At 37.3% G+C, this 44,454-nt stretch carries 31 protein-coding genes, 1 tRNA gene and 1 pseudogene; 8 read left to right on the top strand and 25 right to left on the bottom strand.

The features are described from left to right. The 3 genes from AACZ30_RS02765 to AACZ30_RS02755 all read right to left on the bottom strand — a co-directional run. Window positions 1-1,177 (bottom strand): primase-helicase family protein (locus AACZ30_RS02765; protein WP_339647687.1); only part of this gene is annotated, 1,177 nt, incomplete at its 3' end. A 36-nt stretch (window positions 1,178-1,213) separates the two neighbouring features. Further along, entirely contained in the window at window positions 1,214-1,504 is a 291-nt protein-coding gene (locus AACZ30_RS02760; protein WP_339647685.1) for a helix-turn-helix domain-containing protein, read from the bottom strand. Between the two features lie 124 nt (window positions 1,505-1,628). Next, entirely contained in the window at window positions 1,629-2,303 is a 675-nt protein-coding gene (locus AACZ30_RS02755) for a hypothetical protein (protein ID WP_339647683.1), read from the bottom strand. Window positions 2,304-2,618: 315 nt separating this feature from the next. Between AACZ30_RS02755 and AACZ30_RS02750 the strand changes: the two genes are divergently transcribed. Together AACZ30_RS02750 and AACZ30_RS02745 are read left to right on the top strand one after the other, a co-directional pair. After that, the gene (locus tag AACZ30_RS02750) at window positions 2,619-3,731 is read left to right on the top strand and encodes a formylglycine-generating enzyme family protein (protein WP_339647682.1); all 1,113 of its coding nucleotides are present in this window, start codon (window positions 2,619-2,621) and stop codon (window positions 3,729-3,731) included. Between the two features lie 115 nt (window positions 3,732-3,846). Further along, complete coding sequence (locus AACZ30_RS02745) at window positions 3,847-4,374, top strand: hypothetical protein (RefSeq protein WP_339647680.1); 528 nt, start codon at window positions 3,847-3,849, stop codon at window positions 4,372-4,374. A gap of 564 nt (window positions 4,375-4,938) precedes the next feature. On the opposite strand, the gene AACZ30_RS02740 is transcribed toward AACZ30_RS02745, so the two are convergent. The 13 genes and pseudogenes from AACZ30_RS02740 to AACZ30_RS02680 form a co-directional block, all read right to left on the bottom strand. Further along, complete coding sequence (locus AACZ30_RS02740; protein ID WP_339647678.1) at window positions 4,939-5,592, bottom strand: gluconate 2-dehydrogenase subunit 3 family protein; 654 nt, start codon at window positions 5,590-5,592, stop codon at window positions 4,939-4,941. A 47-nt stretch (window positions 5,593-5,639) separates the two neighbouring features. Then, a pseudogene (locus AACZ30_RS02735) lies at window positions 5,640-7,359 on the bottom strand (GMC family oxidoreductase). A gap of 20 nt (window positions 7,360-7,379) precedes the next feature. Continuing rightward, complete coding sequence (locus AACZ30_RS02730) at window positions 7,380-7,538, bottom strand: hypothetical protein (protein ID WP_339647676.1); 159 nt, start codon at window positions 7,536-7,538, stop codon at window positions 7,380-7,382. Then, complete coding sequence (locus AACZ30_RS02725; protein ID WP_339647674.1) at window positions 7,492-8,475, bottom strand: ROK family protein; 984 nt, start codon at window positions 8,473-8,475, stop codon at window positions 7,492-7,494. The genes AACZ30_RS02730 and AACZ30_RS02725 overlap by 47 nt, the downstream gene beginning before the upstream one ends. 196 nt (window positions 8,476-8,671) lie before the next feature. Further along, on the bottom strand, window positions 8,672-9,505 hold the full coding sequence (locus tag AACZ30_RS02720) for a DUF1080 domain-containing protein (RefSeq protein ID WP_339647672.1): 834 nt from the start codon (window positions 9,503-9,505) through the stop codon (window positions 8,672-8,674). 48 nt (window positions 9,506-9,553) lie between these two features. Then, window positions 9,554-11,032, bottom strand: a complete 1,479-nt coding sequence (locus tag AACZ30_RS02715; RefSeq protein ID WP_339647671.1) for a Gfo/Idh/MocA family oxidoreductase — start codon at window positions 11,030-11,032, stop codon at window positions 9,554-9,556. Between the two features lie 641 nt (window positions 11,033-11,673). Next, on the bottom strand, window positions 11,674-13,197 hold the full coding sequence (locus AACZ30_RS02710) for a sulfatase (RefSeq protein WP_339647669.1): 1,524 nt from the start codon (window positions 13,195-13,197) through the stop codon (window positions 11,674-11,676). A gap of 170 nt (window positions 13,198-13,367) precedes the next feature. Beyond that, window positions 13,368-15,011 (bottom strand): sulfatase, encoded by a 1,644-nt coding sequence (locus AACZ30_RS02705; protein WP_339647689.1) that lies wholly within the window; start codon window positions 15,009-15,011, stop codon window positions 13,368-13,370. Between the two features lie 106 nt (window positions 15,012-15,117). After that, entirely contained in the window at window positions 15,118-16,599 is a 1,482-nt protein-coding gene (locus AACZ30_RS02700; protein ID WP_339647668.1) for a sulfatase, read from the bottom strand. A 60-nt stretch (window positions 16,600-16,659) separates the two neighbouring features. Next, on the bottom strand, window positions 16,660-18,111 hold the full coding sequence (locus AACZ30_RS02695) for a RagB/SusD family nutrient uptake outer membrane protein (protein WP_339647666.1): 1,452 nt from the start codon (window positions 18,109-18,111) through the stop codon (window positions 16,660-16,662). Window positions 18,112-18,124: 13 nt separating this feature from the next. Next, complete coding sequence (locus tag AACZ30_RS02690; protein ID WP_339647664.1) at window positions 18,125-21,484, bottom strand: SusC/RagA family TonB-linked outer membrane protein; 3,360 nt, start codon at window positions 21,482-21,484, stop codon at window positions 18,125-18,127. Between the two features lie 109 nt (window positions 21,485-21,593). Continuing rightward, the gene (locus AACZ30_RS02685) at window positions 21,594-22,460 is read right to left on the bottom strand and encodes a FecR family protein (RefSeq protein WP_339647662.1); all 867 of its coding nucleotides are present in this window, start codon (window positions 22,458-22,460) and stop codon (window positions 21,594-21,596) included. A 71-nt stretch (window positions 22,461-22,531) separates the two neighbouring features. After that, complete coding sequence (locus tag AACZ30_RS02680) at window positions 22,532-23,065, bottom strand: sigma-70 family RNA polymerase sigma factor (protein ID WP_339647660.1); 534 nt, start codon at window positions 23,063-23,065, stop codon at window positions 22,532-22,534. A gap of 262 nt (window positions 23,066-23,327) precedes the next feature. On the opposite strand from AACZ30_RS02680, the gene AACZ30_RS02675 reads away from it, so the two are divergent. Further along, window positions 23,328-24,467 carry an IS4 family transposase gene (locus AACZ30_RS02675; RefSeq protein ID WP_339647658.1) on the top strand — a complete coding sequence of 380 codons (1,140 nt, stop codon included), beginning with the start codon at window positions 23,328-23,330 and terminating at the stop codon, window positions 24,465-24,467. 650 nt (window positions 24,468-25,117) lie between these two features. Here AACZ30_RS02675 and AACZ30_RS02670 read toward each other — a convergent pair. Then, window positions 25,118-25,194 (bottom strand) — tRNA-Ile (locus AACZ30_RS02670). Between the two features lie 85 nt (window positions 25,195-25,279). Then, window positions 25,280-25,720 carry a methylmalonyl-CoA epimerase gene (mce, locus tag AACZ30_RS02665; RefSeq protein WP_208223615.1) on the bottom strand — a complete coding sequence of 147 codons (441 nt, stop codon included), beginning with the start codon at window positions 25,718-25,720 and terminating at the stop codon, window positions 25,280-25,282. A gap of 448 nt (window positions 25,721-26,168) precedes the next feature. Between mce and rbfA the strand changes: the two genes are divergently transcribed. Further along, window positions 26,169-26,564, top strand: coding sequence for a 30S ribosome-binding factor RbfA (rbfA, locus tag AACZ30_RS02660; RefSeq protein ID WP_037318333.1), 396 nt, complete (start codon window positions 26,169-26,171; stop codon window positions 26,562-26,564). A gap of 1 nt (window position 26,565) precedes the next feature. Beyond that, window positions 26,566-27,771 carry an FtsX-like permease family protein gene (locus AACZ30_RS02655; protein WP_208223613.1) on the top strand — a complete coding sequence of 402 codons (1,206 nt, stop codon included), beginning with the start codon at window positions 26,566-26,568 and terminating at the stop codon, window positions 27,769-27,771. A 383-nt stretch (window positions 27,772-28,154) separates the two neighbouring features. Here the strand turns inward: AACZ30_RS02655 and dusB are convergent, their stop codons facing one another. The 4 genes from dusB to AACZ30_RS02635 form a co-directional block, all read right to left on the bottom strand. Next, window positions 28,155-29,147 (bottom strand): tRNA dihydrouridine synthase DusB, encoded by a 993-nt coding sequence (gene dusB, locus AACZ30_RS02650; RefSeq protein WP_339647646.1) that lies wholly within the window; start codon window positions 29,145-29,147, stop codon window positions 28,155-28,157. Between the two features lie 132 nt (window positions 29,148-29,279). After that, complete coding sequence (locus tag AACZ30_RS02645; protein WP_339647644.1) at window positions 29,280-31,685, bottom strand: outer membrane beta-barrel family protein; 2,406 nt, start codon at window positions 31,683-31,685, stop codon at window positions 29,280-29,282. 127 nt (window positions 31,686-31,812) lie between these two features. Then, window positions 31,813-34,761 (bottom strand): glycoside hydrolase family 3 N-terminal domain-containing protein, encoded by a 2,949-nt coding sequence (locus AACZ30_RS02640; protein WP_339647642.1) that lies wholly within the window; start codon window positions 34,759-34,761, stop codon window positions 31,813-31,815. Between the two features lie 16 nt (window positions 34,762-34,777). Further along, window positions 34,778-35,935, bottom strand: coding sequence for a heparan-alpha-glucosaminide N-acetyltransferase domain-containing protein (locus AACZ30_RS02635; RefSeq protein WP_339647641.1), 1,158 nt, complete (start codon window positions 35,933-35,935; stop codon window positions 34,778-34,780). Window positions 35,936-36,150: 215 nt separating this feature from the next. Here AACZ30_RS02635 and AACZ30_RS02630 point away from each other — a divergent pair, with 215 nt between their 5' ends. From AACZ30_RS02630 to AACZ30_RS02620, 3 genes are read left to right on the top strand one after another with little or no spacing between them, the layout of a single operon-like run. Further along, window positions 36,151-37,437 carry an ROK family transcriptional regulator gene (locus AACZ30_RS02630; RefSeq protein WP_339647640.1) on the top strand — a complete coding sequence of 429 codons (1,287 nt, stop codon included), beginning with the start codon at window positions 36,151-36,153 and terminating at the stop codon, window positions 37,435-37,437. A 6-nt stretch (window positions 37,438-37,443) separates the two neighbouring features. Then, window positions 37,444-39,366, top strand: a complete 1,923-nt coding sequence (gene nagB / locus AACZ30_RS02625) for a glucosamine-6-phosphate deaminase (RefSeq protein WP_208223607.1) — start codon at window positions 37,444-37,446, stop codon at window positions 39,364-39,366. 4 nt (window positions 39,367-39,370) lie between these two features. Then, window positions 39,371-40,306, top strand: a complete 936-nt coding sequence (locus AACZ30_RS02620; RefSeq protein ID WP_339647638.1) for an N-acetylmuramoyl-L-alanine amidase — start codon at window positions 39,371-39,373, stop codon at window positions 40,304-40,306. Window positions 40,307-40,431: 125 nt separating this feature from the next. Here AACZ30_RS02620 and AACZ30_RS02615 read toward each other — a convergent pair whose 3' ends face one another. From AACZ30_RS02615 to AACZ30_RS02605, 3 genes are all read right to left on the bottom strand, one after another. Further along, window positions 40,432-41,661 (bottom strand): NlpC/P60 family protein, encoded by a 1,230-nt coding sequence (locus AACZ30_RS02615; protein WP_339647637.1) that lies wholly within the window; start codon window positions 41,659-41,661, stop codon window positions 40,432-40,434. A gap of 64 nt (window positions 41,662-41,725) precedes the next feature. After that, complete coding sequence (locus AACZ30_RS02610; RefSeq protein ID WP_208223601.1) at window positions 41,726-42,742, bottom strand: dipeptide epimerase; 1,017 nt, start codon at window positions 42,740-42,742, stop codon at window positions 41,726-41,728. Window positions 42,743-42,754: 12 nt separating this feature from the next. Next, window positions 42,755-44,212 (bottom strand): sodium:solute symporter, encoded by a 1,458-nt coding sequence (locus tag AACZ30_RS02605; protein WP_339647636.1) that lies wholly within the window; start codon window positions 44,210-44,212, stop codon window positions 42,755-42,757. Window positions 44,213-44,454 lie beyond the last annotated feature (242 nt).

Below are 44,454 nucleotides of genomic sequence, written 5' to 3'. Positions count from 1 at the left end.
TCCCAAGCAAGAAGGATTTCTCTATGGTATAGTAGCGACCTTTACCGGGAATTGGTGCCAGACCATTCGTCCACATGACTATTTTTTTATAGGTACGGGAATTATCCTGGTTCTTTAATTTCCAGTCATTTTTTAGTATTTGTCTCAACTGGGTAAGATCGGTCCTAACCCGGGTGTGGTTTAAAATTTGGAGCGCATCCATAGGGCATAGATTTACTTCTTCCAAATCAAAAGTTTCCATAGCACTTAGAAGCATACTAGCAAGTTCCTTTTCTACCCGGTTCCTGTTATTGCGCATTAAATTTTGCAGGGCATTTGTCCTAATCTGTTCCGGGGTAAACCACATTCGGGTTTTATGGGCTGTATCTAATTCCCGGTGTTGCAGGTAAAACAAGAAAGCCGGAATTTCTTTTTTTAGATGTTCTAAAAATTGGGTTTCTTCTGTTTTAAGGGAAGGTATTTTTAGCACCCAAAAACGGGTTTCATCGCTATCGATCTTTATGAAGTTATCTTCATTATTACTACAGAGGATAAACTTTCCAAAAAATTCAAGTTCACGCTTATCTTTGCCTTTAGCCTCCATTTTATTATAATCGGTAGTACTGAGGTATTTAATTCGCTCGGTAAGTTCTTCCTTATTGAACAGTACTTCATCTATACAAATAAGCAGCTTGTTTGCCCAGTCTGCATTAAACTGGCTGCTGAAGTTATCATTGGTGAGATAGGTGAGGTTATTATCGAAAATAGCCTTTAACCATTTGAGAAAAGTAGTTTTTCCGGTCACCCTTTCTTTTGAAACCAAACACAAGATGGGCAGGATCTGAATAGGTTTCAGGTATAAAAGCTGCAAATAATCCAGTCCTAATTCAAACTGGTTTCCGAAAATATGATTGACAAATCGCAATGAATAGTCGATGGAACCATTTGTCGGCGTGTGAGGCAAAGGAGCATAGGTGTTATAAAACCCAAAGACCTCTTGCTTAAAATCCAGGTGGCTAGGAATACAGGTAAAGCCATCATATTTTCTGATCTTGCCCACATAAGCTTTGCCGTGGTCATTGCGCAGGGTCTCCAGACTCCAGGGAACTAAAACTTCATTAAAGTCCCCGGAAATAGTGGGCAGCTGAACTAATTTATAGTAGCAAGTACCCACCCGGATATAGGTTAGCTTTTTCATCTTAAAATTTTTAAAGGATGAGTAAAAGGCAAGAGCCTATTTCCGGTTTTTTATCAGGCCCTTATTGAACTGATCTTCAAGAAAGGCATCAGACAGGTCCGGTTCTCCTAGGAGCCAGGCATCGATCTTTTCCTTGTCGAAAAACTTTTGGCGAATGTTGGGATTGTTCCCCATTGGTATAAGCCGCAAATGCGTAAGCTTATAGATCTTACTTTTGGAGAGCCCGGTGTATTGTGCCAGATCCTCTACGTTGATTACTTTTTTGGTGTGGGAAAGAAGCACTTTAATGTCCTCCAATAAACCCACTACTTGTTCCTGCTCATTCATAACTATATGGTTAAAATTAAAAATGAGTAAAAGGCCTTTTACGATTTTGTACAGGACAAACTTAGGAAAGTAAATACCTATAAATCAATAGGATAATTCAAATAAAAAGGAAATTATGCTATAATTATTCTTTATTTAGCATTTGCCGAATGAATTTTCGCTGGTTTCTGGAATTAATTTTTTCCTGGTCGTTTTTCCAGGCGGAAAAACTGGTTTTTAAAGTGTTTTCTTTAAGCGGTTCGTTGTTCATCAAAAATGAATTCATCAATAATTGGAAAAACTCACGTTTCCTTTCTCCGGAGAAATCTTGAATTCCACCAACTAATAATTCATCGAACAAAACAAACAAAATTCGGTGGTTTGCGGAGTCTCCGCTTTTATTCCCAACGGTGAAATTGATCTTCTCCTGAACCTTACGGCTTTTAAGCAATCTAAAGAACTGCTCTTTAGCGTTTTTATCAAGGTTGATGTATTCAAACCTTATCTGGAACTTATTAATGGGCTCCACCTTAAGATTATGTCGGTCGGTCTCCAGGTGTTTATCGGACTCATAGAATATGGCCAGCCAAACCAAAATTACTGCCAGCACTATAAAAAGTACTAGAAAATAGACGTAACTGTCTATTATAGTTTTGACACCAAAAATTAAACTGAAACTTAAAACGAAAAGGATAAAGAAGGAAAGGATAAAAAGAATCAGATTGGTAGTACTCCCCTCAATTTTATCTTCTATGAAATCATTGATTCCAGATCTTAACCTGGCCAGTGCTTTTCCAGATTCAAGAATAAATTTATCCATAGTCTTCAAATATTGAGACTATTAAATATAGCTAAAAGAAAGATATTTGAAAATTTGGTAATAGATAATAAAAAAATAATCAAGCATTTATTCGTTTCAATTTTTCAAAATGTGTATTAATCTTTTAAAGATAAAAACTATATTACCCTAAAATAATTAGGAACTTTTTATTTGTTAATTGTTATTAGTATAGAAACTTTATTCATTTGAAAACATCTACAACAAAATCGGAAACTTTTAAAAAACGATAAAATAGTTGATATTTCCCTATTGAAAATAGACAAATCCATAATTTTTGAATAAAATCGAATAGAAATGAAAATTCAACCAATACTTCTGGGAATAATTTGGCTATTTTTTTCCTGCCAGGAAAGAAAATCTGAAAACAAACTGCAAGATATTACAAAGAATAAAATTTCAATAAATCAAGAACCTTTGGATTTATTGGAAGAGCCTCCAGCTAACATAACTTCTCCAAAAGGGATGGTATGGATTCCCGGAGGAACATTTGAGCAGGGTGCAGAATCATCAGATGTTATGGCAATGAAACATGAAAAGCCTGCACATCCCGTGGCTGTTGATGGTTTTTTTATGGACGAAACTGAAGTAACAAATGCTGAATTCAAAAAATTTATAGAAGAGACGGGTTATGTAACTGTAGCAGAACGGGAAATTGATTGGAAAGAGATGAAAAAACAACTTCCACCCGGAACTCCTAAACCCCACGATTCTATTTTACAGCCGGGCTCTTTGATTTTCAAAAAAACAAAAAATAGTGTGCCCAACCTTTATGACTATTCACAATGGTGGGAGTGGAAAATAGGAGCTAATTGGAAACATCCTCAGGGACCGGAAAGTAGTATTGAAAATAAAGATGAACACCCTGTTGTTCACATAACTTACGAAGATGCAGTAGCTTATTGTGAATGGGCTGGAAAGCGTTTGCCCACCGAAGCGGAATGGGAATATGCTGCAAAAGGAGGATTTACAGATGCCCGCTTCTCCTGGGGGGATGATGAAACCGAACTGTCGAAAAAAGCCAATACTTGGGAAGGAGAATTTCCAAACGAAAATACAGTTGCAGATGGTTTTGAAAATAAAGCTCCGGTAAAATCCTACCCTCCAAATAACTATGGCCTTTATGATATGGCCGGAAATGTTTGGGAAATAACTCAGGATTGGTACAATGCGGATTATTATAAGGAACAATCAGAAAAGGAATTAGCCAAAAATCCATTGGGGGCTGAAAAACCTAATAATCCACAAATACAGGAGAAAGTAATTAAGGGAGGTTCATTTTTATGCAACGCCTCCTATTGCGCAAGCTATCGCCCCACAGCAAGGATGGGGAATTCTTTGGATTCATCACAAGAACATCTCGGTTTTAGAACAGTAGTCACTGTAGAAATGATTTCTGATAAGAGATAGAATTTTTTCTGTTACTATTTCATATGAACTTAAACCAAAGAAATTTAACTAAATTAAAACGTTTTTATTAATTTAGTTAAAAACAGAAATGAAAAAAATAAATTTACTGTGACTGGTGCTGCTCATGCAACCGGCTATTGCCCAACAAAATTCTAATAAAGAGTTGGATTGGAAATTGGGTGCGCAGGCCTATACATTTAAAAATTTCACTTTTGCCGAAGCACTGGATAAAATCAGCAGCAGTGATTTAAAATATGTAGAAGCTTACCCCGGCCAGGAAATAGGTAATAGCATAGAAGGTACCATGCATTATGGAATGAATGCTGAAACCAAAAAAAGAGTGAAGAAACTGTTAAATTCAAAAGGTATTCAATTAGTTGCTTATGGTGTGGTTTCAGGTGAAAACGAAGCAGATTGGAAAGAGCTTTTTGAGTTTGCGCAGGATATGGGCATTGGTATAATCACCTCTGAACCAAAAAAAGAAGACCTGGATATGGTTAATCGATTGGCAAGAGAATACAATATTAAAGTTGCTTTACACAATCATCCTAAACCCAGCACATATTGGCACCCCGATACAGTAATGGAAGCATTGGAAAGCAGAGAAAACATTAAAGCTTGTGCCGATGTGGGGCATTTTTAAAGATCTAAACGGAAAAAGCAGTGACGCCCATGATGTACCATGAGGAATCAGTAATATTAAAGCGATATTGAAAGAATTGAAACGCCAAAAATTTGAGGGACTATTCTCGATTGAATATGAATATAATTGGGGTAATTCTTTACCGGAAGTCGAGAAGAGCGTGGAGTATTTTAATGGAATAGTAAAGAAGTAAGTTAACTTCTTAATTATGTTAATGAAGATGGGGAAATTTTTCTACTTTTTTTAAGTAGCCAAGCTGCTTTTGATTTTTACGGTGAATTTCATTGAGCGACCGGGAACTAAAGCCTCTCCAGTATCAATTATTCTTTCGTGTTTTTCCCAATTTACCAGATCAGTTGAAGAAAAAGCATCAAGGTAAACTTGCTTATCATACGTTGCCGAATAAGTAGGAAAAATCCAATACTTATCCTTAAACACAACCCCTTCAGGATCAGCATGCCACCCTGGAAGAACAGGGTTGTGGCACTTAATACAGGCGAGACTAGTAGTAAAAACATATAGAAAACTATAAGTTTCTCGATATTAAAATGGAGATTTCTTAAATTACATATCATATTTATCCCAATTCATTACTTCTCTATTTGTAGGATCCATAGTAATTCTTAATAATCTTTCATCATATTTCATTTTATGTTTTTGCAATACGTTCTTCGGTACACCATCCCAGACGTTAGGAGTATTACCTCGATAATCCAAATATTTAAAACCTGGCTCACTAGTAAAAAACCCTGTTACTACGAGGTTATTTATCTTTTGAAAAAATACAGGACCTGGTGATCTTTTTTCAAAATCTTTTGGGTAAGCAATTTCCTCTATAATTTTTAATTGGTCATCCTTCGATGTTTCTGTGAAGTTTGTTCCAAATCGCTTACTACTTTCTCTGTTAAGCCACATTAAACCACCTCCTTTAGAAAGTTTATGGTCGGGTATATCCTTCACAATGAATTCTATAAATTCTGGTACTCCAGATGCGGAAGCAGAATCAGAATCTTCATCTTCAGGAATAATAATATCAGTTAAAACAGTAATGGTTGCCATTTCTTCTTCAGAAAAGAAGGTTTCAGAATACAATTCTTCATCTCTTGCTTGCTCTGCTGGAGTTCTTCCATATCCCTCCTTTTCTTCTATTAAATCTCCTTCTTCAATAGGTGTCTCTTTATCCTTTACACAACTGCTAAGAAATAGGCTGGAAGCCATACTTCCATCACCAACGTTTTTAGTGAATCCTATTCATAACTTATAGTTTAAACATTACCTTTTTTTAATTCTTCAATGAGATAATCCGTAGCGCGCCAGGCCAGTGCTAATATGGTCCAACTTGGATTCTTATCTGCTTGAGATACAAATGGTCCTCCGTCCATAATGAATAAGTTTGGTACATCATGGGACTGGTTAAACTTGTTAACTACAGAATTATTAGAATCATTTCCCATTCTCGTTGTTCCTACCTCATGAATTATTATACCTGGATTTTCGAGTCCATAATTTTCTTTTCCGGGCTTATCCTCGAGCGCAACAGCTCCCATATTATGTATTACTTCCTCAAACGTATCTTGCACATGTTTAGCCTGCCTTACTTCCTCGTCTGACCAATAATAGTTAAATTTTAAAACGGGAATACCATATTTATCCACGGTAGACGGATCAATCTCACAGTAGTTTTCTTTTCGAGGGATATTTTCACCCCTTCCGGCCATACCAAAAGTAGCCCCGTAAAACTTTTTCACATCTTTCTTTAATCCAGATCCATATGCATTACTGGAATTATCTCCTATTGCTTCTTTTATTGCTTGAGTATTAAAACCGAACCTATATGAATGCATACTCATTCCACCCCAATATTCGATATGGTAGCCTCGAGTAAAGCCTATATGTTTACCATCGTTGACCACCAAGGTGCAAAGGTGCATCCCTCCAACTCCATCTTCGTTATAGCGTTCCCTATCCATCAACTCAGGGATAAAACCAACGCGCTAGGAACCAGTGGAATCATGCAAATATTTTCCTACTACTTCACTAGAATTCCCCAGTCCATTAGGATGTTGAGAAGATTTTGAGTTAAGTAGTGATCATAGCTGAACTACATGCACTAGCAGCAAGAATTACCACTTTAGCTTTAATTTCGTAGTCATTTAAATCTTCCTTATCAATATAATAAACACCGGTAGCTTCCCCTTCCCCATTGGTTAAGACTTCTCTTACCATAGCATTTACATAAAGATCTACATTCCCAGATTCCATTGCGGGCTTAACCAGTACTGAAGACGAGGAGAAATCTGCATAGGCCATACAGGAACGAGAACACTGATTACAAAAAAAACAAGCTCCTCTTTTTTTATTAATTGGTTTTGTTAGGATGGATAAACGTGATGGTATCATTGGCACGCAGCCTTGTGGCCCCTTTTGTATATACAACTCGTGAAGTCTTGGTTTCGGAGGAGGTAAAAAGAAACCATCAGGTTCATTAGGTAGGTTTTCTTTGGATCCAAATACTCCGATTAATTTATCCACTTTATCGTAGTAAGGCTTAACATCTTCATATCCAATTGACCAGTTATCCCCTTTCCCGTCAAAATCTTTTCTTTTAAAATCTAGTGGACCAAATCGAAGAGAAATTCGCCCCCAGTGCTTTGTTCTACCGCTTAGCATTCTGGATCGAAACCACGCAAATTCGGTATTCTTATTTTGAGTGTAAGGTTCTCCTTCAAGCTCCCAGCCCCCATACGCCATATCAAAATCTCCAAAAGGGCGGGTAGATCCCGCACCTCTCCTAGGTGACTCCCACGGTCATCTAAGCTGAGTACGCTGTTCTTCATTCGCTGGGTCAAAGTCTGGACCTGCTTCCAATAGTGCAATTTTAAAGTCAGCATCAGCCAACAATTTAGGCGCCATACCTTCACCAGCACCAGAACCAACTATACAAACCTCATATTTTGTAGATTGCTTTTTTATTTGAATTGACATCAATTTATTTTTTATATAATTTATATTTTTTCTTTAAGCTCCTTTAAAGCTATAGCATAGGCACCCAGCATAATAGCTTCACTCGTACCCAACCTAGAAATACCTGCAGGAATACTCTTATTTTCAAAAACATCAATTTCCCGAAAAGAAAAGGGCACATTTACCTCTTCTGGTTTCATGCATAAAATTTTTGTTTAGACTCTTTTTTTCAAAAGAATAAGCTTTGGAAATAATTCTGCTGAATTTTTCCCCTTTACGGTTTTCTATAGTACTATTTAAATACTTCAAAATTTGAGGCAACAATAATTTTGAAGCACCCATAATTCCTCCACCAATAACTATTGCTCCATCAATAATTCCAATTAAGTTGACTAATGCTTCAGCGGTGACCCGAGCTAATCTATCATAAGATGTGATTGCGGAAGATTGGCATCCATCTTTTTTGCCTATAGCTATTTCATAAATTTCTTTTGGACTTAAAGAATCATTAAGCCCGCTTAAATCCTTATAAGATTCCTGAATTCCCCTACTACTAACACTTTCTTCTGCAATAAGATTTGGCTCCAATACATTGCGTATCAACCAAACTTCACCACCTGCTGAATTATCTCCGTTGCAAATTTGATTATTGACTATAACACCAGCACCAAATCCAGTTCCTATTGTAATACCTATCAGATTCCTGAACTTTTTCTTAAGTTCCATATTCTTAAAACCTCTATTAACCTCTGAAAGAAACCCTGCAATAGACTCTCCATAGGCAAAAATATTTCCGCCATTATTTATATAAGTAGGTAGATTAAAATAATCCTCCAACATAGGTCCTAGGGTCACTCCTCCTTGAAAAGAAGGGAATTTTGGTGGATTAAAAATAATACCGTTTAAATAATCTACAGTACCAGGAAAACTAAAACTTATTGCAACAGCACTTTCAGGCAGCAATAGTTCCTTTACCTTTTGGAAACCATCAATAATTGTTTGTAAGCACTTATCCAAATGATTGGCGTTAGACGGTAATACGATAAGAGAAGTAATACGTTTACCTCTTTTTAACCCGGAAAAAACAAAATTTGCTCCTCCTGCATATAGAGTCATCACTACTCTATCATCACTCAAAAAATTTTTCAAAATTTATTAAAATTCTATATTTAAACCATTTTGTTAATAGATCATCAGTCTAACTTATTTAAAGCTTAAGAGATTTAAATAAATAAAGTGGAGGCTTCATTAAAGGTTAATTCAACTGTAATTAAATTTCAATTCTTAATTTGCCTCCACTTTCACCAAAAACTAAATCACATACTCATTGCTTTTATAATTCTTTAATTTTTATATTTCTAAACCATACATCATCGCCATGATCCTGAAGGCCTATGAAACCTTTTTTATTATCTCCGCCGGCATTCAGGAAGTTTTTCCAGTCTTTAAACTTGCTGTCCTTCACCATTTCTTTCCAGTCATCGGTCCATAAATGATATTCCACTACATTTTCACCATTTTGAGTGTGAACAACAGTGCCACGATACACGATTATAGAAACCTGGTTCCATTCTCCCATAGGTTTGGCATTTTGAGGCTCAGCCGGCATAAGGTCATATAATGAACCTGACTTCCGATTTCCATCCTTTCCTAATTTTGCATCAGGATGACGCTCATTGTCGAGGACCTGCATTTCAGGAGCGGAAGTGTATATAGGTTCTCCCTCAATTTCCTCTGCCAAATAGAAAATCCCGCTGTTTCCTCCTTCGGAAACCTTCCACTCAAGTGAGAGTTCAAAATCCTTAAACTCTTTATCATAAATAATGTCACCACCACCACCGGCTTCTCCGGCTCCGCTTCCCTGCACTTTTAAAGCTCCATCTTCGATAACCCAGCCATTCGGAAAAGTATCTTTATTATATCCTCTCCAGCCTTCTGTACTTTCTCCGTCAAAAAGCAAATACCAGCCGTCTTCTTTTTCTTTTTCAGAAAGCTCATTTATTTTGGCCTCTTCAGCATTTTCTGTGGTAGCTTCTGCGCGGGTTTCATACTGATCATCATCTGCAGACTTATCTTTTTGTTCGCCGCAACCGGTAACAATACCTGCAAAAAAAATCAAAATTACCGGCAATAAATTTATTCTCCTGTTAAGTTCTGATAATATCATAATTTTCATAATTTGTTCTCTAATTATAATTTTCTTTAAAAGTAAGGATTAAGTTAATTCCCAACCTTCTCTGTAATTGTGCTTGATATATTCTTCAGCCGCTTCTTTAGCATTTATAGTGGCATACTGGGTATCAAACTTCGGATCCCCATCAACGACAGTAAATATATCGGAAGTTACTACTTTGATTTCTTCACTATCTCCAATATTGGTAATCTTCATGTTTTCACCATCCCATTCCAATTTTTTCTTAAGGTCCTGTAGGCGAACCGCCAGATTCCCCATTACAACAACTTCATTAAATGGTCCAGAATACCCAAAATGAGAACTTGCTTCCACCCGTTTAGCCTTTGGTTCTTTACAAGCCCTTACCCAATCCATTTCATGGCTGGTTTCCACTCGTGGAAATAATTTTTTAGTTTGCGGCGGATTATCTTCTCTTCCTATTATATAAGGATCGCGCCCATAGGTACTACAAATAATGGTGCCTTTGGTACCTTTAATCATAGCACCTCCGCCTCCGTCACCCATTATCTTACCAGGTTTTATTCCCTCAGGTCTTTCAGGCATCAATCCCCCATCATACCAGGTTAATTGCAGCGCAGGCCTTTTTATTTTTTCCAGATCTTTTTGTTCAGGAAAATAGTAGGTGACTTTTTCTGCTACCGGTGCACTTTCGGTATTGACTTGGGAAGAACTGCCCTCAAAGCCTGCAGGATGCCCAAGATCAAGCGCAAAATACACCGGATCCATTATATGACAGCCCATATCGCCTAATGCCCCGGTACCAAAATCCCACCAGGCTCTCCAGTTCCAAGGAGTATAAGCGGGATGATAAGGCCGGTATTCAGCAGGGCCTATAAACAGATCCCAGTCAAGAGTATCGGGCACAGGGGGTTCTTCCTCCGGCCTTTCCAGTCCCTGGGGCCAGATAGGTCGGTTGGTCCAGCAGTGTGCTTCCAAAGGATCTCCTATTTCCCCATTGCGAATCCATTCGGCAAAAAGCCTGGTACCTTCTCCCGAATGCCCCTGGTTACCCATTTGGGTAGCTACCCCGGTTTCTTTTGCCAATTTGGCAAGGTACCTCGATTCATAGATGGAATGGGTAAGGGGTTTTTGAAGATAAACATGTTTTCCCATTTTCATGCTCTCGGCAGCAGTTACGGCGTGTATATGATCGGGAGTTGCAATTACCACCGCATCGATATCATCGCCCATTTCCTCAAGCATTTTACGGTAATCCTTATACTTTTTTGCATTTGGATAGTCATTAAATGCTCTTTGAGCATATTTCCAATCCACATCGCAAAGGGCAACAATATTTTCACTGATCATTTCCCTCAGGTTGGCCCTACCCATACCGCCAACGCCTATACCTGCAATATTTAGGGTATCACTTGGAGCTTTAAACCCGACTCCTCCAAGTACGTGCCTTGGAACAATTGTAACACCGGCAGCTACCGTTGCAGTAGTGCCGATAAATTTCCTCCTGGAGAGGTTATTACTTTCTTTTTTAATTTTTTCCATAAGTATTAATTTGTTAATGATAAAGATTGATGTCCCATAACTGAGTAATTTTCTCCTATGTTTTAGTTATCTTTTCTTTTTTAAAATGAATTAACCTGTAGATGCAATATCCGTTGATATTTTTTAGGCTTCACCGGTTCTTGCAAAGGATAAACAGTGCTTGTTGAACAGATTTAGAGTTAAAATGGCCCTTTTTGAAAAAATATGTTCCGTATACCATTCATTATAATTCACATGAACTTCTTTCACATCATCAAAGAGTATAGATTTCCTGTCTTTCTCTAATCACTATGGGACTGATTGACCTGAAATTTGCCAATCCGTTGGGATGTTGCCTTGACTTTGAATTAAATAATATTCTCGCTGAACTACATGCACTTGCAGCTATGATTACAACTTTAGTTTTAATTTGATATTTTTAATAATCATCCTTATTTAGGGCACCCCCGTGACTTTTCCTTCATTATCTGTTGACCTCCCGGACCATTGCCTTTACATATAAATCTACACTTCCTGATTCCAATGCTGGATTGACGAGAACAGAAGAAGAGGAAAAATCTGCGTATACTGTACAGGAAGGGGAACATTGCCTGCAATAAAAGCAAACCCCTCTGAACTGCGACCTTACTACAACAATTGTTCTACTCTTCATCTAAATAAATATATATTTCCTTAAGATTTAGTTTCTCTTGTGCAGATTTGCTTGGCGTAGGTTTCTTATCACTAGGGAAGAAATATTCGCTTTCAATCCATTTCATTTCTCCTCCAACTACTCGTGGGTCTTCTGTCGCTAGAAGATATTGATAAAGTTTGTCAGAGAGTCTCTTCTGCGTTTCATAGTAAATCGGAAGGTTGGCTACATTTTTCATCTGATAAGGATCTTTGCTAAGATCGTATAATTCTTCTGTAGGCCTTTTCTCAAAAGCAAGATCAAATAATTCTTTCACAGCTCTTTTTTGTCTATTCTCGAGGAGAAACATTTTTGTGGGACTGGGATAGTGTAGCATATGAGCATCAACATCTCCATATAATGGAGGATCACCAGCAGGCCATTGCTCCGGTTCATAGTTTCTAATGTAAAGGAAGTCATCTGTTATTATAGATCGTCCTCCATACCCTGCACCACCTTCACGAACAAAAGCATGTCGTTCTCTAGCAGTAACCATAAAATCACGTTCAGGATCGATCTTTAAATTTTTTTTAGATTGAATAATTGGGGCTAAGCTTTTTGCAGTCATTTCTTCAGGAATGGGGATATTAGCCAATTCAAGAAAAGTAGGAGCAAGATCGTTTAAGCTTATGAAATCGCTTACCACCCGGCCCGCACTGCTTTCAGGTGTGCTAATAATCATTGGAATTTTCGTTCCAAATTCATATAAGTTGGCTAATCCCCGTGGCATTTGCCAACCATTATCACTACAGACGATAATTATTGTATTTTCTATTTCTCCCATTTCTTCCAATATCCCTAAGAAGGAGCCTACTTCTTTGTCAAAATCCTCAACTTCGGCATAATAGTCAGCTATGTCTCTCCTGACAATATCATTATCTGGTAAGTAAGGAGGGACTCTGACTGAATCCGGGTTAATTCCAGCTTTTTCCGCATTTTGGTCATATGGACGATGTGGATTTTGAGAACTAAACCAATAGTTAAAAGGTTGTCCTTTTTTTCTTTTGGATAGAAATTCTCTAAAAGATTCATATTTATCCCCTGCCGGATTACGATCTCTTCCTCCGGCTTCATAATTGCCAGGTCCCCAACCTTTTCCTTGATGCCCAACGAAATATCCAGCATTCTCTAGCATTTCAGGATACACCGGGTATTTTGAAGGTAAGGTACCCCAAAGGTTAGCTCCCTCTTCAAGTCGCCAGATATGCTGTCCCGTGAGCATGGCTGCACGGGCGGGAGTACAAGAAGGAGCGTCGCAAAAGGCATTTGTAAATTTTATCCCTCTGTCTGCCAACCTATCGATGTTTGGTGTTTTAACTACGGGATCGTGGTAACTTCCCAAATGGTTCCAAGAATGGTTGTCTGACATAAGTATCAATACATTTAGGTGACTTTGTTGTCTCTCCTTTTCTGTCGCTGAATTTATCATACAACCAGCTAGAGCACTAATCATTAAAAAAGTTAGGATGTTTTTGAAGATTCTTTGTCTTTTCATTTTTTAATATTTGTGAGAATTAGACCGTTTAAGAAGGAGAAACAAATAATGAAATGATTACACAACATAAATAGACAAATAGCTGCAGCAAAATCCAGTACTCGAGAATATCTTTAAAAACCTCAAAAGAACACCATAGATCCTCCTATTATTTAAGATTCCCTTTTAAATTACTTGTTAAACTCTATAAGAGATGCCTGGTATCCTATTCGCATAGCATTGACCACAAGTTTTTCTCCTTTTTTTAAGCTGATTACCTCATCATCATATACCTGCCATACAGGTTCCACTTTAATAGGTTTACTTTGAATATCAGTAAAATATCTTCTTCCATCCCAGGTATGAACTTTTTTTTCACTACCTTTAAGATCCTGGCCATCCTGAAGGATAATGTAACCTATAGATGCTCCCTCCGTTGCGCATTGAAGAATGTAACCACCCGGAGTTTCAATAACTTCAGCTTTATCTGTAGTAGGAGCTTTTCCTTGCCCATTCCACCATAAATCAAGCACCATTTCCTTTTCAGGGATTTCAGACATATCTCCTACTTCTTTTATCCAGTTCTGGAGAGCCTGCCGGAGTTCTTTTAATTTATTCTTGTACTGCGGATCCATTACCAAATTTTTTAACTCTTCCCGATCGTTTTCTACATCATAAAGTTCTTCAACTGGTTTTGGACTTTTAAACCATTCCGCTGCAGGAGGATCTAATTGATCTGTCTCGTTCAGAAACAATAACTCTTTCATTAGGGGCATGTTTTTTCTATAGGACAAATCTTGATATCTTGACTTTTCAGGCATATAATTGTAGATGTACCTGAATTGCGTATCTCTTACTGCCCTGACCCGGTCATATAGTTCATCCATACGGTCACGAGCAGCAAAAATGTAACTACGCTTCTCTTTTTCTGATTGTTCTCCTAAAAAAGCCTTTCCCTGAAAATATGATGGAAGTTCTACACCTGCAATTGATAAAACTGTTGGTGCGAAATCTACTGAGCTGATAAGGTCACTTACAGTTGTTCCCGCATATTTTCCCTGTGGATGTTTAACCACAAAAGGAATGTGTGTACCTCTTTCAAGAATTTCCCTTTTCATCCAGGGTAAATTTCCGCCATGATCACTATAGAAGAATATATAACTATCTTCATATAGACCTTCCTTTTTTAGGTGAGATATTATTTCGCCCACCTGTTCATCCATAATTTGAATATTAGTCAATAAATGGGCAATGTTTCTTCTTGTAATTGGTGCATCTTCATAAAAAGCTGGCACTCTCACATCTGCCGGATCTACCAAGAGTGTATCCGGAGGAACAAACATTTGCGATTCATGAGTAACAAACAAATTATAGACACTAAAAAAAGGAGCATTTTCAGGTCTGTTGGTATAAGATGCAGCTGCACTGCTCTCATCCCACACTGTTACAGGAGCATCAAATTGATAATCTTCTTTTTCATTGTTAGAAGTGTAATATCCTGCTTTTCTCAAAAATTCGGGAAATGCCTTAACTTCAGCCGGAATAACAGCCGAGTAATTGGGAACCCCTTCTCCCATATATTTAGGATCTCCTGCCGTAGTCCTCATATGCTGAGTACCAATAGAGGTAGGGTACATTCCAGTTATTATAGAAGAGCGGCTCGGGGCACAGACACCAGCCACAGTGAATACACGAGTATATTTCACTCCTTCTGAAGCCAAGCGATCAATGTTAGGAGTTGAAACTATAGAATCTCCGTAAGCTCCTATAAATGGAGAAATATCCTCGCAGACAATCCAAACTATATTTGGACTTTTCTCTTGGGCATTTAACATATAGAACCAAAAGAACAAACTAAGAAACAGTATATTTTTCATCTCTTTCGAATTATTTAATATTTTCTAATGATCTCCATTTATAAATATCTCTTATTTCCAATTACTAAAAAGCACCCTTTGCATTACAATTTTCCGCATTTGGTTCTTCCCCGGGCAACTCTCCCCTAATACCAAAATTGTCTTTAAGTTTTTTGCCCGTGTCTCTAGTATACCAATCTGGAGTTAGTTTTTCAGGTACATTGTCACAGGTTTCCTCCATCCATTCCAATAGAACCTTTTTAAGATTTACTTTTATATCCGTGTAATTTGAGTTACTAATAAGATTTTGTGTTTGTACCGGATCATTTTTTACATAAAATAATTCTTCAGTAGGGCGAGGAGCCAAAAATATGTCAGATTGTACATCAGTTAAATTTCCTTCATTTTTTTCTTTTAACAGCGATCGAAATGAAGCGCTGTTCAAAGCGTCTGCTGGACCTTGGTTTGGCAGATCTGGTCTGAAATTAAGAATATATATATATTCTTTTGTTCTTATCATGCGTTCATGGGCTTCATGGTCGTGCCAATTGTGTTCTGCAAATGCATAATTTCTAAATTTAATTTCTGGATTAGTAAAAACAATTTTAAAGCTCTTTCCTTGAAAACTCTCTGGAGGATTAACATTACAGATGTCTAGAATGGTTGGTGCAATATCCACGCTGCTTACAAGACTATTGCTTTCTTCTGCATTTTCAATCCCTTTCGGCCAGTGTACAATAAGGGGTGTTTTCATTCCCGAATCATACATCCTTGTCTTGTCACGCGGAAAAGGTCTTCCATTATCAGCCATTACAATAATTACTGTATTTTCAAAAATCTCTTGTCGTTTTAATTCCTCGATTACCTCCCCAATGTGAAAATCAAACCTTTTTATTTCATCATAGTAGTTGACTAAATCAATTCGGGTGCTATCGTTATCCACAAGTGTTGTTGGTACTTCAATTTCGTCAATAGCATGGGTGTCAGAAAATCTATTTTCTCCCCAGACTCTATGTGCGTCATAAGAAGCGAACCAAAAGAAAAAAGGCTTATTTTTGTCTCTTTCACGTAAGGACGGTATCCACATATCTTCACCTCCATCCCCGTTTTCGTCTGCATCTTCGTGAATTTTTTCAAACCCACCTTTAATTAGTTCACCCATATGCCATTTTCCTGCCGATCCGGTATAATAGCCTTTATCATTTAATTCGGATGCAATCGATTTAAAGTTCTTTTTCGGTTCGGTGTGTAATTCTGCAGCACCTGTATTGTGAGGATATCTCCCGGTCATTATACTAATTCTACTTGGACTACAGGAGCTGGTAGTTAAAATAGCATTGTTGAATTGCACACCGTTTCTAGCTAAAAAATCTATGTTAGGAGTCTGAACAAAAGAATTATCATAACTTCCGAGATCCTTTACGCTGACATCATCCGCAATAAATACAATAACATTCGGCTTGGATTTAGGAGAACCTTTTTGTTGACCAAAAGTTACTTTGCTAAACAGTAAGAGAAATATACTAAAATAAATAGTTGTCATTTTAGTGGTGGTTAAATATTTCATATGTAATTTTAAGAAGGTTAATACCACTTTATTAGGATAAGGTAAATCATCTACTGATTATTAATAACCCGGATTCTGTTCTATATCTGGATTTATATCTATTTCATTAAGAGGGATAGGAAACAAGAATTGGTTTTCATTGATTTCATATCCATACTCGGACATCACCTCTATTGCTCTACCTGTTCTTACCAAATCGAAAAAACGATGAAATTCAAAAGCGAGTTCAACCCTTCTTTCATGCTCAATTGCCAGTTGAAGAGTTGGATACTCCTCGAAAGGATAATCAGACGTCCCGAAGGGAGCGAGCCCTACTCTTTCTCGAACCATGTTTAAATATTGAGCATCGTTTGTTATTTCAGCATACATTAACAGAATATCTGCATATCTGATGATTTCAAAATTCTGACCGGCTCTTTCAAAATTTGGATCATAAAATTTCATTGTAGAAGGATAAGCCAAAAATTCACCCGTGGATATCACGGTAAAACCGGGACGTATTGTGGTTGAAGTACGCGGATCATTATTTTCAAATTCTTCAGCTAAATCTTCTGTGGGAGTATTTATTCCCGATCCTCGGAAGGTTCTTGTCTGCCCCGGTAAATAATAATCAAAAGACCAGGGGGCATAATCAATTTGGTGATTCGAATTAAAAGCATTATCACCGGATAAATATTGTACTTCTAAAATAGAGGACTTGCTATTTTTCGTATCCGGTTCGAAGAGGAAGAGATAATCGTTTAAATTTACCTCGCCGTCATTATTGGCATCTAAGGAGTAGAAACCACTATTAATAATAAATTCTAACTCAGACTGAGCTGCCGTCATATCACCAGTTTTAAAATATATCTTCGCCAAGATTGCGGCTGCACTATATTTGGTAACCCTTCCTATATCGTTTCCGGTATATGCCTCAGGAAGAGTTTCTTTTGCAAAATTCAAATCGTTTATAAGATTACCATAAATAGTGCTAGAATCTGTTCGTTGAAAGTCGTAAGCTTCCTCAGGACCTATTCTTCTGTCCACAAACGGTACCGCTCCCCAAGCTCGAACCATATTAAAGTAAATTAGAGAACGAATAGTGAGTACTTGTGCTTCCATAAAAGCTGCTTCAGAGGCTTCTATCTCCACAACATTGTTTTCCAACTGGTAAAGAAGATTATTACAAATATTAATTGCTGAATATGATTGCTCCCAAGCGACTTGGATCAAGCCATTGTTAGCCGTTACATTAAAATCACTGATTTGTTGTAGAAAATCATTGCCTGCTGCTGTTTGTAGGATGTAGGCGTTATCAGACCGTAATTCACCAAATAAGGCGGGCAAGCCCCGTGAATCATAATGGTTTCCTAATTGACGATATACATCATCTACAGCCAAGGCGATTTGTTGTTCATTTTGGTAGAACGTATTTGATGTGAATTCTGTAGTGGGATATAAATTTAGATCGTCAGAACATCCTGCTAATAAGGAAAATGCGGCAGTCGTTAAAAAAAATATTTTATTTTTCATATTGTCAATTTTTTTAAAATTTAATTTTCAGACCAAGAGAATATGTTTTTGCAGTAGGATAAGCTGAACCGCCAACTCCTCGGTATAAAGGACTAGAAACATTACTGTTCAGGAAATTTTCGGGATCAAAAACGTTTGCTTCCGAAACTGTTAAGAGGTTGACTCCATTAAAAAAAATTCTGGCATTAGATAATCCCAAACTTGAAGCGTATCTTTCTGGAAAATCGTACCCGACTGTAACATCTTTTAATCTAAAGTAGGATCCACTTGAGAGCCAATAACTTGAAGGAGTTAAATCCATTCCACTCGGATCAACAGTTAATTTATATTGATAGCCATCTCCCGGGTTTTCTTCAGAGCGCCACCTGTTATTCACTGCTTCTAAATAATTACGTCCCTCGTGGTACAGCAAAGACCGGTGAGCATTATCATCGTAAATCTCTCCACCTACAACTCCTTGTAAGAGAACGCTAACATCAAAATTCCCAATAGTGAATGTGTTTGTTAATCCCCAAGAAAAGTCAGGCTGAGTATTTCCAATGATTGTCCTATCCTCTGCGGTTATACGGCCGTCACCATTTAAGTCCCTGTAACGACCTACACCAGGTGTGGCTGATGAAGGGCTTGCGGGATCTTCATCTATTTCTGCCTGATCCATATATACACCATCATATTGATAACCATAAAAGCTAAAAGCAGGGGCTCCTATCTTATTTATTTTTTGCATAGATCCAAAAGAACCTAAATTGAAAAGCATAGAGGCATTATCTCGTCCAAGTTCAGTGATTTCACTTCTGTTAAAGGAAAGGTTAAATTGCGTTGACCAGTTTAACCTTTCACGAGAAATATTCTGCGTTTGCAAAGCAACTTCTAACCCTCTATTCATTAATTCACCATTATTTGAAAAAACACTGGTATAGCCACTAAGAGCGGGCAAGGGAACATTTAATAGAAGATTGTCTGAAACTGAATGGTAAACATTAGCATCAAGATTGATTCTATTGTTCCATAGACCAATGTCAATACCTAAATTCCACTGTCTTGTCCCTTCCCATTCCAAATCTTCATTTTCAATGTTTGCAGGATAATAAGTGGTAAGAAGATTTTCACCAAGAGCCGCCCTTGCCAGGTTCATTCTACTCATCCAGATATAATCTTCAAAATTATCATTTCCGGTTACACCATAACTGGCTTTTAACTTGAGATTACTCATAATGGAAGATGAACGCAAAAAGTCTTCATCGGTAACTCTCCAGGCTCCTGAGACTGACCAAAAATCCCCCCACTTGTTTTCAGGTCCAAATCTTGAAGATCCGTCTCTTCTTATGGATGCGGACAGTATATAGCGGTTTAATAAACTATAGTTAACTCTTCCTAAATAAGATATAAGGTTTGTTTGGTTAGCATCATCATCAGCGATAACAATATCTCTTCCTGCGTGGAGCGAATGCAGTTCATCACTATCGTAACCTCTACGCCCAGCAATAGACATATAGTAATCGCGGTGATTAAATTCATAACCTGCTAATATATTCAAGGAATGATCATTGATTTTCTTATCAAAGGTTAAAGTGTTGGACCAAGTATAGCTTAAAGTACGAAAATTGTCTACGGTGAAACTTGGGGTGGTTATATAAGATGTTCCTAAATTATGATCGCCGCTTACATAATCTGAATTCTTTCCGGTTTCATAAAGTGGATTAAATGAAGTTCTGAAATCCAAACCATCCAATAATTCTATGTTGAGGAAAAAATTTCCCATACCCGTGAAACTTTCATGCTGAATATCATCATTTATTCGGTAAAGAGGGTGGCCATTATTAGGCCTAAATAAAATTGCATTATAATCTCCGAAACCATCCACTGTCAAAGGACCTCCTAAATATCCATTATTCCCGTAAACAGGAAAAATCGAGGGATATTGAACTGCCCATTCTATCGTCCTGTTATACGGCTCTTCTTCGTTGTCATAAAGCGACCTTAACATTCCTCCTATTTTGAGCCAATCATTTATTTGGCTTTCTGCATTCATGTTTAAAGAATATCTTTGATACTCTGAAGTAATAACAATTCCTTTCTGATCTAGATATCCAGCAGAAACGTAATAATTCGATTGTTCATTTCCTCCAGAATAACTCATATTAAATTGATGCATAGGAGCGACTCTGAAGATTACATCTTGAAAATCTGTATTTGGTAAAGTCTCTGGGTTTTCCAAAGCAGTAGGCCACGTATACTTGTAGTTCCCACGTGCTTCAATAGTATTAGGAGCACCAGGATCGCCTCCTTGATCGATCCATCCATTTTGCGCAGCATCAATGGCAGCCTGGGAATATTCAGAAGCATCCATTACGTCGATCTTTCGAATCACTTCTTGTAAGCTACTAGTGTAATCGAAAGTGAGCCTTGGTTTACCAGTTTTTCCTGACTTAGTGGTAACAAGTACAACACCGTTAGCTCCTCGAGAACCATAAATCGCTGCTGATGCCGCATCTTTTAAGACTTCAATTGATTTAATGTCAGAACTATTAATGGAATTCAAATCGAAACCAGGCAATTGAACGCCATCAACAACAATAAGAGGAGCCCCCCCCGCAGATATTGAATTAACGCCACGAATTTGAATTGATGATGAAGAACCTGGTCTACCACTTCCACTAATGACTTGAACTCCTGGCATTTTTCCAGAGAGAGCTTGGCCAAAATCCACCACCGGTCGACTGCTGACTTCATCCATTTCTAAAGAACCGACTGATCCGGTAATATCTTTTTTACTTATGCTTCCATATCCAACCACTACCACTTCATCCAAAGCCTGAGAGTCTTCTTCCATTTGAATATCTAAGGTAGTAGTTTCTCCCACAGTCCTTTCCGTAGTTGTCATACCGATATAAGTAAAAATCAAAACTGATTCAGCAGAACTCACTTCAATGCTGTAATTTCCATCAAAATCTGTCATCACCCCATTATTAGTGCCCTTTTCTTGTACCGTTACACTTGGAAGCGGCATCCCATTTGAATCTGTAACATTTCCTTCTATATTCATTTGAGGTTTGGATTTTTTCACCTTATTCCTTTTTACCGGTAAGTCCTCAGTAATTGCAATATTATTTCCCAAAACATCAAAACTAAATGGTGTCTCTTTAGATAGTGACGTTAGTATTTTCTCTAGATCTTCATCCTGAAAAGTATACTTACCGGAAAGTTTAGTTTCAATTTCTATTTCATTTCCATAAGCAAATTTAAAATCACTTTGAGACTCTATTTCTGATATTAATTCCTTGAGACTGGGATTGTCCAAAACGAAAGATATTTGGGCAGAATTACCAATTAATGGGAAGCAAAAAAACAATGTAAATAATAGTCTTTTCATATTAAATTATTTAATTTTGAAAATTAAAGTAGCCGCTCGATTTTTTACATCGATGTCACTTCTTGATTATAAAAAAGAGTTCTCTATTTGATCGTGGCGGACTCTTTTTTTATTTTTTTAAAATTTGTACTTCTTTAGTCTTAGGATTCATTTCATATTTAGTGTTATTTATAATTGATAAAATATTTAGTACTTGTTTTAGGGAATCAGATCTATTTATCCTAAGAGTTACGCGCTTATTTTTTGTATAGGGATTTTTCTGAAATTCACAATTAAACCTATCTTCAAGAAAATCCAGTAATTTATCAAGCTCAATATTATTTACATCAATAAATTCATTCCCTGTTTCAAAAGAGAGATCAGTTTCAAATTTCTCTATAAAAGTTTTGTTCTTTTCATACACAAAGCTCTCACCGGGTATTATCGCCCAGGATTCTACTCTTCCTTTTACAGAAACCACGACTTTCCCTGTATATAGCGCAATCTTAGCATCTTTTAAACCGTGTTCTTGGCTAACGGTAAAAGAGGTTCCCAAAACGGTAGTAGTAGTAGTGGCGGTCTCTACTTTAAAAACCTTCATGCTATCTTTTACAACCTTAAAAAAAGCTTCTCCAGTTAAATTTACTCCCCGAGTATTTTCAAACCTTTCTTTATAATTAATTTCTGAATTTGGTTTTAAAAGCACCAGGCTTCCATCGGGTAAAGCAATCTCTTTATCTAAAGAAGAATTATTTACCACCTGAATGTTTGGATTGTAAATATTAAGAAAGAAATATCCAGTAAATATAACCGCCAAAACAGCAGCTGCCCCGGAAACTTTATAAGAAAGCGTTCTCTTTTTTTTCCAGTTTCTTTTGGAAATACGTTTTTTAAACGCCCTCCAGGAAACTTCAACTTCAGTCTTAGAAACCTCCTTATAATCGGCTTCCCAAGACGCTTCCATTTCATTCTCTATGTCAGATTCGTAATTATTCACCTTTTTTGGTAAGAGTTTGTATTACTATAACAATTGAGATTTCAGAAGTTCCTAATAATTTTAAATAAATTTTAGGATTCACATAACTTTTCTTTAATATAATTATGAGCGAGATAGATATGATTTGCTATAGTTTTCTTAGATATTCCAAGGGAAACGGAAATCTCCTCATAGGTAAGGTTGTCTATTTTATGTAGTAAAAAAATTTTTTTTCTTTTAGGGGGAAGCTTTTCAATGACAAGTCTCAACTTTTTTATATTAGTGTTTTTAAACTCCACCTCCTCCGTTTCTTCATTTTGAGGTAGGTAGATCTCTTCAATTTGACCAACAGTCTTAGCTTCCCGTTTTAAATGGTTAAGAATAAGATTTTTGCAGATGATAAAAATTTGCTGATCTAAGGAAACATTATCCTTCAGCTGGTCTCGATTATCCCAAATTTTAATGAAAGTTTGTTGTACAAAATCATCAGATTCCATAGTAGCAGAATCAAATTTTTTAGAAAACCAATAAAGTTTTGAATAATAGATTTTATAAACCTTTTCAAGTGAATTTATATCCCCACTCTTGAGAGCTCTCACTAAAAAATAAGTATCCCCTTTTCCCATTGAAACTGAAAATTAACTAATCATTAATTGTTATAAACTTAACAAAAAATTAATAAAATAGTATATTTATGGATTGCATTTTTATGAATTTAATTAAATTTCCACGTCACTAGTGTCCGGTTAAGGAGCATGTGAATCATTGGGAAGTATGATTATATAAAGGATAAACGTTCATTGAAATATTTTTCGATTTGAAATTGAATTAGGGGAAATGATTGGAGCTTTGCCGGATGAATACAGGTAGGAAAATTTATCACAGGTTTTGGATTTTATATCAAAATATGAGTTTGAAAAATGTGTAGCGAAGTATAAAGGCAATTATAGAGTCAGGACTTTTACTTGCTGGGAACAATTCATCGTGATGATGTTTGCCCAGTTTACCTATCGTGAAAGCTTACGAGATATAGAGTCGTGTTTGGCTGCAATCTCTGGTAAACTCTATCACAGCGGAGTGAAAAGTAAAGTGAAGCGCTCCACCTTATCAGATGCCAATGAAAAACGGGATTGGCGTATTTATGCTGAATTTGCACAGCTCCTAATAGGAGAAGCCCGGGAACTTTATAAGGAAGACCATAAGTTTTCTGTAAACATAGATGAAATTGCCTATGCCTTGGACAGTAGTACCATTGATTTGTGTTTATCCCTGTTTCCATGGGCCAAATTCCGAAAGAATAAGGCAGCTGTTAAAATGCATACCCAATTGGATTTAAGGGGTAATATTCCCACTTTTATTGAGATTACGGATGGTAAAGTGCACGATGTAAATATTCTGGATGCTTTAACCTTAGAGCCAGGTGCTTTTTATATTATGGACAGGGCTTATCTGGATTTTGAGCGGCTTTACCATTTAAATGAATGTTTGAGTTTTTTTGTGATTCGTGAAAAACGCAATTTTAATTACAGAAGGGTTTATTCTAACAAGGTGGATAAAACCTTAGGGTTTAAGTGTGATCAGATCATAAAGCTCACGGGGTTTTATACCAAGCAGAAATATCCAGAAAAACTCCGGAGGATCAAATATTTTGATAAAGAGACAGGGAAAACTTTAGTTTTTTTAACCAATAATTTCACCTACCAAGCAACGATTATTGCTGAGCTATATAAAGAAAGATGGAAAATCGAATTATTTTTCAAATGGATTAAACAACATCTGAGAATCAAGAGTTTTTTTGGAACAAGCTTGAATGCGATTTATACCCAAATATGGATAGCAGTAAGTGCATATCTGATAATTGCAATTATGAAGAAAAGACTGAAAATAGAGCTTGAACTTTACACTATTTTACAAATTTTGAGTATTAGCCTCTTTGAAAAAGTAACTGTAAATCAACTGCTTAACAATAAAGAATACAGAAACAATATTAATGACGATTATAACCAACTGAAAATGTTTGATTTATAACCGGACACTAGTGTTTCCACGTCATATTTTAAAGTATATAATTCAAACCAGACGTTGTTAAATTTGTCTAAAGAAGAGAGAAACTTATATTATAATAAATGCCGGATGGGAAAACCAATAATGACAATTATTCTTCCAACATAAGTAAATGCGACATAAGCCAAATAAGGGCATAGCATAGTATGTTAATGGAAAGATTTTAATTTAATCACTAAAGAAACATATCTTTTTTATTGAGTTAGTACAATTAAAATAGCAGAGCTAAAAGAGTGCCAATGGTTGTAAACTAAGACTAAAAAATATTAATTTTACCGGACTACCTTCAAAACTCAGTATACCATTTTAAAACTCCAAATTTGGTTCTTATCACTGCCAATTTTCTAAAGATCTAATTAAAGGTTTCTTTGGAAAGTTCTTACCAACCTTGTTTATTTTTTTTAGTAATTCAAATTGATGCAATTCGTCTTTTAGCTCCATTGAAAAACAAGAAATTCATTCGCTGCCTTTTAATTTGTATACGATTAACGACAAGAAATTACTGCATCAGTATAAAGATTATCTCAAACCTTAAATTATCTAGAATTGTTGTACATATGTTGTACCCAAGGAGAAACAAAAAAGCCTTACATTTCTGTAAGGCTTGATTTTGTTGGTGGTCCCACCTGGGCTCGAACCAGGGACCCCTTGATTATGAGTCAAGTGCTCTAACCAGCTGAGCTATAGGACCAATTCAAGTATTTCAACAATACCCGAATTTTAGGAGTGCAATATTATGATATATTTTTAACTCCTGCAAGGTGAAATGCAATTTCTTAATCGCTAACTCCCTCTCTTTTGGGGAGGGCCGGGGAGGGGCTTTTTTCCTGGCATAACTCTACCAAAACCCCGTGGGAACTTTTAGGGTGCATAAAAGCAACCAGCTTATTATCGGCGCCCTCCTTTGGTTCGGTATTTATAAGCTTAAAACCTTCATTTTCCAGTCGGGCAATTTCAGCTTTAATATCATCTACCGCAAAAGCTATATGATGAATTCCCTCACCGCGTTTTTCAATAAACTTAGCAATAGGACTTTCGGGATTCGTAGCGGCAAGCAATTCAATTTTACTTTCCCCAATTTTAAAGAAAGAGGTGCTCACGCCTTCACTTTCTACCCTTTCGGTTTTATAATGTTCACTGCCTAAAACCGCGTTATAGGTGGCATTGGCCGCTTCAATATCTTTTACTGCAATCCCAATATGCTCAATTTTCTTCATTTTTCATTTTTTAAATAGATGCAGCAAGTTAAACTTCTAATTTTATAAATTCAAAATCGGTAAACTTCTATAAATTTAAAAAGAAAACACAACATCTTTACTCCAATAGGTTCGGTATTACTTAGGTTGCTTTTGAATAAGTTCATTTTGGCCTATCGAAAATTTATGGTGAAATTTGAAGTGAAGTTTCCGTAAAATTTTAGGCTGTTTGAGCCAACATAAATTTTAATGTAAGCAGCAGCTTAATTGGCGAGTTCCTAAAATTTAGGAAACGAGCATAAAAATTTAGATAAAGATTCGTAAGCCTGGATTTTTTTGGTTCGTTTTTTCATCAATGGAAAAAATGAACAAGTCAAATAATTAAGAATAGTATAATTCAAAATTAAGACTTGTACGCATAGTTTTTTACATTTAGGAGTATACCAATTTATTATAGTATTTTTGCCTTATGGAAGAGACAAACAGACAAAAGAAAATAGGAGGAGTTTTGCAGCGCGATCTAGCCGATATCCTGCAAAAGAACCTTAAAGATGCCGGGAGAACAGGAGTAATTATTTCGGTCTCTAAAGTGAAAGTAACTACAGATCTTTCTATTGCGAAAGCTTATATCAGTATTTTTCCGCAAAAACACGCGCAGGAAGTTATAGAGGAAATAAACCTTGGAAAGTCTAAGATAAAACACGAAATGGCACAGCGCACCAAAAACCAGTTGCGAAAAATGCCGGAAATCAATTACTACCTGGACGATTCCCTGGATTATATAGAAGGTATAGAAAAATCTATTAAAGGCGAAGAAAACCCAATAACCGATCCCGATCTACTGGAACGCCGGAAAAAATCTTAATTTGAAGTTCCCCTTCTACATCGCCAGGCGCTATCTTTTTAGCAAAAGCAGCAATAATGCTATTAATATTATTACCATTATTGCCGCCATAGGCGTTTTTGCAGGGGCTTTTTCATTGTTTATCGTACTCTCGGGTTTCGCCGGATTGAAGGATTTTAGCCTTTCGTTTTCCAATAAATTTGACCCTGATTTAAAAATTCTCCCGTCAAGCGGAAAAACCTTTCAGTTCCCTGACAACAAAGCCAATCAGCTCGCTGAAATTGAAGGAATAGCCAATTTCAGTAAAACCATTGAAGAACGAATTTTTCTCGATTACCGAAATAAAAATCACACGGCATTTATAAAAGGTGTTGATGACAATTACCGGCAGGTAACCCAAATAGACAGTGCGGTTTCGGGCTCCTGGTTAACCAATAGTGAGGCCCAGGTGGTGGTGGGAAACAGGATTTCCCGAAAACTGGGACTTAGTATTTTTAACTACCAAAACCTCTTAAATGTAATGGTGCCGCGCCCAGGAAAAGGGCAAATTACCGGTTTGAACCCTGGCCAGGCGTTTAACCAGGAAAAAGTGATTGTTAGCGGAATTTATAGTGTAAACGAAGAACTGGACGATAAATATGTATTCTCCAATCTTAATTTTGCCCAAAATCTTTTAGAATTAGATGAAAACACATTTTCTGCCATAGAAATTAAAACAATTCCAAATGCAAATACCGAAGTCGTCACTGCTGAAATAATAAACCTTTTTGGCGAAGAGATTATCGTAAAAAACAGAGCGCAACTCAACGAGACGCTTTATAAAATGCTGAACACCGAAAATCTTGCGGTATATCTTATTTTTACGCTGGTTTTGATAATCGCACTTTTCAATGTAGCCGGTTCTATTATTATGGTGATCCTCGATAAACGGGATAACATTAAAACATTATATAACCTTGGCGCTTCCGAAAGTCAGATCAAACAAATTTTCTTTACCCAGGGAATCCTTATGACGATTATAGGTGGGGCCATTGGTTTATCAGCTGCAGTTTTATTGGTTTACCTACAACTGCAATTTGATCTTGTTATGATCACGCCCAGCCTGCCCTATCCCGTAGCCATTACTTTTGAAAACATTCTTATCGTGATATTTACCATAGGAATTCTTGGACTTATCGCTTCTTTTATCGCCGCCGGAAGTAGTAGAAAAGCTTTAAAAGCGGTTTAGATTAAGCTTAGTGTTTCTGCCACGAATTCACGAATATTCGTCATCCTGAACTTGTTTCAGAGCTTGCTCCGAAATTCATTCGGAGATATAAGGCGTTGATATTCAGAACATATTAGAAGCTGAACCAAGTTCAGCTTGACGAAGTTACAAAGCTCCCCTCCTTTTAAAGGAGGGGAATGAATTCAGCGTAGCTGAAGAAAGGGGTGGTTGTACCCCAACAAATTAAGAACACAAAAATTCTGCGACATGAACCCCTCCGGCCTACGGCCACCTCCCCTTGAAAATAAGGGGAGGAGCTTAAAAAATATAAAAATCTTTTAAGAAATTAGATTCTGAAACCAGTTCAGAATGACGAATATTAGTGAATTCGTGGCTTAAATTGATTAAGCAAACTGAAAATCGGCAAAATCGCGTTCTACCTCATCAAATGCAGCAAAGACATCTACAGCATCATCGCTGGTTACCATTTTCATGCGGTGTTCTTTGAAATGTGGTATTCCTTTGAAATAATTGGTATAATGGCGGCGGGTTTCAAAAACACCCAGCTTCTCCCCTTTCCAGTCAATCGCCATTTGTAGGTGACGCCTTGCAGCATCCAGGCGTTCCAACATATTTGGCGGCGGTAAATGTTCTCCGGTTTCAAAGAAGTGTTTTACTTCTCTAAAAAACCAGGGATAACCAATACTGGCACGACCAATCATCGCACCATCAAGTCCGAATTTATCACGCATTTCTACCGCTCTTTCGGGCGTATCTACATCGCCGTTCCCAAAAACAGGGATATGCATTCGTGAATTATTCTTTACCTCGGCAATTGGCGCCCAGTTAGCTTCGCCTTTATACATTTGCACACGGGTTCTCCCGTGAATAGAAATAGCCTTACAGCCTACATCCTGAAGTCTCTCGGCAACCTCAACGATTTTAATAGAATCGTTATCCCAACCCAGACGGGTTTTTACGGTAACGGGTAAATTGGTATGCTTTACCATGGCTTCGGTAAGCGAAACCATAAGATCTATATCTTTTAAAATACCGGCGCCGGCACCTTTAGAAACCACTTTCTTAACGGGACATCCAAAATTAATATCAATAATATCGGGGCCAGATTTCTCTACAATTTCTACCGATTGCAACATAGATTCCAGGTTGGCTCCAAAGATTTGGATGCCTACCGGGCGTTCTTTTTCGTAAATATCAAGTTTCATGGTACTTTTCGCTGCATCGCGAATAAGCCCTTCTGAAGAGATAAATTCGGTATATACCACATCTGCACCCTGCTCTTTGCAAAGCGCACGGAATGGCGGGTCACTCACATCTTCCATCGGTGCCAACAGCAACGGGAAGTCTCCTACATCTATATTTCCTATTTTAGCCACTTCAGTTTATTTTGGAGTGCAAAAGTACAAAAAAAGTCAGCCCACCCCAACCCTCCCAAAGGGAGGGAGTTAAATCGCTTTTATTAAAATTATCGGAGTGTGGAGAGTTCCCCCTTTGGGGGTTAGGGGGCTTTACAACCTATCCCTTTCGGCAGCATCTATGCTGCGTTGGTTGTCTTCCAGTCTAAAGTTTCCGAAGTTATATTTAAATCCAACCCGCACATAGCGCATTTCTTCTTGCGCGAAATAGGAATTATCCTGGTTTAGATATTGCGAAGTTAACCTGGTATTGGTATTATTAAAAATATCGTTGATATTCAGGCTTAATTCTGCGCGATTATTCCATAAAGTTTTTCTTACTCCAAGGCTTAAAGTTGAAAACGGGTCAAAATTATAAGAACCGGTAATATAATCTGAAACGTAGGTAAAGCTTAAATTTCCTGAAAAAGTTCCGTCTTTTGACAGCGTAAATGAATTATACAACTGTCCAAAAACAGCATCAATTTCGTTGGTAACTTCTGCATTATTGCTTTCTACCGCTAAAAATGTATTTTCTTCGTGAAAAAGGGAAGCATATAATTGTGCATACCACCAGCCGGTAATTGATCTGCCGTGCAAAATGTCGAGTCCGTAGCTTTTACTTTCCAATAAATTGGCCTGCAACCTTCTAATGGTTAAGTTCTGATTGTCCTGAAAAGCTAAACTTGCAGGTGATCTTCCATTATCACGATAATACACATCGAAAAAATACTGCCCTAAAAGCGTATAATTCAGATTAATATTATTGCTAATTGCCGCACGTAAATTCGGGTTTCCGGCGTTAAAATCGTTTTCATTTAAAAAATATCTAAACGGGTTTAAACTTTCATAACGTGGGCGTTCAATTCTTCGGCTATAATCCAGCGTAAAACTATGATTATCTGAAGCTCGATATTGCAAATATGCCGTTGGGAACAATTCAAAATATTCCTGACGGTTTCGCTGATTTGTTGATAAAGACACTCCCAAAAGATCGGTATACTCTCCTCTTAAACCAACTTGCGCACTCCATTTTTCCCAATCCCTGGAGGTATTAATATAAACCGCAGAAACTGTTTCGTCATAATAAAAATCGTCGGAAAGATTATCATACAAATCGTCCAGGCTTTCTGCATTAGAAAAGTTGATCCCACTGTTAGAATTTATATTTGAAACCTTTGCTCCGGCATCGAAACTCATTTCGCCTAACGAACTATTAAAATCCAGTTGACCGGTAAAAATCTCTATATTTTGTCCCGAGGAAGTATTGAAATTGATATTTTGAACATTCTCACCGGCTGAATCAAAATAATTAGTGGCGACCTTTTGGTCACGCTCCTGGTTAAACCTGGTATAATGTGCCGCTGCCGAAAAACTACCTCCATTTTCAAGTTTATGGGTATAAGTTAGATCTAAGCCAATGTTATGTTCATCGGTACCAACCTCACTATCGGTCATAAAGTTTGAAAAAGCCGTATTTCCCTGTGTAGTAATATCGGTTCGCACCGAATTATCAAAAGTCTTGTCGGGTGAGAAAAAGAGGTTCGAAGAAAAACTTAGTTTATTTTTTTCATCGAAATCATAATCCAAAATCACATTCGCATTATGTGCCTGCGAGCGCGTAACTCTTTCAAAATCGCTTTCCCATCTTTGACCAAATTCTTCATTTGGACTAAAATTTATATAACTATCGTCTCGTTTTATCTCTTTCCGCGGACTAAAAGTATAATTCGCAAAAACGTTAAGCTTATCGCCTTTCCAATAGTGACTGGTTCCAAATTGGTATTTTGGAACAATTCCCTGCGTGTAAGCACCTTCTAAACTTCCCTTATAACCGGGTGAAATGGCAGATGTGGTATTGATATTTAGAATAGTACCACCTTCAGCTTCGTAACGTGCCGGCGGATTGGTAATCACTTCAATAGACTTTATATTTTCTGCCGAGTAACTTTGTAAAAGGGTTTGTAATTCATCTGCAGTAAGTTGCACTTTTCTGTCATTAATATAAACCGTAACTGAAGAATTTCTAACCTGTAATTGGCCTTGCGCTATAATCACCCCCGGGGTTTGTCTTAAAATATCCCAGCTGCTTCCACTGGAAAGCGTAGAATTTTCAACATCAAAAGTAATGCGGTCTATGCTTCGGGTAATTTTTGGTTTACGGGCGTTAATGGTTACTTCCTCTAAATTTGAAGCGCCCTCTTTTAAGGTAATCTTTCTTATTTTTTTATCTGAATTGACCGAAATTTGCTGAAGATATTCTTCATAGCCTACAAAACTTACTTTTAACAAATAATCGTTTGATGCAATTTCCTCAAACAAAAACTCACCATTATCTTCTGAAATAGTTCCCTTATATACCGATGTAGAATCTTCGGCATTTAATAATATAACATTCGCAAAAGCAATAGGCTCATTGGTTTCGGTAACCAATTTACCCTGTATAGTGTGCTGGGCAATTAGAGAATTTGTAAATAAAAAAAGTAGGGTAACTGGAAGTGGGAAAAAAGTTTTGGTCATATATATTGAATGGTCTTTAAGGAAAAATCAAACAAATATATACTTTCTTAAATAAAATGTAAAAGTTTTAAAGAATCTATTCGCTAATTCAGAATTATTCTCAATGACAGTAATAAAATTGGGCGGTTTATTCTATTGCATCATACAAAACCTGCTGAATATTGGTCCTGGTATTTAATTGGTAAAGCCTTGTGTTTTCCCGTGAAGGCAAAACCCTGTTTGAAAGAAAAAGATAGAGTAAATCTTCTTCGGGATCTACCCAGGCGTAAATTCCGGTAAATCCGGTGTGGCCAAAACTGGCTTTGCTGGCATCTTTTGCAGTATTGCTGCTTTCTCCCTTGTATTCTAAATATGGCTTATCAAAACCTACCCCACGGTGATTATCATTTTCGGGAAATTGTGCCGTACTCCATTCTTTTAAAGTTTCTTCTTCAATATAGCGCTCGCCAGCATATTCGCCCATGTTCAGGTACATTTGCATCAATTTTGCCAGGTCGTTAGCATTAGAAAATAGCCCGGCATTAGCCGAAACCCCGCCCATCATAATCGCTCCTTCATCGTGAACCATCCCGTGAATGGGTTTTTTTCGGAATAAATAATCGTGTTCTGTAGGTACAATTCGGCTTTTTTCAAAGCGTTCCAGCGGATTATAACCTAGAGTTGTAGCGCCAAGTTTATCGTAAAAATTTTCGTTGATATATTTTCTGAAATCTTCTCCACTAATTTCTTCAACTATAGAAGGAAGCAGGTAAAAAGTTAAACCCGAATATTTATATTTTGCTTCCTCTTCCAGCTCAGATTTCTTGATGGCTTTAAACATCTTCTTTTGGTAATTACGATGTAGCCACAAATCTCCACTTACTTTAATAGGAAACCTGGCAGAAGAATCTTTCTTAAAAGTGTACCATTTAAAGCTTCCGTTTTTGCGCAAGGTGTTTTTCCAATATGGAATCCAGGGTTTAAACCTTGCCTGGTGTGTTAGAATTTGCCGAAAAGGAACGCCCGCCTTATTCGAGTTTTTGAAGTACGGTAGGTAGTCGTCTATCCCGGCCTCTAAATCAAATTTTCCCTCGTCCTGTAATTTCATTAAAGCCGGTAAAGCCGAAGAAATTTTTGTTACCGAAGCCAGATCGTACAAATCGGTTTTCTTAACTTTTATGGTATCGCTGTATTCGTGGTAACCGTAAGCTTTGTGTAAAACAATTTTCCCATCTTTAGCGACTAGAATTTGCCCTCCCGGCGTCGCTTTTTTTTTAATAGCTTCCTGCATTAAGGAATCTACACCGCCATAAAGTTTTTCAGAATTCATCCCGGCATCTTCGGGCAGGGTATATTTAAATCTTATTTTTCCTTTAACATCCATCCCGTCTCCCGACTTGAATTTCTCACCAATACTCACCGGAAGTCTTCCGTTTGCTCCTACTCCACCAAAAATAAGTTGGGCTGCAAGGTCTTGCGTGATTTTGGTATCCTGATAAGTTAAAATTAAACCGGCTGCATTTTCAATTTTATCCAGTTTATTTATGGAATATGGATTTTTAAAATAGCTGAAAATCGTATGTTCTTTTTCGGCAAGTTCTGCAATGAAATCCTGAACTGGTTTTGAAAATTTCATTGTATTTCTCGGAAAACGGCTATCATCGTGAATTCCACCAATTACAAGGTTATATTCTAAAAGTTTCTCCCTAATCTTTTCTATTTCCGAAGCTTTTGCATCAGCTTTTAACTGAAAGTTTTTTACTTCGGTATATAAATTCAGCGTTTTCTGAAATTCGGTTTGTTTTGAAGCTCCAAAAGAGACTGAAGCTATCTTCAAAGTATCCAGCTTTCTTAAAGGCAATATACTTTTTTCGTTTTTCAATACGGTGAGTGAAGCTTCAACCAGTTTTCTGTTAAGAAAGTTAGCTTCCGCTGTATTGATCTCTTTCAGGATATTTTTAGGACTTTGCGCTTTAAATTCATTCAAACCAACCCATTGTTTTACCGCCAGGATTTTTCTTACCCGTTCATCTAACTGTTTTTGAGAAATTAATCCTTGCTTAATGGCTTTATTTACTTCCTCAATAGCTTTTGGAACATCTTCTGTAAACTCTAAGAGATCGTTACCCGCTAAAATAGCGTCTTTATCTACAATCCCGGGTTCGTTTCCCTTGGTTACGCCTTTCATATTCATCGCATCGGTCACGATTAAACCTTCAAAACCTAAACTATCTTTTAAAATTCCGGTGATGATAGATTTTGATAAGGTAGAAGGAACCCCGGTAGAATCCAGTGCCGGAATATTTAAATGCGCCACCATTACGCCGCCAATCCCGGCGTCTATCAATTCTTTAAAAGGGTACATTTCTAAGGAATCCAATCTTTCAAAAGGATGATTTATCTGCGGAAGCGCATAATGGGAATCGGTATCGGTATCTCCGTGGCCGGGAAAATGTTTAGCTGTGGTTAGCAGATTCGCATCCTGCATCCCACGCATATAAGCGATTCCTTTTGCGGAAACATTTTCTTTATTTTCCCCAAAAGAGCGGTAATTAATCACCGGGTTATTCGGATTGTTATTTACATCTACTACTGGGGCAAAATTAAGATGAAGCCCCGTACGCTTTATTTGGCGGGCCACTTCCTGCCCTAAATCGTACACTAAACTATCGTCACGAATTGCACCGAGGGCCATTTGATAAGGATAACTAATGGTATTGTCCAGTCGCATTCCAAGTCCCCATTCGGCGTCAATCGCTCCCAATAATGGAACTTCGGAAGCTAACTGGTAATCGTTCATCAACTTTAATTGAGTTTCAGGATCACCCTGGAAAAATATTAATCCGCCAATTTTTTGTTCGTTAATCAGTTTTAGAATTTCTTCTTTATGAGCATTATCCCGGTTAGAATAAGCCGCCACCATAATAAGTTGCGCAATTCGCTCTTTTGGAGTAAGCTCTTGCATTATAGAGTCAACCCATTTGCTGTTGGTATATTGAAGAAATTCCGGAGATTTCTTAACCTTTTCCTGGGCCTGAAGTATAAGCCCGAAAAAGGCCATTAAAAAAATGAATAAGCGTGATATTTTATTTCTCATTATTCAGCAATTGAATTTATACTTTAATATAGATACGTTTTTTATGTAACCAGTAACCCAACAACCACATAAGCAGCATATAAGAAATGGCAAACAGCAGCGAGGCGTTATAATTGTTTAGCCAGCTAAGATATAAGTTTTCATAAAGCCAGGGTTTGAGTGCCTGCCCATTAACATAAATAATATTCATAAGCATTACTGCCAGGCCAGACATTACAAAAACAAACAAAGGATTTTTTCCAAAAGCCTCGAAGAAAGTCGTCCATTTCTTAAAATTGAAAATTTCAATGATCAAAATTAAGGCCGAAAGCACTAAAAGCGTCCACCCGGTACTGTAAATTACGTAAGAGCTGCTCCAAATAGGTTTATTTATAGGAAAACAAAAATCCCAAATTTGCGCTATAATCAATAGTACGAGTCCGTAAACACTTAATTTTATTACCGTAGAAATATTATTCCCTGATTTTTGAATAAAAACGCCAGCAACATAGCCTGCAATTACATTTACAATTGCGGGAAGCGTACTTAATAAACCTTCAGGATCAAACGGAAGGCCATAACCTTTATAAAGATTGGCATCGTTAAATATTAATCGGTCAAACTTCAACGCGGCATTATGCTCTAAAGAAAGCGGATTAGGCTGATCGCCAAAAAACCACATAACAGCCCAATAGCCTAATAAAATTAAGCTTCCAAAAATGATAGATTTTTTCAGTTTTAAATAATGAAGAATTAGCGAGGCAAAAAGATAGCAAAGAGCAATGCGCTGCAAAACACCCATAATTCGCATATTCGCCAGATTCTTCAAAACCAGTTCCCCTTCCTGTCTAAATACGAACGGAAATGCGCTTAAAAATAACCCGATAAGAAAAATAAGTGCCGCCCTTTTAAAGACCTTTCTTAAAAATACACTTTCCGAAATGTTTTCATATTTACGTAGGCTAAAGCTCATCGCGTTGCCAATTACAAATAAGAAAGAAGGAAAAACCCAATCGGTTGGGGTAAATCCAGCCCAGGGAGCGTGTTTAAACGGTGCATAAATATGTGACCAGCTTCCCGGCGTATTCACCAGTATCATTAGCGCTACGGTAAATCCGCGCAATACATCTAAAGCTAAATAACGCTGGTTTTTTCCGGTTTTTGCTTCCTTAAATAGTTTATTGACTTTAGTCATTCTTCTTTATGATGCTCCTGAAAGCTGAGGTTTAGATTTAAAAATTCAAGTTTGTATTATCCCATAAAAGTATAAATTTCGATTAAATAATCAATCTTTTATAAAAAAATCGAAAAAGTATTTTTAAAAATAATTTTTTTATATACTTTTAAATTCAAAATAAATTCATTTTTTTAAAAGCTTAAAACAAACTATTAATGCTTTTATTTTAAAATATGACAACTCAAACTATGCCAACAGATCTACATGACTTTTTTATAGATGAAAAGAAACTATCTAATATTAATAATGTAGAGCGAAAGAAATTCCTTCAGAAATTAAAGATTACAAAACATCTATTTCTGAATGGTGAAACCTCAAACGCCGAAGTTTGCCAGCGCTTTAATGTAAGCCTACCTACTTCCATGTCTCTGCTCAATCAACTTATTGAGGAAGGCATAGTGATAAAAAAAGGTAGGGGGAAATCTGAAGGTGGCCGTAAACCAGATCTTTATGGACTTGTAGAGAATTCGTTTTTTGTGGTAAGTATTCATATAGAACGGTTTAGAATTAAGTTGGCAGTAATTGATAATAACCATACCATTCTACACGAACAATCCTGGCCCGCAGAGATTTCTACAGATTCTAATATTGTAGACCTCTTATTTGAGTGGACCCAGAAATTATTAAAAGAAGCTAAAGTGAAACTGGACCAGGTAATGGGTGTTGGTATAAGCATGCCTGGACTGGTTTCGGCTGAAGCGGGCAAAAACTTTACCTATTATCTAAGCGAACAGGAGCCCGAATCACTTAAAAATAAGTTCGAGAAAAAGTTTAAAAAACCCGTTGCTATTTTAAACGATGCAAAAAGTGCCTGTTTAGCTGAATTTCGATTTGGTACCGCCAAAAACAAGAGTAATGTTCTGGTAATTTCTATGGACTGGGGTATTGGCCTGGGAATTATTATGGGTGGCAGGATGCACAGCGGGGAATCTGGTTTTGCAGGCGAGTTTGGACATATTCCAATGACAGAAGATGGGCTGCTTTGCCACTGTGGTAAACGCGGTTGTTTGGAAACAGAAGCATCGGGACTTGCCCTGGTTAGAAAAACCAAAGAAGGTTTAAAAGCGGGTCAAACTTCGGTATTAAATAAACTTAAGAAGGAAGAGCTAGAAAAACTGGAGCCAGAAACTATTATTGATGCCGCAAACCGTGGCGACCAGTTTGCGATAAATGTACTTTCTGAAATAGGAATAAATCTTGGAAAAGGTATCGCAATCCTCATTCAAATCTTTAATCCCGAATTAGTGATTTTAGAAGGAAAAATAGCCGAAGCTAAACAGTTTATCACCACCCCAATTCAACAATCAATGAACACTTACTGTATGATGCAGCTTAAGGAACGCACCAAAATAGAACTCTCTACCCTGGGTGCAAATTCCAGTTTATATGGCGGTACCATAGCAGTAATGGACGATATTTTTAAAGACCAGGTTAGCCTGGTGAAATCCCAAATTAGTTAAAAAATTATGGCCAGATTAAATCTTTTAGAAGAAACACGTTTTGAAAAACTACCGGTAAAAGTTTATGAAGATGAACATATTGCCTCAAAAAAGGTAGCTAAACGAATTGCAGATCTTATTAGACGTAAACAAGACAAGCATGAAAATGCCGTGCTGGGCCTTGCTACAGGCGCCACCCCGGTAGAAGTTTACGAAGAGCTGATTAGAATGCATAAAGAAGAGAAGCTTAGCTTTAAAAACGTGATTACGTTTAACCTGGACGAATATTACCCCATGCAGCCTGATGCTAAACAGAGCTACGTGAAATTTATGGACGAAAACCTTTTTAACCATATAGATATAAAAAGGGAAAATATTCATATTCCAGATGGAACCCTGGCCAAAGAAGATATTACCGATTATTGTCTCGCTTATGAAAATCAAATAGGTGCTGTGGGAGGTTTAGATCTTCAATTACTGGGAATTGGTAGAACCGGTCACATTGGTTTTAACGAACCGGGTTCTGCTCCAAACTCAGGAACGCGTTTAGTAACATTAGACGATCTTACCCGAAGGGATGCTTCGCGAGATTTTGGTGGTAAAGAAAATGTGCCTACCAAAGCCATAACTATGGGAATTGGCACCATTTTTAAGGCAAAAGAGATTATTTTAATGGCCTGGAGCAAGAAAAAAGCTCCAATTATTAAAAAAGCGGTTGAAGGAGAAATGTCTGGAAATGTCCCAGCAACTTACCTTCAGCTTTCAGATAATGTAGAATTTATTTTAGATGAAGATGCGGCTTCAGAGTTAACAAGATTTAATACGCCGTGGTTAGTAAAAGACTGTTCCTGGAATAAAGCGCTTATTAAAAAAGCGGTAATCTGGCTTTCTTCCGAAGTAAAGAAACCAATCCTAAAACTTACTGACGAAGATTACAATAATAACGGAATGGCGCAACTTGCCACCGAGCAAGGCCCCGCCTACGATATTAATATAAATGTATTTAACCAGTTACAGCACAGTATAACCGGTTGGCCGGGAGGAAAACCCAATGCTGATGATACCCAGCGCCCAGAGCGCAAAAGCCCTGCAAAAAAACGTTCTATTATTTTCTCCCCACACCCAGATGATGATGTGATTTCTATGGGCGGAACTTTTATAAGACTGGTAGACCAGGGTCACGATGTTCACGTGGCTTACCAAACTTCAGGGAACACCGCTGTTTGGGATACCGATGTATTACGTTACGTAGAGTTTGCCATAGATTTTAAGAAAAGTACCGGGGAAGATACCGAAAAGCTGGAGGCTACTTACGAGAAAATGCGTGACTTTATCGATAAAAAAGAGCCTAACGAGATAGATTTAGATGAAATAAGAGATGTAAAAGCTTTTATTAGAAAATCTGAAGCGATTGCAGGTGCCCGTTATGCCGGCTTAAAAGATAAAAATATTCATTTTATGGCCCTACCTTTCTATGAGACCGGGAAAAAAGTGAAAAATCCTGTAACCGATAAGGATGTTGAACTTACCATGGAATTATTGAAAGAGGTAAAACCTCATCAAATATTTGCCGCCGGCGATTTTGCCGATCCTCATGGAACTCATATTGTATGTTTCAGAATTATCCTTGAAGCTATGAAAAGGCTTAGAAAAACTGAATCCTGGACCAAAGACTGCTGGTTATGGATGTATCGTGGCGCATGGCAGGAATTTGAAGTGCACGAAATTGAAATGGCCGTACCGCTTTCTCCCAAAGAAGTACAACGCAAAAGAGACGCTATTTTCCAACACCAGTCGCAAAAAGACAGGCCGGTATTCCCTGGCGATGATGAACGGGAATTCTGGGTAAGAGCAGAAGAAAGAAATCGCGAAACAGCCGAAAGTTATGATAAACTGGGATTAGCGAATTACGAAGCAATGGAAGCTTTTGTAAAATGGAAATTCGAATAGATCAATGAAAAAATTAATTCCTGTTTTTTATTTAATAATGGCTATGGCTATTATTTCCTGCGGAAGTAACCCTTACGCAAAAACCAATCGTTTACATAAAAAACAGGCAATGGCTTACAGTAAACAGTTACAGCAGTTCCCCACCCCCGAAAACCAGAAAGAATCCGCACTCAATTATGGTGACTACTGGGTGGGAACTACTAATTTTAACCTGAGAAAACCCAATTATGTTGTAATTCACCATACCGCTCAGGACTCTGTTGGCCAAACATTAACCACTTTCACCCTTCCCAGAACCCAGGTAAGTTCACATTATGTAATTGCCAAAAACGGTGAAATTTTTCATATGCTGAATGATTACTACCGCGCCTGGCACGGTGGAATTGGGAAATGGGGAAATAATACCGATTTAAATTCCTCTTCCCTGGGGATTGAAATTGATAATAATGGGAAAGAAGAATTTACCGACCTTCAAATAAATAGTTTAATTGAATTGCTTAAAGAAATTAAGGAAAAATACAGTATTCCTGATGAAAATTTTATTGGCCATTCAGATATTGCGCCCTCAAGAAAAGTAGACCCCAACGCTAATTTCCCCTGGAAACGTTTAGCCGAAGAAGGTTTTGGGTTCTGGTATGATGAAGCTGAAGTAGAAAATTTAAAACTGGAAGCCGAATTTTTTAAACCGAATCCTTTGGCGATTCACTTCAACAACCGGCTTAATACACGAATTCCATTTATAGATAAATTGGTTTTCCCTGAAGTAATTCCAGCAGATTTTAATGTTGAAAATGCATTAAAAATTATAGGCTTTGATACGTCAGATCTGGAGGCTGCAAAAAGCGCTTTTAAATTGCATTTTATACAAAAAGATTTAGACCAGCCTTTTGGTAAGCACGATCTAAAAGTCCTTTACCAGCTGCATAAGAAGTATTTGTAAGAAAGTATTATGTCAAACGGAACTAGATTTTAGTTCTAACATCCTATATCCTGAAACAAGTTCAGGATGACGACTTCAATAAACACTTGCAGAATACCTTTTTAATAGTATCAGATTTATAAAAACTACATCTTCACTTCTTCACCTTCAGAATTAGTAAAAAGATCGGTGTTTTTAAGGTAGATTAAGCCTTTATCTTCTTTGTTTAAAATTCGCTTGGTTCGTAGGTAGCGATTGTAGTTGTATTCATCAAAATCTTCGGCTTCCGTATCAAAATTACTAATATGCACCTCGCCCATAGAATGAATAAACTTGTTATCACCAATCCACATTCCTACATGAATCACGCGCTCTGAAGTAGAATCGGTTGCCGGTTTTCCAAAGAAAAGCAGGTCGCCTTTTTCAAGATTTTCAAAGTTCTTATCAGTATCAACAACATCACCGGTGTGAATTTGCTGGGACGCATCCCGCGGAATTACCATCCCGTTCAGGAAAAATATGGTTTTGGTGTAACCGCTGCAATCTACTCCTTTAGGAGAAGTCCCACCCCATAAATATGGTAAGCCCATTAATTTATGTGCAGTAGCAACCAAATCTTCTTCGGTTTGATCTAAAGAAGCCAGCCATTCTTTATAAGGGTGAGCGTAGGCTTTCTCTACAAAGGCTTTTTTTCCATTTGGATATTCTACCTTATAAAAATTATTTTCCTCGCTTATAAGCTCTAAAATGTTCCCAGCTACAAGATCTGAAACTGTTTGAGCGTCAGAATTGGCATCGGAATAAGAATTACCCGTAGGCTCGGTAAAAATTAATTTATCCTGAGATTTCCAATTGGCAAATTCTTCTTCAGTCATATTTTCAATTCCGCCGTAATCTACCCAGGCCAAATAGCCTTCCGGAGTTTGAACAAAATACCAACTCCCTTCTTTTTTGTAAACTTTAAGCGGCATTCCCAGGGTTGCCTGGGTTACCAGTTGCGCCGAATGTTTGGGCTCATCCCTTAAGTTTGCCACTGAAATTTTTACAACCCCGCGAATTTCATTCTCCAAACCTTCAGTATCTGGAAGGACCCGAATGCTATCGGTAAACTTGATATTTTCTGACTCTAGCTTTTCTTTTAATGAATTTACCGCTTCAGGATCGTTAGATTCTCCTTTAAGAATATAAGTTTCTCCGTTTTTTTCAGCTGTAACTTCAAAGAGGGCTACCCGGCCATCTGGCGCGTAGGTTTTTTCTACTTCTTCTATTTGGTTTTGAAGCGGATTCTCCTCTTTTTTTTCTTCCTTCTCCTCGCAGGAAGCGAATAAGAAAAGTGTTAAGAGGAAGGGTAAATAAGATTTTGCAATTAGTTTCATTGGTAATTATTTTTACTTTTTAAGAAGCTTAGATTCTGAAGCGAGTTCAGAATGACGTGATTTTCTAATTTTCGTATAGCTCAACCCCAGTGCCATTTCTTTCTGGGAAATGTACTTTTTCATCATAAACTTTTACACCATCGGCGATATCATTTTTAATTAAAAGTCCACCGTCCATATCTACATAATCCAAGAGCGGCAATAATTGTGCAATGGCTGAAATTCCAACCGTAGATTCAGTCATACAACCCACCATTACTTTTAAACCAAGTGATTTTCCTTTTAAAATCATTCTTTTCCCGGGCGTTATTCCGCCGCATTTGGTAAGCTTAATGTTTATTCCGTGAAAATAGCCTGCGCACTTTTCAACATCACTTTCTTCAATACAACTTTCATCGGCAATAAGTGGTAAAACCGATTCTTTATAAAGCCTTTCCATTCCCTCCCAATCATTTGCTTTTAAAGGCTGCTCTAAAAATTCAACATTCAATTCTTTTAAAATTTTCGCATTTTCTATAGCCTGATCTACCGTCCAGGCGGCATTAGCATCTACCCGAAAAATTGAATTTGTATGTTTTCGCAGTTCTTTTACAATAGCTACATCATCTTCGGTTCCGAGTTTGATTTTATAAAGCGGCCAGGGAAATTCTTTAATTTTCTGAACCATCTTTTCTACAGAATCTATCCCTATAGTATAGTTGGTAAGCGGAATATTCTTTAAATCCAGCCCCCATAATTGATAAAGTGGTTGCTGATTTCTTTTTCCGTGGAGATCATGCATCGCCATATCCAGTGCACAAAGCGCAAATGGATTCTCTTTTAAATGCGGATAAGTTAAATCCCATAGTTCTTCTGGTTCCAGGAGAATATTTTCAGCAATTAAGTCTTCAATCTTAAGAATATCGGCCTGCATTTTTTTAATCGTAACTCCGTAATAGGAAGTTGCCGTAGCTTCCCCATAACCCGTAAATCCGCGGTCGCTTAAGGAAACGATTAAAGTTGGCTGAACATCTCTGGAACCGTGACTTATGGTAAAGGTGTTTTTTAGTTCCAGGTTGTATGGATGAAATTTTAGCTCCATTTTCTTAGAATTTTAGTCAATAGAAACCTCATCGGTTTTAGCTCTGTATAGGGCGAAAAGTCCTAACATAGTAATTGCGGCGTTAACCAGCAAAATTTCAAAACCGAACTGATAGCCGTTTAACCAGGCTTCAGAATTGAAATCTAAAATTACTGAAATTACCGGTGATAAAATGCATACCACGGGTACCCATTTATCCCTAACCGGATTTTTACTCAACAAACCATAAGCGAATAGACCCAGAAGTGGGCCATAGGTAAAGCCAGCGACTTTAAATACGGCGCTTACCACGCTGCTATCATTTAGCGAATTAAAGACTATAATTACAATGAACATTAAAATGGTAAACCCAATATGAACCAATAACCTGGTCTTTTTCTGATTTTTTTCTTTTTTCTGAATATCTAAAATATCCACACAAAATGAAGTGGTAAGTGCTGTTAATGCTGAATCTGCACTGGAAAATGCCGCGGCGGTAATTCCTAAGAGGAAAACAACACCGGCAAGAATTCCAAAGTGATTTAATGCCAGTAATGGATAAAGATCATCTGTTCTTTCGGGAATGGCGATTCCCTGGTCCATCGCGTATTTATAAAGCAGAACTCCCAGAGCTAAAAAAAGCACAGTAGAAAAGAAAAACACGATAGAAAACCAGAAAATATTCTTTTGTGCTTCGCCTTTACTTTTACAGGTTAAATTTTTCTGCATTACGTTTTGGTCAAGCCCATTCATCGCAATGGTAATAAATATTCCCGCCAGGAAACTCTTGAAAAACGCATTATTAGAGCGCCAATTCCAGTCGAAAATTGTAGATTTTTCACTGTTAGCAACGGTTGCGAATACATCGGTAAATTTAAGTCCCATATGGTCTACGATCATAAAAATACTGATCACCACAGCTAACAACAAGAAAGTAGTTTGCAGGGTATCTGTCCACACGATGGTTTTGATCCCTCCTCGAAACGTATATAACCAAATTAAAGCAATGGTGATCATTACCGTAACCCAAAACGGAATTCCAAAAGCATCAAAAAATGCAATTTGCAAGACTAAAGCCGCTAAAAATAATCGAAAAGAAGCACCTATTGTTTGGGAAATAAGGAAAAACGAAGCCCCGGCATAATAGGAATTCTGCCCGAAGCGATCTTTTAAATATTCATAAATAGAGATCAATTTCAATTTATAGAATAACGGAATTAAAACTAATGCAATCACCGCATATCCTACCATATTCCCCATCACGAATTGCAAATAAGTCCAGTTAGAGTTACCAACTTCCCCTGGAACAGAAATAAAAGTAACGCCAGAAAGGGTTGCGCCAACCATCCCATAGGCTACCAGGAACCAGGGCGATTGCCTGTTTGCAGTAAAAAAGGTATTGTTATCGGCTTGCTTGGAGGTAAAATGACTAATAGCCAGTAATAAAAGAAAATAACCGGCTATTACGCCAAAAACGAGAATAGGGCTCATATATGATTAATTTACTCGATAATCGAGATTTATTGTTCCGGGGCATGCCTCGAAATCTAAAATACTTTTCATTTTTTACATCGTGGGCTTGCCCCGAATTAATTTACTTTAATTTCTATAAACTCGCTCTGATTACCGGTACGATCTACCGCGGTAACTCCAATTTTTTGAAGTTTAGTTTTCTTCTCTCCTACTTCTTTCTGCAAATCCTGACTTCTTTTTTCGGAATTTAAAATTTTATA

Origin of the sequence: uncultured Salegentibacter sp. (assembly GCF_963972535.1) — a bacterium.
In the GTDB taxonomy this organism is placed as follows: Bacteria; Bacteroidota; Bacteroidia; order Flavobacteriales; family Flavobacteriaceae; genus Salegentibacter.
This window is presented reverse-complemented; position numbering and strand designations above follow the sequence as displayed.

Excerpts from the sequence above, each read along its gene's own strand:
- AACZ30_RS02705 (WP_339647689.1), bottom strand. The coding sequence starts at position 15,011 with ATGTTAAATGCCCAAGAGAAAAGTCCAAATATAGTTTGGATTGTCTGC.
- nagB (WP_208223607.1), top strand. The coding sequence starts at position 37,444 with ATGGCCAGATTAAATCTTTTAGAAGAAACACGTTTTGAAAAACTACCG.
- AACZ30_RS02760 (WP_339647685.1), bottom strand. The coding sequence starts at position 1,504 with ATGAATGAGCAGGAACAAGTAGTGGGTTTATTGGAGGACATTAAAGTG.
- AACZ30_RS02720 (WP_339647672.1), bottom strand. The coding sequence starts at position 9,505 with ATGATATTATCAGAACTTAACAGGAGAATAAATTTATTGCCGGTAATT.
- AACZ30_RS02615 (WP_339647637.1), bottom strand. The coding sequence starts at position 41,661 with ATGAAACTAATTGCAAAATCTTATTTACCCTTCCTCTTAACACTTTTC.
- AACZ30_RS02690 (WP_339647664.1), bottom strand. The coding sequence starts at position 21,484 with ATGAAAAGACTATTATTTACATTGTTTTTTTGCTTCCCATTAATTGGT.
- mce (WP_208223615.1), bottom strand. The coding sequence starts at position 25,720 with ATGAAGAAAATTGAGCATATTGGGATTGCAGTAAAAGATATTGAAGCG.
- rbfA (WP_037318333.1), top strand. The coding sequence starts at position 26,169 with ATGGAAGAGACAAACAGACAAAAGAAAATAGGAGGAGTTTTGCAGCGC.
- AACZ30_RS02700 (WP_339647668.1), bottom strand. The coding sequence starts at position 16,599 with ATGAAATATTTAACCACCACTAAAATGACAACTATTTATTTTAGTATA.
- AACZ30_RS02635 (WP_339647641.1), bottom strand. The coding sequence starts at position 35,935 with ATGACTAAAGTCAATAAACTATTTAAGGAAGCAAAAACCGGAAAAAAC.
- AACZ30_RS02605 (WP_339647636.1), bottom strand. The coding sequence starts at position 44,212 with ATGAGCCCTATTCTCGTTTTTGGCGTAATAGCCGGTTATTTTCTTTTA.
- AACZ30_RS02750 (WP_339647682.1), top strand. The coding sequence starts at position 2,619 with ATGAAAATTCAACCAATACTTCTGGGAATAATTTGGCTATTTTTTTCC.
- AACZ30_RS02680 (WP_339647660.1), bottom strand. The coding sequence starts at position 23,065 with ATGGGAAAAGGGGATACTTATTTTTTAGTGAGAGCTCTCAAGAGTGGG.
- AACZ30_RS02715 (WP_339647671.1), bottom strand. The coding sequence starts at position 11,032 with ATGGAAAAAATTAAAAAAGAAAGTAATAACCTCTCCAGGAGGAAATTT.
- AACZ30_RS02640 (WP_339647642.1), bottom strand. The coding sequence starts at position 34,761 with ATGAGAAATAAAATATCACGCTTATTCATTTTTTTAATGGCCTTTTTC.
- AACZ30_RS02645 (WP_339647644.1), bottom strand. The coding sequence starts at position 31,685 with ATGACCAAAACTTTTTTCCCACTTCCAGTTACCCTACTTTTTTTATTT.
- AACZ30_RS02755 (WP_339647683.1), bottom strand. The coding sequence starts at position 2,303 with ATGGATAAATTTATTCTTGAATCTGGAAAAGCACTGGCCAGGTTAAGA.
- AACZ30_RS02740 (WP_339647678.1), bottom strand. The coding sequence starts at position 5,592 with ATGGCTTCCAGCCTATTTCTTAGCAGTTGTGTAAAGGATAAAGAGACA.
- AACZ30_RS02630 (WP_339647640.1), top strand. The coding sequence starts at position 36,151 with ATGACAACTCAAACTATGCCAACAGATCTACATGACTTTTTTATAGAT.
- AACZ30_RS02620 (WP_339647638.1), top strand. The coding sequence starts at position 39,371 with ATGAAAAAATTAATTCCTGTTTTTTATTTAATAATGGCTATGGCTATT.
- AACZ30_RS02610 (WP_208223601.1), bottom strand. The coding sequence starts at position 42,742 with ATGGAGCTAAAATTTCATCCATACAACCTGGAACTAAAAAACACCTTT.
- AACZ30_RS02730 (WP_339647676.1), bottom strand. The coding sequence starts at position 7,538 with ATGAAACCAGAAGAGGTAAATGTGCCCTTTTCTTTTCGGGAAATTGAT.
- AACZ30_RS02695 (WP_339647666.1), bottom strand. The coding sequence starts at position 18,111 with ATGAAAAATAAAATATTTTTTTTAACGACTGCCGCATTTTCCTTATTA.
- AACZ30_RS02710 (WP_339647669.1), bottom strand. The coding sequence starts at position 13,197 with ATGAAAAGACAAAGAATCTTCAAAAACATCCTAACTTTTTTAATGATT.